The sequence below is a fragment of the Virgibacillus dakarensis genome (genome assembly GCF_900155625.1).
GTDB lineage: Bacteria > Bacillota > Bacilli > Bacillales > Amphibacillaceae > Lentibacillus_C > Lentibacillus_C populi.
On the sequence record NZ_LT732554.1, the window covers coordinates 2,537,501 to 2,595,171 of the forward strand.

Here is a 57,671-nt window from a genome sequence, read left to right on the forward strand (position 1 = left end):
GTGATTCCAGTGCTGGTTTTCAAATGTTAACACATCCGGGAGATTACAAAGACAAAGAATTTTATATTACCAGACATCGAATGCCAACGCCACGGATTTCCTTTGCCAATAGCTTGGAGACACTTTCGCGAGTAGCGCTGAATGATATTAGTGACGGTATTGCAAATGAGGCTGCAGAAATTTCCGAGTCATCCGGAGTTTCTATTGTGCTGGATTTTACTAAATTACCGGTAAGTCGTACATATCACCAATTCTCAAAGGAAAAACAGCGAGCATGGCAGCTGTTTGGTGGAGAAGATTATGAACTGATTGGAACGGTTGCGAACAAAGATTGGCAATTTGTAAAACAAGCTGCCGCAGAAACGCAGACAAGCGTTACAGAAATCGGTTATGTTAGCGAGCAACACAACAGGCTCGTTTATTTACAGGAAGCGAATTGTTGTAAGCCATTGGAAAAACGGGGTTATACACATTTAAAGCAGGTGAACCAGGATGAGTGAGCATAAAGCAGAAACACATTCAGAACAAGAAACAATACGATTGGCTGAGCGGCTTGCATTATTGTTAAAACCAGGTGACGTGATTACACTGGAAGGTGATCTTGGTGCTGGCAAAACGACTTTTACCAAAGGGGTTGCACGTGGGCTTGGGGTAAAGCGTAACGTAAACAGTCCAACGTTTACTATTATAAAAGAATATCAAGGGGAGCTTCCACTTTATCATATGGATGTTTACCGTCTGGAAGATTCAGATGAGGATATCGGTTTTTCGGAATATTTTAATGGGGAAGGGATCTCTATTGTAGAATGGGCTGCGTTTATTAAAGAATACTTGCCAGATAATCGTTTAAATATCAAAATTACGTACTTGGATGAGCACGTACGCCTATTGGAATTTCGCCCTAGGGGAGATCATTTTGCGTCTGTTGTTACGGAGTTAATTGGATAATAATATGTTACGAGGAGTTTCTTGAATGAATTTACTTGCAATCGATACGTCAAATCAAGTATTAGGTGTCGCCCTGCTTAAGGAGGACCTTCTGATTGGCGAAATCGTTACAAACATCAAAAAGAATCATTCTGTACGTCTGATGCCTGCAATTGATCAATTGATGCGGGAAACAAATATGAGACCGGAAATGCTTGACAAAATAGTCGTTGCCAAGGGACCTGGTTCGTTTACAGGGGTTAGAATTGGGCTTGCGACAGCGAAGGCATTTGCATGGGCACTACAGATTCCGATCGTCGGTGTTTCCAGTTTAGAGGTGCTTGCATATCAGGGATGCTTTGTTAGTTCATATATTTGTCCTTTTTTTGATGCTAGACGGGCAAATGTTTATACGGGTTTATACAGATGGCAGGGGGATCAAGTCTCTTTAGTGAAAAAGGAACGGAATGTGGCGATGGCTGATTGGTTACAGCAACTTGCCGCAGAACAACAAGAAGTGCTTTTCCTGAGTCCTGACATTGCCCTTTATAAAGATAGTATTGTAAAAACAATGGGTGACCGTGCTGTTATTCCAAAAGGGCCGTATCACCTTGCTAAACCATCCCATCTGGCTTTGGCAGGACTCGGGAAAAATAATGATAATACGCACACGTTAACCCCGAACTATTTACGTCTGGCAGAGGCTGAGGCAAAATGGCTGGAAACACAAAAGGGAAAACGTGCCAATGGCTGAATTGCTGATTCGTAAAATGGAAGAACACGATGTTGATCAGGTAGCGGAGGTAGAAAAGGCATCGTTTACTGCACCATGGCCAAGAGATATTTTTCAGCAGGAGATAGTGGAAAATCAATTTGCCCATTATTTTGTCCTCCAAGTGGATGAAAAAATTGTTGGTTATGCGGGATTATGGGTCGTAGTAGATGACGCACAAATAACGAATATTGCTATCATGCCTGACTATCGGGGGAATAAACTTGGTGAAAAATTGTTTCATTACGTGATGGTACAAGCTGTCCGTCTAGGTGGCCGCCGTTTATCACTGGAGGTACGTACGTCAAATATCATCGCGCAACATATGTACCGAAAGTTTGGTTTGGTTCCAGGCGGGATTCGGAAAAACTATTATGTCGATAATCAGGAAGATGCGATTGTTATGTGGGTGAACTTATATGAAAAATGATAACTATATTTTAGCAATTGAAACAAGCTGTGATGAGACGGCTGCAGCCATTGTCAAAAATGGCAGCGAAATTATTGCAAATGTTGTAGCTTCACAAATTGACAGCCACAAACGTTTTGGCGGGGTTGTACCGGAAATAGCTTCACGCCATCATGTCGAGCAAATGACGGTTGTATTGGAAGAAGCATTTGCACAAGCAAAAATGACATGGGATGAAATTGATTGCATAGCTGTTACAGAAGGGCCTGGTTTGGTAGGGGCTTTATTGATCGGTGTCAATACTGCGAAGGCATTAGCGTTTGCCAAGCAAAAACCGCTTGTTGGTGTCCATCATATTGCCGGACATATTTATGCAAACCGTTTTGAAAAAGAGTTTACCTTTCCGTTATTAGCTTTAGTTGTCTCAGGAGGGCATACAGAGCTTATTTTAATGAAGGAACATGGAAGTTTTGAGGTAATTGGTGAAACACGTGATGATGCAGCTGGTGAGGCGTATGACAAGGTTGCCCGCATGCTGGATTTACCGTATCCTGGGGGACCGCAAATTGACCGCCTGGCAAGTGTCGGAAAAGAGAGCATCCCATTTCCACGGGCTTGGCTTGAAGAGGATAGCTATGATTTTAGTTTTAGTGGATTAAAATCGTCTGTTATTAACACAATCCACAATGCCAAACAGCGTGACCAAACATTAAAAAAAGAAGATATCGCTGCGAGTTTTCAAGCAAGTGTTGTGGAGGTACTGACGGAAAAAACATACAAAGCAGCAAACCAATTTGCCGTTAAGCAGGTAATTGTCGCTGGCGGGGTGGCTGCAAATAGCGGCCTTCGGGAGGCAATCCAGAGGCGATTCGCTGATACAGGCATACCAGTATCAATTCCCCCATTAAAACTTTGTACTGATAATGCTGCAATGATTGCTGCTGCTGGTACTGTTTTCTATCAACAAGGAAGAAGAGCTGGCTGGGATTTAAATGCGAATCCGTCATTGTTATTAAAATAAGCAGGTTATCCCGACTTTAAATCCTTTGTTCCAATTGCTTTTTTGAGATAGAAGGAATAAAAGATGAGGGAAAGTTCATTCTATTCTAACAAAAAATAAAAGAGGAGAGGGTATCCGGTATCCCCTGATCAAATTTCATTTATCAACAGGTGTGTGGATATCGCTTGTGAAGCATAGCAGCTCAAAAGTAGTTATGTGGACAAAAAATGTGGATAAGTAATTATGATTTTGTGGATATTGTGCATAACGCTATTGAAAAACGGTTAAATCCCTAGTTTAGCTGTGCATAAGTTTGTGGATTACGTGCATAATGGTTGATCAATCGTTTGATTAACGCATAAGGTCGTCCTCCTGCCTTTTGTGTATAACCGCTCTATCCCCTAGGTAACAATGAAAAGAACCGGGTAAACTGTTTCCCGGTTCTGGTTCAATCATCTTCCTGTAATGCTGTCCATTCCTCCATCAGCCGCTCGATTTCCTGTTTCATCTCACCGGTTTGTTTTGCCAGTGCCAGTGTTTTTTCGTGATTCTGGTAAATTTCCGGTTCGGTCATTTTTTGCTCAAGGTTTGCTAGTTCGTTCTCCAGTTGTTCTATTGCTTCCTCCAGTTCCACTATTTTACGTTCTGTTTTTCGCTTTTCACTGCGGAGCTTTTTCTCTTCCTCAAAGCTTAATTTCTTTTCATCTACTTTGTTGATAACCTCTGTTGATCGCCGAAGCCTTTCACGTTCCGCTTGCTCTTGCTTCTTTTCAATATAGTAATCATAATCGCCTAAATAAACAGTTGCACCATCACGCTGCATTTCCACCACCTGATCGGTAATTTTGTTGATAAAATACCTGTCATGAGATACGAAAATAATAGTTCCTGGAAAATCGGTTAACGCAGCTTCCAACACTTCTTTGCTATCTATGTCCAAATGGTTTGTCGGTTCATCCAGTACGAGTAAATTCGCTTGTTGCATCATTAGTTTAGCCAAAGACAGCCGTGCCTTTTCTCCACCACTTAATGTGTGAACCTGTTTCAACACATCGTCACCGGAAAATAAAAAGTTACCTAAAACGGTACGAATATCCTTTTCATTTACTGTCGGATACTCATCCCATAATTCCTGCAAAATTGTTTTCGATGGTGTTAGATTCATTTGTTCCTGATCGTAATAGCCAATCTCGACATTTGTGCCAATTTGGATCGTGCCGCGGGTTGGTTTTAATGTTCCAAGGATCGTTTTTAACAAAGTTGTTTTGCCAACACCATTTGGGCCAACAAGGGCAATACGTTCTCCTATATTTACATGAAGTGTCACATGTGAAAACAAATCCTCGTTACTATCCGCATAATGAAAGGCTAAATCATCAATTTTCAATACATCATTTCCGCTTCGTCGTTTGGTTTTAAACGAAAAGGATGCAGATGATTCCTCGCCAGCCGGTTTATCGAGTTTATCCATTTTTTCTAGCTGTTTTCGTCTTGACTGGGCACGCTTTGTTGTAGATGCGCGAACGATGTTTTTTTGAATAAATTCTTCCATTCGTTTCATCTCTACCTGCTGTTTTTCAAACTCTTTCATTTCCTGTTCAAAATTTAGTGCCTTTTGTTCAAGAAATTTACTGTATGTGCCGTAATACTTTTTCGTTCTGTGATAGGAAATCTCGTACACAATCGTAACGGTTTTGTCCAAAAAATACCGGTCATGGGAAACGATTGTAACGGCACCTGGATAATTTACTAAGTAATTTTCCAACCATGAAAGTGTCTCGATATCCAGGTGGTTCGTCGGTTCGTCCAAGATTAGCAAGTCGGGCTTTTTCAATAATAGTTTTCCCAAGGCCAGGCGAGTTTTCTGACCGCCACTTAGTTCATTAATCGGTGTACCGTAATCATAATCCTGAAAATGGAGTCCTGTCAGGACGCCCTTGATATCAGCTTCATAACGATACCCGCCACCAGCTTCAAATGCTTGCTGTTTCTTATCATAATCGTGCAGGAGCTGTTCATAGTTGGCTTTTGTTAAGGAAGCAGCTTGCTCCATTTCCGTTTCCAACAAACGCAAATCTTTTTCCTGATCAAGCAAGTGCTGAAAGACAGCAAGCATTTCTTCCCAAATGGTTTTATCTGATTTAAGGCCAGTGTGCTGGGACAAATAGCCAATGGAAAGATCCTTTGGTTTATGCATGTCACCTTCATCATAGCTAAGCTCCCCAGCCATTATTTTGAGCAGGGTCGATTTACCAGCACCGTTTCGGCCGACAATAGCAATCCGGTCTTTTTCTTTTATTTCCAGTTTTATATTCGATAGTATTTGTTCCGCACCAAAGGATTTGGAGATCCCGTTTAATTGCATGATAATCATTTCGTTCACCTCATCCACATAAGTGTATCGCATTCTTAATTGGGCTCGCAATATAATTTGTGAATAAAATCACGACTTATTGGATTTTTTCTGATAAACTAAGAGATATACGGAACGTAAAAGTGAAATGGAGATGAGCATATGGCAAATTTCACACACTTTAATGAAGAGGGACGGGCTCGGATGGTTGATATTAGTGAAAAAAAGGAAACAGATCGAACCGCCCTTGCAACATCCAGTATTAAAGTCTCAGAAGAAATTTACCAAAAAATTAGTAGTAATCAAATAAAAAAAGGTGACGTGCTTGCAGTTGCACAGGTTGCCGGGATTATGGCTGCCAAGAAAACTTCTGAATGGATTCCAATGTGCCATCCATTACAATTAAAAGGAATAGATATTTCGTTTGACTGGCAGGTTTCGGCTGATACGTATGTATTACATATAGAGGTATTTGTTAAGACAAAAGGCAGTACAGGTGTTGAAATGGAAGCATTAACGGCAGCTTCAGCGACTGCACTTACAATCTATGACATGTGTAAGGCAATTGATAAAGGAATGGTAATCGGGGAAACCTATCTACTGGAGAAAAAGGGCGGAAAATCAGGTGATTACTATCGGAAAGGGAAGGAGGAGTAATCGTGGATCAGAATAAAATTCCACAAGCTACCGCAAAAAGACTGCCGCTATATTATCGATTTTTAAATAATTTGCATTATCAGGGGAAAAGGCGAGTCTCATCCAAAGAATTGAGTGAGGCTGTTAAGGTGGACTCGGCAACGATAAGGCGCGATTTCAGCTATTTTGGGGCATTGGGGAAAAAGGGCTATGGTTACAACGTCGAATATTTACTTGGTTTTTTCCGGAAAACATTGGATCAGGATGAAGTGACCAAGGTTGCGCTGATCGGTGTTGGAAATCTTGGTACTGCATTTTTACATTATAATTTTATGAAAAACAATAATACAAAAATAGTAATGGCGTTTGATACGAATGCGGATAAGATAGGGACAGAAATTGGCGGTGTTCCAATTTACCATATTGATGAGTTGGAGGAAAAAATAGCTGGCGTTCAAGTTGCGATCTTAACGGTACCGGCAACTGAAGCAGACGGGATCACCGAAAGGCTTGTCGATCAAGGTATTGCAGGTATCCTTAATTTTACGCCGGCACGGATATCCGTTCCAGACAATATTCGCGTTCATCATATTGATTTAGCTGTAGAATTACAGGCGCTGGTTTACTTCTTAAAACATTATCCATTAGATTAGGTTTTAGTTTGGGAAGGATGCAAATATAAGCGTTTAAAGGTTTTCTGTTAAGCAGGAAGCCTTTTTTACGTTTTAAAAAATTATACGGCATAGTTCTCAAATAGAAGTTTTACTATTTCCTCAACAAATTGCTTCCGCTAACATACTGTATAGTGATCGTTATTTATTCGGGAAAAGGATTGAAGTAAATGGCAGTTGTGGAAACGGATAAATGGCTGAAGGATTATATCAAGAAGAAGGGGAAATTACGGGTGGAGCAGCGACGGCAGCAAAAGGAGCAAATATGCGAGAAGTTAATCCCTTATTTTCAGGATGCTTCTTCCGCTGATATCCATCAACATTTGCTTTACCACGGTCTTTTTTTACCGGGCTCACAGGATAAGGAATTAATTGAATCTTTAATCCATAGCAATTGCTGGAATATCATAGAAGAGGGGTTTGCCAAATTAAAAAAGGAATGGGATGGGCCGGATGTTCCCGTTTTTATATTCCCTTCTGATTTGCAAAACAAAAAATTGCAGGCTGACTTTAATGGGTTGTCCGGCTTGTCCTATCAAGACAAGGTTTTCCTGTTTGCTGCCGGGAACAATACGAAAGAAGAACTGCAAAAACTTCTCACCCACGAATATAATCATGTATGCCGACTTCATTATCTTGATAAACGGGAAGACAAGATTGAACTGCTGGATTCCATTGTTCTGGAAGGTTTAGCGGAAATGGCAGTGCAGGAACGCCTAGGTAAGGATCACTTAGCTAAATGGGCATCCATATATGACGCTAATACTGCACAGAAATATTTTAAAAGATGGTTAAAACCAAATTTAACATTGCCGAAAAAAGACCGGCGGCACCATGACCTATTGTATGGAGAAGGTTTTATTCCCAGATGGGCTGGATACAATGTCGGATTTCATATCGTGTCATCGTATATGAAAAATAAACAAAAACGGATAAAAGGAACATTACATGTCCCTGCAGAAACTATTTATGCGGATTCGGATTTTTCAAGCTAAGCAAAAAGCCTGCTTAGGCACAGGCTTTTTGCAATGCTGAAAAGGGTGAAGGGATAATATATACATCTTCCAGCCGCAGCATGTGGTAAGGAATGTTCAGGTTTTACCAAAAGAATAATGGTGATAAGGCTGCAATAGCTGCTAGGGCGATTCCTGCACCAAAACCCCATCCCCATCCCCAGCCGCCATATCCACCGTATCCACCATACCCATAACCGAACCCGCCAAGATTTCGGTTTCCCATTGGACGAAGGTAGACATGTGAATTACTGACGCGTGAAACGACCCCATGATGTACACGGCCATCTCTTGTTCTGATTCTGACAGGACGTCCAACGCATCTTAAACACTGATGATAATAAGGATTCACTGACATCCTACATTTACTCCTTTCCCATTGAATCAAATATAATGGTTTTTTTAAGGGTGATGTTAGTTGACGTAAAAGTAAAAGCGAGCGAGAAATTTTGCTGCTGTAGTAATACCTTATGTCAGTAAACCCCTTCTGATTGGACAAAAAACTCAGTATTTCAATAAAAATAGGTGAACTGGAGGTAATTATTTGGACATGTTTACGTATCACGACGTTTTGGCTCATCTTGGTGTTGGCGGGGCCCATCCAGGTGGGTTAGCCTTGACGAAGGAATTGCTCAAGGATCTGCCTATTAAACAAACGAGTCATATTCTTGACGCAGGGTGCGGTACGGGACAGACAGCTGCTTTTTTAGCCAAAACGTACGGATGTCAGGTGACTGCCCTGGATCAGCATCCGCTAATGGTGGAAAGGGCAAGGGAAAGGTTTGCCAGGGAAAAAGTAACGATTCAATTAGTAGAGGGGGATATGGAGAATAGCACTTTAGCAAAGGAATCTTTTGATTTCATCATTGCTGAATCGGTGACGGTATTTACCAATGTCACAAAGACTGCCAGGGAATATATCCGTTTATTGCGAATAGGAGGTATGCTTCTCGATCTGGAAATGACGGCGGGGGCCGCTTTTTCAGCTGATGAGGTTGGTGATTTTCAAGAACTGTATGGGTTAAGGGAGATCCCTATCGCGGAGGACTGGAGGAGCATATTTCGTAATGCCGGTTTTCATTCAGTTGAGATAGTAAAGGAACATACGGTAGCCCATTTATTGGAAGGGCAATCCTTGCAGAAGGATGCATTTGAACTGCAGGAGTTAAATCCGCTGGAACCACTTGATCCGTCATTATATCAAATCTGGGATAAACATCAACGATTGACCGAACGATTTTCCAATCAATTAAAGTATGTCGTATACAAGGCGGAAAAGTAATGGGAAACAGGGATGGCAAATAGTCGTTTTGACACCACTAGAGAGTGGGACAGAATAATAACTCTCGCCTCCTTCTGAGAGGGAGAAATATCCTCAACGATTATATATAGCAAGGGAACATGTAAGGCGGGCGTTGTACACTAGCCACTGAGCGCCGGAAGTGGAATAGTCTTTCCTGATAATGAATTAATTAGTGAAATTCAGATGCGTTCTTAACTGGGAAAAACAAGAAGGAGCAGCACAGGCACACAGGCTACTCCTTCTTGTTTTTATGCTTTAGCCGGAAGTCAATCAATAGTAAACGGAGGGAGACACCAAAATCTAGCGTTGCAATGACTGCAAGAACGATGGTTGAAAAATTCCAAATAGTATCTGTAACGGTTTGTGTTGCAATATACGTAAATAACAGCCCCATTAAAAAATAAATAACAGCCATTATTTTTGGTGAAGTTCGCATACTTAGCCTCCAATTAAAATCATTTGCATCTGTTCCAAATCCCGCATCATTTTTTCAATTTCCTCCTGCGTTAAGGAAAGCTGGAGAATAACCACAATAGAATTTAAAGACATGTGTACTAAAATAGGCACAATGATTCGTTTTGTTTTGACATAGACAAATGCAAATACAAATCCCATCGAACCGTAAATTAGGATATGCTCCGGTTCACCGTGGATAATGGCGAAAATAAATGCGGAAAGTAATGCTGCGAAAAAGAAGTTCATTCGCTTATATAGTTCGCCAAAGATTATTTTCCGGAAAATAACCTCTTCCAATATCGGTGCAATTAATGCTGGAATAATGATAAATAAAGGGGTTGCCCGACTTATCTCCATAATCATTTGTGTATTTTCCGATCCTGCTGTGATACCAAGCAATTTCGTTTCAATTGTGGTGGCTATTCCTTGGGCAAAATAGGCCATGAACAAACCGCCGATCGCCCATGCTATGTTATATCCCCAATTAACGGTAGTACGCTGATTACTGGTTTTTATTTCAGGCTTCATAATCCATAAAATAACGATAAGCCCAGCGATAAAGCTGATGATTGTCCAATAAATAATAGCGTCAGCTTCGCTTAATGGTGTAAGAAAATATAACAATGGTGCAAAAACAACGCCGGAAAATTGTACTGCAATATAAGTTAGGATGACATACCAGTACCTTTTCGTCAAAATAAAACGACTCCTTTTATGTATAGTAGTATCATAATAGTGTATGCGGTTAACCGGATATCTATTAGCAAATCCATTATTTCATGTACGTAATCAAACTCTACCAAATAGTTTAGCATATTTTTTTGCTTGGTAATAATAGTATGGTTTTAGCGCAAGGATCAAAACTTCGATGTGTTTCTATGACTCATGTATCAAATTGCCTGGAGATCTTCTGCTAAGACCGTCTGCTTCAATCGCCAGCATAGCACGTCCTGTATAGCCCCTCACAATTGTCCTGCCCCCAATTTCAATGGGGCAGGGCTGCTGTGCCGATGTTATAAGGCTAACCCACAAAGGTTCGTTTCATCCTGGACACACTTGCAAGGAAGAATTTTAAAAAAAAGTAATTAGATTGCTTGCATTTTTGGAGTGTTTTATTTATTATATTAAGTGGAATTAGCACTCGACATTCATGAGTGCTAATAAATCAAAAAATACATTAAAGAAACGAATTAAGGAGGTTGTCTACATGATTAAACCACTAGGAGATCGTGTTGTAATCGAGCTTGTTGAACAAGAGGAAAAAACTGCAAGCGGTATTGTACTTCCAGACTCGGCAAAGGAAAAGCCACAAGAAGGTAAAGTCGTTGCTGTCGGTTCTGGTCGCGTTACAGACAATGGGGAAAAAGTTGCCCTTGAAGTTGCTGAGGGAAACCACGTAATTTTCTCTAAATTTGCTGGTACAGAAGTGAAATATGAAGGCACAGAATACTTAATTCTTCGTGAAAATGACATTTTAGCTATTATTGGCTAAAGAAAAATATCATAAGATTCGATTTTAAGGAGGGCATTTTATTATGGCTAAGGAAATTAAATTTAGTGAAGACGCTCGTCGTTCAATGCTTCGCGGTGTAGATACATTAGCAGATGCGGTTAAGGTAACATTAGGGCCAAAAGGTCGTAACGTTGTTTTAGATAAAAAATTCGGATCACCGTTAATTACCAATGATGGTGTAACCATTGCAAAAGAAATTGAACTGGAAGATCATTTCGAAAACATGGGTGCACAGCTTGTTTCTGAAGTAGCATCAAAAACAAATGATGTTGCTGGTGATGGTACAACAACAGCAACCGTATTAGCACAATCCATGATTCGTGAAGGGCTGAAAAACGTTACTTCCGGTGCAAATCCAGTAGGCGTTCGCCGTGGTATCGAAAAAGCAGTTGAAGCAGCTGTAACGGAACTGAAGTCCATTTCGAAACCAATTGAATCAAAGGAATCAATCGCACAAATCGCTTCCGTTTCATCTGGTGATGAAGAGGTAGGCAGCCTAATTTCGGAAGCAATGGAACGTGTTGGCAATGATGGTGTTATCACAATTGAAGAATCCAAAGGCTTCAATACAGAATTGGAAGTCGTAGAAGGTATGCAATTTGATCGTGGCTATGCTTCTCCGTACATGGTTACAGATCAGGATAAAATGGAAGCGGAATTGGACGATCCATACATCCTGATTACAGATAAAAAAATTGGCAATATCCAAGAAATATTGCCAGTGTTAGAGCAGGTTGTTCAACAAGGTAAACCGCTGCTATTGATTGCGGAAGATTTTGAAGGAGAAGCACTTCCAACATTAGTGCTGAACAAGCTTCGTGGAACATTTAATGCAGTTGCGGTTAAAGCCCCTGGTTTTGGCGACCGTCGTAAAGCAATGCTTGAGGATATCGCAGTTTTAACTGGCGCTGAAGTGATTACCGAGGATCTTGGTTTGGAATTAAAAAGCGCAACAATTGAGCAACTAGGTCGTGCTTCGAAAGTTGTTGTCACAAAAGATAATACAACAATTGTCGAAGGTTCAGGAAAACCAGAAGAGATTTCTTCTCGTGTCGCACAAATCCGTGCCCAAGCAGAAGAAACAACTTCTGAATTTGACAAAGAAAAATTACAAGAACGTCTTGCGAAACTTTCTGGTGGGGTAGCAGTTATCAAAGTTGGTGCTGCCACTGAAACAGAATTAAAAGAGCGTAAATTGCGTATTGAAGATGCATTAAACTCAACCCGTGCTGGAGTAGAAGAAGGTATGGTAGCAGGTGGTGGTACTGCATTTGTTAATGTCTTGACAAAAGTAGGCGAACTGTCACTTCAAGGTGATGAAGCAACCGGTGCCAACATTGTTCTTCGTGCTTTGGAAGAGCCAGTACGCCAAATCGCCCACAACGCTGGACTGGAAGGATCCATTGTTGTAGAACGTTTGAAAGGTGAAAAAGTCGGCGTTGGATTTAACGCAGCAACCGGCGAATGGGTAGACATGGTTGAAGCTGGAATCGTTGACCCAGCAAAAGTAACCCGTTTTGCACTGCAAAACGCTGCAAGTGTCGCAGCTATGTTCTTGACAACTGAAGCTGTAGTCGCTGACCAACCAGAAGAAAATGCTGGCGGCGGAGCCCCTGACATGGGCGGCATGGGCGGCGGTATGCCGGGCATGATGTAAGTTTAAATATAAAAACATTGATATGACAGGAATTGTGCGAGCAATTCCTGTCTTTTATTTATATAAGTAACAGAAAAGTAACATTTATTCAAAAAATGGTTTCTTCGAGCAATAGGTCAATACCCATTTTCATCTAAACACATCACCCAAAGTAGGCGAATGAATAGGATAATAAGGAGAATCTTAAGCTGAAAAGGGGAAACGAGAATGTACAATTATAATTGGAACCAACCGAATCCATCGCACCATCCGAATTGGAATCAGCCTAATCCTGATCCATACCGACAGCCAAATTGGAACAATCCAAATCCGGCATACCATCCTAATTGGCAACACCAAGGTTATAATCAAAACGGTTCAAATTGGCATCGCAGAATAACGATGGAAGAGGCGATGAATATCGCAACACAGCAAGTACCAGGTGAAGTGGTCAGAGTAGAGTTGGACACGGAGCATGGAATACCTGTCTATGAGGTAGAAATTGTAACACAACAAGGCGTTGAATATGAAGTGAATGTTGATGTCAATACAGGTGACATTGTTGATATAGAGCTCGACTAGAATATTCATGTAAATCACGTAATCCAAGGGCCAAAAAGATCGGGAAGTCGCTGATAAAGCAGGAAAAGCTGCAGGCTAGCAGGCCACTACTGATAAACGTTAAAAATCATCGATAAATACAAGTTTAATTATAGTTGACCGACCACACAAAAAATCGCTGAATGGCCACCATCCAGCGATTTTTCCTCATCCAGCACTATGCTTCTTGTTCATACAACACCGATGTCCGCTTCCTTTTCCTTGCAGGCAGCATATTGAACATAATATTTAGTGCAATTGCTGTTATACTGCCGGCAACAATTCCATTACTCGTCAAGATTTGTATACTTGATGGAAGGTTTACGAATAAATCCGGAGCCACGGTCACGCCAAGTCCCATTCCAACTGAACAGGCAATAATCATGGAGTTTTCCTGTGAATCGGCAATAATGCCGCTAAGCATTTTAATTCCTTGTGAGACAACCATACCGAACATGGCAATCATCGCTCCACCTAAAACGGAAGCAGGGATAATTGTTGCCAGAGCGGCTATTTTCGGTAAGAATCCAAGAGCTACAAGCATCAGACCGGTAAGCAAAATGACTTTACGGGAGCGAATACCGGACATCTGCAACAAGCCGACATTTTGCGAAAATGTTGTATATGGAAATGCATTGAAAATTCCACCGATTATGGCGGCGAGGCCTTCTGCACGATAGCCTTTTGTCAGATCCTGTTCCTGCAAATCCTTTTCACAAATATCGCCAAGGGCAAAATAAACACCAGTTGATTCGACTAGTGAAACCATTGCGACTAGTGTCATCGTTAGGATAGCGGGCCATTCGAAAGTTGGAAAACCGAAATGGAAAGGCTCTACCACATGGAAAAAGGATGCTTCGGTTACTGGTGTAAAGTCCACTTTTCCCATCACCACAGCAACAACTGTACCTGCAACCAGTCCAAGCAGGATCGAGATTGAACGAATAAATCCAGAAGAGAAACGATAAATAAGTATAATCAACAATAATGTCCCAAACCCTAGTAAAATATTCGACAGGGATCCAAAATCACTTGCTCCGTCACCACCACCCAAATTATTTACCGCAACGGGAATAAGCGTAATCCCGATAACGGTGACAACAGAGCCTGTCACAACAGGTGGAAAAAATTTTACCAGCTTGCCAAAAAAACTACTGACGAGAACAACAATTATTCCAGATGCAATGACAGATCCGTAAACGGCAGATACACCAAATTGGCCACCAATTGCAATAATTGGACCAACCGCGGTAAACGTACAGCCAAGCACAACTGGAAGGCCGATCCCAATAAAACGGCTGCTGGTAATTTGTAAAATAGTTGCAATCCCGCACATCAAAATATCAATGGAAACAAGGTAGGTCAGTTCATTTGCATTAAAACCCAACGCTCCACCAATAATCAAGGGAACGATAACCGCTCCTGCATACATGGCCAAAAGGTGCTGAATTCCTAAGGTAGTATGTTTCAAGGTATTTTTCATTTCGCATGAACCTCCTCAAAAAATTCCACTATGCCGTTTTGTAATGAGCGGATAGTTGTCAAAGATTCTACACGAATCCCGCGATCACGGATGAGTTTGCCGCCGGGCTGAAACCCTTTTTCAATAACGATGCCGATCCCGGCAAGCGAAGCACCAGTCTGTTCTACAATTTTCATTAATCCAAATGCGGCTTGTCCATTTGCCAAGAAGTCATCGATAATCAGTACCGTGTCATCATCGTGAATAAAATCCTTGGATATGGAGATATCATTTGATTCTTTTTTGGTGTAGGAATAAACACTTGCGGTATATAGATCATCGGATAAGGTTAACGATTTACGCTTGCGGGCAAAAATCACCGGTACACCTAACGCAAGACCAGTCATTGTTGCTGGCGCAATCCCGGAAGACTCAATGGAAAGGATTTTCGTGATAGTGGAATTTCGAAAACGTTCAGCGAATTCCTCCCCGATTTCTTTCATTAGTGTTGGGTCAATTTGATGATTTAAAAATGAGTCCACCTTTAATACGTTGTCCGATAGTACTTTCCCTTCTTGCCTAATTTTATCTTTTAGTATTTGCATACTTGCCTCTCCTCTCTTGTTTTGTCGATCCATGGAAAAGTAAAAAAGCCCGAGGACCGTGCATCCATTCATTATATGAGTGGAGCAAGGTCCTTCGAGCTATATAGTCGAAAGGAAGAGAAAAGAAGCCATGCCAAATTGCATGTTCTTTTCTTTTCATTGCTGCTCATAGTCAGTCTGTTTACGGCAAACCGGTAGATACTTGCAGGCCATATTCCCGCGATTATATGAGTGAATGCTGTATAGAATGTTCCTATTATATCATGCGAAAAACAAATTTCAACATGATTTGTTGTTGCCAGGGAATTTTCCAAAAAACAAAAATTTCGCCAAAATACTTGACAAGTTGTCGTAACATAGTAAAATAACAAGTGTTTGTGACTAATATAGTAGAGAAGGATGGGTATTTTGAACGATGCATAACTTGAGTAATGAGCAACTTGTTGAAGCCTATACGAAGGCGAAGGAATTAAACCTTGACACGGAATTTGTGAGGAATCTTGATAAGGAATTAAGAAACAGACTGATATTTATGATAAAAAAATAGATTGTATTACGGTAATCGCTGCAAGGAATTTTGATTTAGGTGCAGCGAATTTTTATTGTCTATAAATGGTAGAAATTGTATATGGAAGATGACAGAACAATTAAAACAGCAACATAGGGCTTAAGGGCTCAGTGCTAAAGTGCTTCCAATAATTCATTCAAATTACTTCTCCGTCCTTTCTTTTATTCACCTGAATTTATATTGATCACCATTATTGCTGCATTTCTCTATGTATAAAATATGATTAAAGGAGGGCTGCTTCCTTCATTCAACCCGCCCTCCAGTTTCATCCGACTTAACCTTTAGCATAATAAATTGAATAATGAATCCGACCACGATGCCAATCGGTAAAAACAATATTGGCAGCCACATTGGTCCAATCAAGACACCAAATAAGGTAAGTTTGGGAGAAAAAATTAACCCAAGTGTTACAAAATAGGCGGAGAAAACAAAAGGCATAAAGGAATATGGCTTTGTTCCACCACCTACTCCCCTATAGGCATCCCAAATCGCAAAAAAATACAGACATGGATAAAACATGAGCCACTGATAGTTTGTTTGCTCAATAGCTTCTTGAATTTTACCATGATAACTTAACACAATGATGGTGTTGAAATTTCCTTGTACATTAACGATAAATTCTAAAGCAATTAATGAAAGACCCTTAATATAGTGTGCATTCAATAACTGGCCAAACCCTGGAAAGGCAATACTCCATAGCAGCATTTCTGATCGTTTACTTCGGGACTCTCTGTTATTTTGCATCGTTGTAACCTACTTCGCTAAATCTTTTCGATCTGCTGCTATTGGTGGTTGCTCCATCCATCCGTTGTCGATCAAAATAGTAGCCCCTTTATTGGAATACTTGGCTATTTCTGCTATTAGTCGAGTATAGTGGACACCTAAATCGTGTCGTGGACTGATTGACATCGATGTACCGTATTGTCCCATGCCAGACGCGATTAGGGTCGTAACCAGCGTCATCATCAGCTTGTCCGAGAAAGGGGAAACGGTTGAATTGGTTACTTCTGATGTTAGGATACGGGCTCCATCATCTATATAATCGTCCTTTATAATCGAGGAGAATATTTCCAATTGTTTTCCTGCAATGTCACGCCCTTTTTCAAAGTATTTTCTAACCTCTTTTGAGTTGGCAACTTGGGCAAACCCTGCAACAAGTGCCTGACCGAGAGCGTTGCGCCTTGTGTTTAATACAAGTGCAGTAATTTCTACACCAAGTAACGGTCTGCGCTCCCCAAACCAGCCTGTTAAAAAGCTATCATTGGTCACAAATTCAGTTTGCTTCGCCTTCGGTATTTGCGGATAACGAATGTAAAGCCCTTTCTCTTTCGCGTTAGCTTTGGTCAATTTATTCAATTTCTGTGTTTCATCCAGGGCAGTTGAATAAAAGCTAATAATGTCATCCCGTTCAACTTGGGATAAGGCCAATCCGTAAATGGCTAAATTGAAATTGGCAACGTTCAGCATTAATTCAAGGTAAATCCGATCGGAAAAAAGTCTTGGTGCATCCAAGTGGACATCATTTTCGGTAAATCCAATTGGAACAGGGTAACCTTCAGCAGTAAAAATTTCCGTTAATGTTATTTGATGCTCCTCTGATATAGCTAATAGTTTTTCCAAAATGATCCGGATTTGTGGGTCATCGACGTTTTGCAGAAAATGACGCAATCCGCAAATCATCATCGTATCATTTTGATAGGAAGTCCAAAGCGCAGAAATTTCTGCGACTGTTAATTCTTCTGAATAATTGTCGTTAGCTGCCATCATTTTCATCCCTTTACTTTTTGGAATTTACTAAATCGTCCCGAGCAACCATTCGTGGTGGCTCCTCCAACCATCCATTGTCGATCATGATGTTGGTACCATCCTCCGAATATAAGGCGATTTCCCCGCTGAGACGGGTATAATGTGTAATTAAATCCCGTCTGATGTTTGTCGAGATGCTCATCCCGTAAAATGAAATTCCAAGACCGATCATTGCGGTAACATGCATCATCATCAGTTTATCGGAAAATGGGGAAGTTTCGTTGGCATCGGTTACCATGGCATCCGATCCTGATGGTACAGGAACATCCCCTTCGCGCAATACAGAACTGAATACTTCGGCGTGTTTCTTGGCAATATGAATTCCCCGTTTAATATACTCTGTGACCTCTTTGGATTTTGCTACTTGGCTGAACCCTGTCAATGTTGCAACACCTAAATTGTTGCGTGCAATATTGGTGTACAGATTGGCAATTTCCAAAGCGGTCAAAGGTCTGCGTTCCCCAAACCAGCCAGTAAGGAAACTTTGCTTTTTTACGAAATCGACCTCTTTCGGCACGGGAATAATCGGCGGTTTGTTCATAAGCCCTTTTGTTAACGCAATGAGTGAAGCCTTTTGATGCAGTTCATTATATTGACGAAAACCTTCTGAAAAAAACAAATAAATATCTTCTCTGGTAGATGCGCTTATCGCCTGAGTAAATGATCCCATTCCAAGTGAGCCCATTTGTACAACATATTGTAAAAAGAAGTTATCCGTATATAGTCTCGGTGCCTCGACATTGACATCCTGATCGGTGAAAGCAATCGGTATAGGGAAATTTTCTTTCTTAAATATTCGCGTAAGCTTATCCAATTGGGTTTGCTCAAGTGTTAGAGCATCTTGGATAACCGGTTTTATTTCTTCGTCCTCAACCTTGCTAGTAAAATATTTTAGCACGGCAGATGTGATACTGGCATTTTGATATGCCCGCCATATATTTGCAATTTCAGCAGATGTTAAGTTTTGTTTCAGTTCCATCGAATGTATCCTCCTTTAACTGTCCATTCTGTGGTTTTCTTAGTTTGTCAATTATCTATTGTTATATACAGTTTCTCCTGATTTCGTATAAAAGCAGGAGAAGATGGGAAACAAAAGGGAAAGGCATATCGTTTACGAGGAGGGGAATTTTAAATGGGTTCATTTTTTAAACGAAAAAAGCAAGACAAAAAGAAAAAACAGCAAACAAAAGATGAGGACTTTTCCATTCAGATCGGCAAAAATTTAGATAAAAATATGGAAAACATCAAGAAAATGCTGGAGCAGCCAAATGATCTGATTATCCGGAAGTTTTCCATACGAAATACAAACCATAAGGGTGCGATCGTCTGTATTGATGGGTTAATTGATACGGCAGAAGTAGATAATGATATCCTCCTGCGTATTCAAGGGGTAACCGAAAGAAAAGAATTGCCTCACAATACAAAACAAATGTTTGAAGTGATTTACCAGGAAATGATTTCGGTCAGCGACATTCAAAAGGGGAAGACACTGGATGATGTCACCAATGCCATTTTGTATGGAAGCGCGGTGTTCTATTTAGATGGTATTGATGAAGTACTCATTATGGATACAAAAGGATGGGAAAGCCGTTCGATCGAGGAACCGATAACCGAGCCGGTCATTCGTGGTCCGAGAGAAGGGTTTGTTGAAAACGTCCGCACGAATATGGTGCTGATCAGACGCTACATAAGGGATCCAAATTTGCGCTTTAAAACACGAAAAATTGGCCGCCGTTCAAAGAAAGTTCTTGTTGTTAGCTATGTGGAAGGAATTACCCATCCGGATTTGTTAAAGGAGATTAATCGCAGACTTGACACAATTGATATGGATGATGCCCCGGAATCCGGATTTATTGAACAATGGATTGAGGATAGTTTTTTATCCCCTTTCCCGCAAATTATGAACACGGAAAGACCAGATAAAGTGGCGCTGGGACTGTTGGAAGGGAAAGTAGCAATTATATTGGATGGCACACCAATGGTTCTGATCTTGCCGTTTAATATTGGGGATGCTCTGCAAACACCAGAGGATTATTATGAGCGTTGGGCTGTTGGCACGCTGCTTAGGGCCTTACGTTATCTGGCGGCATTTATTGCCATGTTTGTACCTGCCTTATACGTTGCACTTGTTTCCTTTCATCAAGGAATGATCCCCTCGGATCTCGCTTTCTCGATCGCAGCTACAAGAGAGGGGGTTCCCTTTCCGGCATTTGTAGAGGCAATGTTAATGGCCGTAACGATGGAATTATTACGGGAAGCAGGAGCAAGATTGCCACGAACAATCGGACAAACAATTGGCATTGTCGGTGGACTGGTAATTGGCGATGCTGCTGTACAGGCAGGAATCGTTAGTCCGGTTATGGTAATTGTTGTTGCACTGACAGCAATTGCCTCTTTTTCCCTGCCGGCATACAGTGTTGCTATATCATTCCGGATGATTCGTTTTGGCTTTATGATTGCCGCAGCATTTTTTGGCCTTTACGGGATCATCCTTGCGTACATTATGGTGAACATTCATATTGTAAATTTAAAAAGTATCGGTGTACCTTATTCTGCTCCATTCGCGCCAAGCTTTTTCTCTGATTGGAAGGATCTCATTTTTCGTGCGCCTATTCAAGTATTAACAAGACGTCCGCAATACCTGAAGCCCACTGACCAGAAATCCGGAAATAAAGGAGAAAATGGATCATGAAATGGTTTGAATATGGGAACGAAAAGATTAGTCATCGGGAAATTCTGGTTGCGATACCTTCGATGGTAATCGCTGTTGGCATTCTGTCACAGCCAAGGGATTTGGCAGCAGCGACAGTTGGTTCCGATGGTTGGATACTGCTAGTGGTCAGCGGGGGGATTATTGTTTTTATTACTTGGCTGATGGCGAGGCTTGCATCGAAATTTCCAAGACAATCCTTTCTTACCTATTCATCTAAAATTGTGACAAAACCGGTAGCGGTTGTAATGACATTTATTTTTATTGCTATTGCGATTGCCCTGGCCGCCCTGGAGGTGCGGGCAATATCAGATATTGCAAAGCAATATTTATTTGATCGAACCCCGGTTGAAATAATATCACTATCCTTCTTGCTCGTCGTTGTTTATGCCGTTTCAGGTTCAAGGGCGGGTATTTTCAGATTGAATCTGATGTTCCTGCCAATCATTCTCTTTATTGCCATCGCCGTGTTTGTATTTAATATTGGCTGGTTTTCATTGGATAATTTACTACCCGTATTTGAAACAAGCTTTACCGGGCTTGGAAAGGGGCTTCCGACTGGACTGCTGTCCTTTATGGGATTTGGGATTATTCTGTTTTATACTTCTCTGGTAGAAAACCCTGCTAAAGTACCGAGGTCAGCCGTGATCGGGATGTGTATCCCTGTTTTGCTGTATATATTGATCTTTATTACCAGTATTGGCGTATTCGGAAATGCTGTTACATCCGATTTGATTTTTCCGACGATTGAATTGGCAAAAGAAGTAGATATACCGGGTGGCTTCTTTGAACGATTTGAATCTATATTCTTTGTTATTTGGATCATGGCCATTTTTAATACAACCGTAATGGCCATTGATGTTGCTTTACTGGCACTCAGTTCGATTTTTAAAAACAAGTCAAAAATGAAGCACGTTTGTATTTTATCTCCACTTGTCTATGTGATCGCGATGTATCCGGAAGATTTACTCGATGTTTCAGCATTGGGGGGATATTTAAGTTACTTTGCAATATCCTACACATCCATCGTGACCATTTTACTGAGTGTAATTGCCAAGGTAAGGAAGGTGAAATAAGTTGATGAGACGCAGGCTGTTGTTACTTGTTTCCAGCTCGTTTGTTTTGCTGTTAACCGGATGCTGGGATCAGGTAGATATCGAAGAGCGTGGATTCATTATCGGATCGGGGATTGATATGGCGGATGAGCAGAAGAAACAGGGGCGTGTTCTAACGTTGACCCATCAATTTGTTGTACCAGCAGGGCTTGGGGCACCAATGCAGGGCGGAGGTGATCAGAAAGCCTTCGATAATTTATCCGCATCGGGAGAAAGCATGTTTGAAATTTCCCGGAAAATGACAGAGCAATCAAGCAAGCTTCCCTTTTACAGACACGAAAAGATTATAGTGATTTCCAACGAGGTTGCCAAGCTTCCGTATTTATTTGGTGAAATGATGGATATTTTCTTGCGTAATCCGGAAATGCGCCGCAGTATTAAGGTTGCCGTTGCGGACGGCAAGGCTGAGGATGTACTGAATACGAAACCGGAAAGTGAAAAAATACCTGCTATTTATCTTGATTCGGTAATGGAAAACAGTTTTGAGAATGCCTCGGGAATGGAGCCAGTCAAGATTGGTGAAGTCCATGAGTTTCTAATGGGAAAAATGAGCTATGTTTTACCGCGGATAATTGCCAGGGAAAAAAGTGTTGAATCAGAAGGATCTGCAGTTTTTCAGGGGTACAATAACCAAATGATCGGTACCCTTAACGATGCTGAAACAAAAGCCTTGAATTTAATCATAGGAAAAGCAAAGCAAGGGATCATCAATATTTCTCTTAATCAAAAGAATATAACGTATGAAATGGAGGAAGCCAAAAGCAAAATCAAACTTGATACAAACGACATAAGGCACCTCGATGTTTACGTTGACATTAACGTATCAGGGGTTATTTCGGAGACATTCGGAACGGAAAACCTTTTTCAGCGAAGCACATTTAAAGAGATCGAAAAGCACGTGTCCAGAGAAATTGAAACGAAAGCGGAACAAACGATTAAAAAAGCCCAGCAAGAATTGAAGACGGATATCTTTGGCATTGGCAATATGTTAAAGGAACGCCATTACGATCAATGGCAGCAGATACATGACAATTGGGATCGTGGTGCAAATTACTTTTCCCAAAGTACATTCCATGTAAATGCAACCACCAGAATCAGAACAACCGGTAACATTAATAAATCAAAGCATGAATAAGATGGGTGTGAACGTGATGTGGAAGCACTTTTTAGGGCTTTTGCCTGAACCAATTGTGATTCTTTATACCATATTAGCATTTCTGGTGCCATTAATTGTTTATAAGCTTAATCGGAAGTTGCACCGTTTTGGTGATCCACCGTGGAAGAAGGAAGAGAAGGGGGTGGATGAAGATCCGCATGCGTAGCGGCTAAAACCCGGCATTCCAACTATTTTGCCAATCCGGTAAATATGGGATGCCGGTTTTCGTGTGTTAAACAGTATGAATTTGCGACAAGCGAGTGGAATTCCTTTTCCAAACACGTTTAAAATCTTTTAGAACAGCTAATACTGGAATTAAAATAATTGAAATAATCAAAAACTGCCTATAATTGTGGTATGTGTAAAATTATACTCGGTAGTAATTGCGGTACTTTTTGATAGCCAAAAAAGAGAAGGCGCTCTATCATTAAAATGTATGCTTTGCACGGCATAATACATTTTAGAAAGAGGCCTTCTCATGGATCATATTATATCAAAGCTGTATGAATTAATAAAGAATACAACGAATCTGGTGGAGTTTGAAGAAAGAGCTCAAATTTTAATGTATAACTTCTTTTCCTCTTTGATGGGGCGCATGTTCAGTGAATTAAATCAAGTCATTGTAGCACAAAGACGTGCAGATGACTGGAAAGTGGAAACCACAGATTCAAGAAGTGTACAATTTATGTTTGGGACGGTTACCTTTGATCATACGTTGATGAGGGATAAAAAAGGAAAGGCAGTCTATCCATTGGATGAGTGGATTGGTCTGCGGGATAGGCAACGATACAGTCCATTGGTGGAACTGAAAGTAGCCGAAATGGCGAGTGAAAGTACTTACCGGCAAGTGGCCCGTACTCTCAAGGAATGGACACCTGTAAGCTTAAGTCACCAAACGGTAGGAAATATGGTAAAGACTGTGGGTAAAGCCCAGGCAGAGATGGATCAAGAGATGGTGAAAGAGTTGGATGAAGCAGCGTCCCTGCCAGAAGGAAAAAAGGTTGATTTCTTTTATGCGGAGGCAGATGGTGTTTTTGTCCGCGGACTCCAAAAAAAACAGAGTATGGAAGTGCACCATGCGATCATGTATGAAGGATGGGAGAAAAACGGGAAACGTGTATCCCTTAAGGAACCGACAGTAATTATGACAACGCAATCTACAGATGCATTTTGGGATGAAACGCAGGCGATGGCATCCAGCCGATATACACTGGAAGACGCACAGGTTGTTACTAACAGTGACGGTGGCCCGGGTTATACAGTTGAAAGGTTTCAAGCTGCTTTTTCCCAATCGAATAAACCGATTTTAAACCAACTGGATGACTATCATATCTCACAAGGATTTAACCGTGCATTTGGCAGTGCAGGAAATGCCTATAAAGATGCAGGGAGAAAGGCACTGAAGGAACATGATTTAGAAGGATTCAAGCTTCAATTAGATACATACGAAAGCACATTGGAAGACGATAAGCAGATGGAGAAAATCAACGTCTTTCGCAGTTACATTCTCAACAATTGGGAACGCATTTACGACTGGCGGGATATTGTAACAGACAGCCCTAGAGATGCCAGGAAACTCGGTGCTATGGAATCCAACCAGCGGCATGTGTCTTTTCGTATGAAAAAGCGTGGAATGCATTGGAGTAATGATGGTGCGGAGGCAATGGTGAAAATCAAACAAGGCATGTTGAATAATACATTGCGTAACGCTTATCTGAAATGCAATGAACGGAGTACCAGGAAACAACGGGATGTAAAAAAAGCTGTCAGAGTGGCCCAATTATTACGTCAGCCAACACAACCATCTATTGGTGTAAAACAAGGTTCTGTCGCTTTATATGCGGCTCATTCAACAGCCATAGGTAACTTATTTAAAATATTACAATAAACCTCGTTTTTGATGGAACGGTCTTTGGTTTTTAAGACCGTTCTGTCAAAAATGAGGCCAGCAAGCGACAGCGCGGTAGCCGAACAAGGTGTACAAAATGGGAGCGCCTGAAATATTGGTATGAAAGCAACGTCGAGAAAAACTTGACACATACATAATTGTGCTTTTACTTCAAGATGTATTTTTAGTATGATTAAGGTAAGGAAAACGCTGGTGTCAGGGAGGAGCAACCACATGCAAGAAACCATTTTATATAATGAAAAGATAGAAAAGGTATTATCCAATATTAATAGAGTCATGATCGGGAAGGAGAGGGAGGCGACATTAAGCCTGGTCGCGTTACTTGCAGGCGGCCACGTGTTGCTTGAAGATGTTCCCGGTGTCGGCAAAACGATGCTTGTTCGAACACTTGCCAAATCACTTGATTGCGATTTTAGAAGAATTCAATTTACCCCGGATCTGTTGCCATCAGATGTGACAGGGGTATCGATCTATAATCCAAAAGAGATGGAATTCGAGTTTCGTCCTGGACCAATACTCGGAAATATTGTCCTAGCTGATGAAATTAACCGGACTTCGCCAAAAACACAGTCTGCTCTTTTGGAAGGGATGGAGGAAAAAAGCGTTACCGTTGATGGGAATACAATCCCGCTAAATGCTCCTTTCTTTGTGATGGCTACACAAAATCCAATCGAATATGAAGGGACATACCCACTGCCGGAAGCACAACTTGACCGCTTTTTATTGAAATTGAAAATGGGTTATCCTGCCCCGGATGAAGAAGTGGAAATGTTGGAACGTACTTCAACACATCACCCGATCGAAAATATAACCGCTGTTATGACAAAGGAGCAGCTAATCGGGGTGCAGGAAGAAGTAACTAATGTTTACATGGATCATCATGTCAAGCGGTATATTGTCAATCTGGCTGCTGCAACCAGAACCCATCCGGCAATTTACCTTGGAAGCAGTCCGAGGGCATCCATTGCCCTGATGAAGGCAGCAAAAGCCTATGCATATATTTATTCGCGTGACTATGTGGTTCCTGATGATGTAAAGTATTTAGCCCCGTTTGTTCTATCCCATCGGGTTATCTTAACATCTGAGGCAAAATATGATGGACTGACGAGTGAGCAGGTCATCCAGACAATCGTAAGTAATGCGCATGTGCCGATTCGAAAGGAATTTCGGTAATGAACCGGCCGATACGCTTGATCGGTAAACTCTTCTTTATTATTGCGGTTTTCCTTTCGCTGTTTTCATTTGCTATGTTTCAAGGTGGGTTTGTCAGCTGGTTCTTATTTTTCGGTTATCTGCCCATTTTCCTGTTATCTGTCGGACTGCTTTTATACCCGATAAATAAATGGCAGGTAACCAGAACACTTTCAAGGTACATTGCCCACTCTGGCGATACCATAACAGTAAGGATACGGATTAAACGCTCTATCCCATACCCGCTTTATTATTGTGTCTTTGAAGAAATTCTGCCGGAGTCGTTGAACAAGCTGGACAATCGTACGGAAAAATATCATTATTTAGATCACCCGGAAAAGTTAAAAGCTAACCGTACCATGAAGCAGGTTGTATTTCCAGGGTTTAAGCGAACGCTGGAGTTAGCCTATCAAATAGAACGGGTACCCAGGGGGGAGCACCATTTTCAAGCAATCCGGATTAAAACAGGTGACATAGTTGGCTTTGTGAAAAAGGAGCATATTTTTCAAGTTGCAGATCAGCTTGTTGCTTATCCGAATCAGCGTTTAATCAAGATGACAGAACGAATCAGCAGCTTTGAACAGGGCTCAGTGTCGTCGAATAGATTAAATTTAAAAAATACCAACGTTGCAACGGGCATTCGTGAGTATCTCCCCGGTGATAAATTTTCCTGGATCGACTGGAAGCAAACAGCAAAAAAGAATACCATGATGACGAAAGAATTTGAACAGGAAAAAAGCACGGATACTGTAGTCGTATTGGATAGCTGCTATTACAAAGGAATAAATTTATTAGCATATGAAGCAGCAGTTGAAATCAGTCTGTCGATGATGGAAGAACTAAAAAAGCAACAATCAAAAACGGGTTTTATCTCCATTGGCAAGAGAACTGCCTACTTTTCAATGCAACGTGACCAAGGAGAAAAGGACCTGCTGATGCAACATCTAACAAAGGTTCAGCCTGATGGATTTGCATCCTTTGGAGTTAAATTAAAGGAAGCATCCTTGGGAATGGCAAGTGGCAGCATTGTCATGATTGTAACGACCCATTTGGATGATATGCTGGAGAGTACGATTAAACAAATAAGTCAACGGTCAAAACGGGTAGTTGTTCATTTTGTCCAGGCAGCCCAGTCGATTACCGAACATGAACATCATATCGTTAAGCAGCTCCGGCTTAGTGGAGCCGTGGTGAACGTACTATCGGAACAGCAATTAATACAGCATACGATCGAGGTGAGTATAGTATGAGTGCTTCCGCAACAAATAAAATACCATTTCTCTATACCTCGGTTCTGTATTTTTTAGGTTTTTTCCTATTTTTGGAATGGATATATCCTGTCCAGCAAATTACCGATACGAGTAATTTGGCTATTTTTATTGTCTATGCGGCGTTTTGCTTTATTATTTCCATGTTTCAAATGAAATGGTGGCTATCATTCCTGTTAAAAGGACTGACGATGCTATTCATTATTCATACACTTTTTCTGCCTTACACGTTCTTAAGTAAACTATGGCTGCAAAGCTTTTATATGGAATTTGCTTTTAATATACAAGCGCTGGTGCAGCAAAATTGGTATGACATGACAGCCCTATTTCGCAGCTTTTTATTTCTTTTGCTGATTTGGCTTATGAGCTATCTGATGTATTATTGGTTTGTCGTGATGAAGCGGATTTTTCTGTTCGTGCTATTAACGGTTATTTACGTAACGATATTGGATACGTTTACGGTCTATGAAGCAGATGGATCGATTGTTCGAACCTTCATTATCTCCTTTATTGCTTTTGGGCTTGCTAATTTTTTTAAGGTAATTGACCATGAATCCATTCGTTTTGCATGGCTTAAAAAGACATCGGTGTGGTTAGTACCGCTAATTGCAGTTGTGCTATTTTCGACGTTAGTCGGCTATGCAGCACCAAAGTTTGCTCCGAAATGGCCGGATCCAGTTCCATTTTTAAAAAGTGCCGCAGAAGGAGCGGGTCATTCCGGTGCAGAGTCGGGTATTCATAAGGTTGGTTACGGGGAGGATGATTCCCGGCTTGGTGGCTCATTTGTTCAGGATTATACACCAGTTTTCCAGGCAGCAGCGAAAGAAGAGCATTATTGGCGGATTGAAACAAAGGATGTTTATACTGGAAAAGGATGGGAGCAATCGAAAGACCCAAGCTATCAGGAGCAGCAGGATGGCCGGATTGCGCTGGAAACATTCGATCCTGGTGTTGAAACAGAACGTCATGAAACCATTGTCGAGTTTCAGGGAAATACGAACATCGAAAAATTGCTTTATCCGTATGGTATTCGTCAGGTAGAAGCAGAATCAGATACAGAATTTTTACTTGATGAAAATACAGGTGAAATACGAACACAGGCAAACGGGAAGGATGTCAGTCTGGCAACCTACACGATTACGTATGATTACCCGTCATTTGCGATTGACCAATTACGTGAGACAACTGCAGAAGATCCAAGTGATATAAAAGAGAAATATACGCAATTACCAGCATCATTGCCGGCAAGAGTTGGTGAGTTGGCAAAAGAAATTACGGCTGCGGCGGACAATCGCTACGATAAAGCCCGTGCGGTGGAAAGCTATTTTGGACGGAATGGCTTTACGTACCAGACAAATGACATCCCGGTTCCAAAAAGGGGTCAGGATTATGTTGATCAATTTTTGTTTGATTCTCAAAAGGGGTATTGCGATAACTATTCGTCGTCAATGGTCGTGATGCTTAGAACACTCGGTATCCCGGCGAGATGGGCGAAGGGGTTCACAAGTGGCGAAAAAATTGCCGACAATATCGGTGATACTGATAATACGTATGATGTGTACGAGGTAACAAGTGCAAATGCCCATTCATGGGTGGAGGTCTATTTTCCGGGATCTGGCTGGGTGCCGTTTGAGCCAACGCAAGGTTTTTCCAATTTAACCGATTTTCATGTCGATGTAGAAAATCTGGATGAAAACGCACAAGACGAAGCAGTCGAAGCCCCGTCTGAACAGGATAAAGAAAAGCCGGAGCAGGAAATGCAGCAGGAAAAAGAAGCGGAAAATGAGACAGCAACAACAAGTGCCACCGCCGATAATTCCGGCTTCCGGGTAAGTTGGGGCTATGTTGGAATAGGTGGCGTTCTATTGTTACTGCTGGCTATTGCAGGTTACCGATTACGGTTTCGTTTTAAAACCATTATACTGTCGATAAAATTTAACCGTAAAACTGGTGCCAAGACATTTCAGGAAGCATATCACCATTTATTAAAACTGTTAAAACACAACGGGCTGGCAATGGAGCCCGGGCAAACCCTCCGGGAATACGCGAAGCGGATCGATAACCGTTATGGAACACATGAAATGGGGATGCTTACTGATCATTATGAACGGATGCTGTATAATAATAGGATGGAGCAAAGTCAAACCGAAACGAAGAAGCTAAACGAATTATGGAAAAATTTAATTAAACGAATCAGTGCTTGACCATGATTGTTTATGTTAGTAGAATATATAACAGCGAATGCACCTTGTTTACGGAAACGATGCAGTCTACCAGGCAGGATTCGCTTACTAACCAGAAAACTTTCTTGAATAAAGAATAAAATGAATATAACGCGTTCGTATATCCTCGAAAATATGGTTCGAAAGTTTCTACCAGGGCACCATAAATGCCTTGACTATGAAGGCGGAATATCTATGGTTATATCGAGCCTGGATTTCTGCCTTTTTGTAGCTATGTTGCTGCATAAAGGGTGGGAATTCGGTTCTTTGCTTTTAAGTGAGTTTATGATTGGATTTTGGAAGCCCTATTAGTTGAGTAGGGCGTGATATTGATTGGGCAGGATGCTTTTAGGTAAATAGATCGAGTTGCACGGATTTCGATAGAGTAGGAAGGAAAAACGATCGAGCAGCTCATAATTTCGATCGATAGGCAGTGGAATCAATCACGGCGTCGGAATTTCGATCGAACCAGGCGCATTTTTAATCGGCACCTGTTTTGTTACTAATTTTTGGGACGATTAAGTTTGCCTCGCAAAAAAATGACTGCTTAACGGGAGAACCACATAAGACGGGAAATCACCGCAACTCGGGAGGCAGCACCCCAAACATAAAACAGTAGGAGTGGTAGCATGGATAAAGAAACAATTTTAGTATTAGATTTTGGCAGCCAGTACAACCAGCTAATCACCAGACGTATTCGAGAATTTGGTGTTTATAGTGAGCTTCATTCCCATAAGCTATCAGCAGACGAAATTAAACAGATGAATCCTTCAGGTATCATTTTATCTGGAGGCCCTCATAGTGTATACGATGAAAATAGCTTTCGCTGTGACGAGAAAATTTTTGACTTGGATATCCCCATTTTGGGTATTTGCTATGGAATGCAACTAATGACACTACATTTTGGTGGAAAGGTTGAAAAGGCAAAAAACCGTGAGTATGGCAAGGCACTTATTGAACTAAGTCATGATCCCCTTCTATTTCAGGAAACTCCAAATCAGCAAACCGTGTGGATGAGTCATGGTGATAAAGTGATCGATGCCCCAGCTACATTCCAAATTGACGCCACAAGTTATTCTACGCCAATTGCTGCGATGAGCGATCCAAAGCGAAGATTGTACGGCGTTCAGTTCCATCCGGAGGTTCGCCATTCGGAATATGGGAATCATCTATTGAAGCAATTCGTCTTTGCCGTATGCCAATGTACTGGTGACTGGACAATTGAAAACTTTATTGACATGGAAGTGGCAAAGATCCAAGAAAAGGTTGGAAATCGTAAAGTGTTATGCGCTCTAAGCGGTGGTGTTGACTCATCAGTCGTTGCTGCCCTTATACACAAAGCAATTGGTGATCAGCTGACATGTATTTTTGTTGATCATGGATTACTACGGAAAAATGAAGCAACCGATGTAATGAAAACATTTGCCGATGGCTTTCATATGAATATTATCAAAATCGATGCTCAAGACCGCTTTTTATCCAAGCTTGCCGGTGTAAGCGACCCGGAACAAAAACGGAAAATTATCGGCAACGAATTTATTTACGTGTTTGATGATGAAGCCGCAAAATTAAAAGACATTGATTTTCTTGCGCAGGGAACATTGTATACGGATGTAATTGAAAGCGGAACAGAGACGGCGCAAACAATCAAATCGCATCACAATGTCGGCGGTCTTCCGGAAAACATGCAATTTGAATTAATTGAGCCGTTGAACACGTTGTTTAAAGATGAAGTTCGGGAGCTGGGTATCCAACTCGGTGTTCCAGAACATATCGTATGGCGTCAGCCTTTTCCTGGACCAGGCTTAGCCATCCGTGTTTTAGGTGCAGTGGACGAAGAAAAGCTTGCCATTGTTCGGGAATCGGATGCTATATTACGGGAGGAAATTGCGAACGCTGGTTTAGAACGCGATATCTGGCAATACTTTACCGTGCTTCCCGATATCCGCAGTGTCGGGGTTATGGGAGACGCACGGACATACGACTACACAATTGGGATCCGTGCCGTGACATCAATTGATGGAATGACATCGGATTGGGCACGTATTCCTTGGGATGTTCTGGAAAAAATTTCTACACGGATTGTTAACGAGGTAGAGCATATTAATCGGGTTGTGTATGATGTGACGAGTAAGCCGCCGGCGACGATTGAGTGGGAATAGTTGGTAGAGAGCTGAAACCCCTTTATTTACAAGGGTTTCGGCTCTTTACTCTATTTTCATTGCATTGTTATTGCATTATTTGTTTTTAAACCTTTACGTAGGTAACGAGCAGTGAATTGATTTTTAGGTGAAGTATCTTCATTTTCTGTTGCTGTTTGGTAAGACATAATACCTTCTAATTTATGGGCTACTTCAAAGTTGCTGTTAGGATATAAATGTCCGTAGGTGCCGAGTGTCGTTTCAATATCTTCATGTCCTAAGCGGTCTTTAATGATTAATGGGTTTTCGCCCATACTAATAAGCAAAGAAGCGTGAGAGTGTCTTAAAGCATGTAATCTAATTCGATGAACCCCAGCTTTTTTTGAAAAACGTGTAATGGCATTCGCTAACGTATGCTTTTGTGTGGGGATACCATTATAGCTCATTACAAAATTGGTTTGAACGACAGATTGCTGCACGTCCTTCCATTCGCTGAGTAACGTTAGTGTATCTCCATCTAATGCAATATGACGAACACTAGCCTTTGTTTTTGGTTCTACAAAAGAATAGTTATCCAAATTCTTATAGTAAAGTGTTTTATCGATAGATAACAGACCTTTGTCAAAGTCAATATCTTCCCATTGAATCGCAGTGGCTTCTCCAATTCGCATGCCTGTCATAAATAAAAACCACAATGAAATAAATAAAAAATGTTGATAATAATCTTCTTTATAGAAAAGAGAGATGACCTTTTCAAATTCTTCTTTTGTCCAAAAGTCTATTTTGGTCTTTGTTTTCTTCACATTACCTACAATTTTCGATGGATTATTTTCAGCTAGTCCTAAAACAACAGCTCGATCCATTGCCATAGAAAACAACCCTTGAACATTTCTAATATAAGAAGAACGATACTTCTTTTTAGATAATGCTAATTGCCATTTTTGAACATGGATCGGGGTAATTTCCGTTGTGATTAAGTTATTAAAAAAAGTGAAATGTTTTCTTACAGTCGGTAATCGATTATCGTACGTTCTTCTTTTTACTTGTGTTTTATACCAAGGTAAGAAAATATCTTCAATAAAATGTTGGAATAAAACGTCATCTTGCTTTTCTTCTAGTGCATCTGGTTTTGTAAGTAGTAACCTTGAATATTCTTCCCTTGCTTCTTTTTTAGTTTTAAAACCACTGCGGTACTTCTGAATTTGCTTGCCAGTGATGGGGTGATATCCTAAATTTGCCCTAAAATAATAAGTTCCGTTCTTTGCTTTTTTGACGATATCTTTAGTCATGATTTCACTCCTTACGCAATTAGTGCAAGAAGTACAAATCACACATCTAAAGTTATCCCTAATACTTCCTCTACAGCTTCTTTAGGAACACGATCTAACTTTTTAGATTGATAATACGTGTGCCCTTTTGATATCATTAATTTTTTACACTCTCTAATAATATCAGCTGAAAAAGAGGGACCATAACCTAGCGCTATCAAGTCTTTTTTAGTGACGGTAACCATATGAACTCCTTTCCATAGACTAGGATATGCTATTTGATATCTGTCTATTATTATATCGCGTCTATAAAACTAATTCTAATACGTTGCGTGAATTTGACCCTTGCACTAAAATAAAAAGGTTCTATTGTCATAACTTGATGGTTACTGTAATTTGTCTTGCTAAATTGAAAGTCAAAAATCAGACGGCTGTTGGTACAGCTCCACGGGAATTGCACCCCTGCAAGTATTTCTTCCAGCCCTACTCATAGCTTGCGACGCTTTGAACGCTCGAACCATGACGGTAGGGGAGTATCATTATCCTAACTAATGAGTTATCGCCAGCAATCCACCACGATTGCATTAGATTCATAGATTATCGCTCGTTTCTAACGAAAGTCGTGGCGTATGAATCAAGTGGCTCATCATCAGTAGAACGTATCTGATTTTTTGTATTATACTGCACGGCGTTATCTTCCGTGCTTTCTTTGTCAAAGAACAAACTTATGATTATTGAAAGGGAAAACCTAACCGTTACTTTGTCACATCTTGAAACCTGGATTCCCGCGTACTCATAACGAGGTAGGCGGGGTAACATCTAGACTCCTATAAATGTCCTTTTGTTTGCTGAGAAGTTCACCAACACGCAGTTTTTTGCCGGAGGTTTCAAAGCATTCAATAACATCCAGTTGATCCAAGGCGCCCTGTAACGTATATTTTTTGAATAAATCCGTGTCCTGCATTTGCTTTTTGATATAAGAAAGATAGATAAGTGCGACAAACTCCACAAAAAGCTTCCCGTCGAGACTTTTTTCTGCTGACACCAGTGTGCGGCGCATGTTCAATCGCTCCTTCAGATTCCCAAACGCTTTTTCGACGACATCCTTATTGCGGTAAATCTCCAGCGCAGTGGTGGCGTCCATGGTTTCATTAGTCATTAGCGCAAAGAATCCAAAATAGCGTTTGGCCTTGTTGACAGCCTCGGTGTTGATAGTAACTTTTGTCCCTCGTTTCGGTGTAGTTTTTGTCTCAAAGTACTTTTGATACAGCTTTTCATGTTCCTGTTGCCTTTTCCCTGATTCCAATTCCTGACGCAGAGCGATTAGCTTGCGGTCGAACGCTTTTTCGTCCTCTGCAGCTCTGTCAATATTGTAATAAAAGTGAATGTACATACGCTTGGACTGTGTCAGGGTGTCCCCCTTATACGGACGGTGTTGCGTATAATCCCACGTTGTCCGAACCGTGCGGCCATACAACTCGTATTTCTCACTGTAGTGATCAAAAGATCGAAAATCGTCATAGATGTTATCCAATTCTTTCCGGATAAAAACAAGCGACACTTTAACGGCGACCAGGAACTTCACGTGGTTTTTCAGTAATGCGTTAATATTTTCTTTACTATAGAAGCCCCTATCCATGACCATCTTCACTTTGGAGAAACCAAGAACATCCAAATCGGCAAGCAGGTTCCCGACGGTTTTGGAATCTGGGATATTACCAGCCAGTTTGCGGTAATAAAATGGCAGGTTGGACGTTTCGCCGAAGACCAGCGCCAGATTTAGCTGAGGCAGTGGATCATTTTCTTTATTCCAGCCGTATTGTACCTGTCTCAGGAGTTCAGACTGGCTGGATATGGTGGTGGTATCATAGGCCCAAAACTCCTTTTCCGTCCGCCGTTTTCCCTGGAGTCGAAAGAACTTATTTTTTGCATCTTCGGTGATGGATGCGAACAGATCGCTACTTCGCTGGGACGTGATGTTTTCACCGTAAGGATGTTTATGTATGAGGCTCCATTTTTCAAAACGATAAAGAGGAGTGCTGTCCTCTAAGATCAGATAGTATGCAATAGAAAGAATCTGGCGATACGTATCGGGAAAACACGCTTTCAGGTCTTCCGTAATGCCGGTACTCGCACCGATCTCATCCAGGAGATACGTGGCACCGTAAAAATAACGTGCGGTTTGCACAGAGGGAACAGGATCTCCCTTTGTCACGGCAAACCCCTCTTTCTTTTTGCGCCCCCTGCCGTCTGTCGGAACAATTTCTCCAGTTTTACTGTCTACCCGTCCGATTAAGGTCCTTTTAGACCGGGATTGTTGCTTGTCCTTGTCCCAGTAAGAAATGGATTCATACGCATAAGTGATCCCTGAACGCTTATCCTTTTGAAAGACGATAGCAGCCATTTTTGCCACCTCCTCGTTATGTATATTGTAACACATAACGAGTATAGAAACAATAAAAAAGGGGCATAAAGCCCGGTATTTTCATGTTTTTAGACGATTCATCGTTATGTAATGGCGGGAATCCAGGTTGAAAGCCAGAATAGATTGCATCGGCTTCGAACGTAAGCGATTACGTGTACCTTCATCGAAAAGTGTCACGGGGCTTACGCATGGATAAGGTTGTCATATACTTCGATAATGAAGAATAAATGGTCTCTTTGCTTCTCGTTCATCCTTTCATCTCCATTCGCAATTGCAAAGGTGGGTAAAGATTTCCCCTTTCATAACCTTCAACAAACTTTTTTATGAAATGCCAAATATTAAAATATTTTTTTAGAAAAAGAATAAAAGAAGCTGTCTGAAAATGATTATCCCAAAAAATCCAAGGTTCAAGAATGCTTATATACTTAAGTTTTAATACAAGGATAAGGACGTCTGAAACGGAAATGCGACTTACCAAACAGCCCAACTTAATTTAGTATTCTATTAGAACATAACAAAGGTATAAAGTATCGGTATTAGAATACTTTTTGTAGTTATTTTGAGTTATGGTCAACAAATAGCTTCATACTTTTAATAAGGAACAAATGTGTTATTATTAAAGTGTATATGATTAGTTTGGTTGACAATAAAGGAGAATTACAATGAAAATCGCAGACCTTGTAAGTAAATATGAAGAAAACTTCTGGGATTTTAGTGGTGTGAAAAAAGAAGGAATACATAAAATTGGTAAGTATCCTGCTACAATGGTTGCACCAATGCAATATGAGCTTTTATCTATATTAGTTTCAAATAATAAAAGTTTCAGGACTCTACTTGATCCTTTCATGGGATCTGGAACAAGTTTGATTGAAGGACATAATTTGGACTTAAATGTCTTTGGAATAGATATAAATCCTTACGCAGTACTACTAGGAGAGGTGAAAACTCATAGGTACAATGAAGATACTTTATATGAAATGAATGAAAGAATTACAAAAAAATTATACTCTTCGAACTATGTATATGAAATACACGATTTTCCTAATATTCACAAGTGGTTTCGAGAAGACATAATAAAGTCACTGAGTAAAATTAGGGCAATAATTCTTGAAGAAGAAAATAGATGGATTAGAAAATTTCTTTGGGTGTGTCTTTCTGAAGTAATTTATAGTCATAGTAATGATAGGACAAGTACATTTAAATTACATATAAAGCCTGAAAAAGAAATAGCAGCTATAAGGAATAACTGTTTAGAAGTTTTTGAGAAAACAATAAAAAACAATCAAGAGTTTTTGATAAAGGATACAAATCCTATTGCTACAATTTACTCGGGCGACTCATCTAAGGTATTAAAAAAATTCGCTGATGAATCAATAGATATTATATGTACATCACCTCCATATGGAGATAATGCAACAACAGTTACTTATGGACAAGCATCTATATTATTTTTAAAATGGATAAATTTCAAAGATTTACTTGGAGATCAAAATTTGATATCGAATTATTCAAAGATTGATTCGGTAAGCTTAGGTGGTAATTCTAGTAAAAATGATCTACCAAATATTAAAATTGCACAAAAGTATATCAGTCGTTTAAGTGAAAGCAAAAGGTCCAAAGTTATTAAATTTATTTCTGACTATTACGACGTTACAGCCCAATTAGCAAGAATTTTATCAGTTGGCGGTTACTTACTCTTTACGGTTGGCAACAGAAGAGTAGATGGTATTGTACAGCCTTTAGATAAGATTACAAAGGAGATTTTTTTAGAAATGGGGTTAAAAGAAGAAAAAATATTCACAAGAAATATATTGTCAAAAAAAATGCCTTCAAAAATTTCAAATGTTAAAAATAAAGGTGCAGTAAATTCTATGAATAAAGAAACAATACTCATTTTTAAAAAGGAGAAATAGTGTATGGCAAAATTGTCAGTATCAGGGAAAATAATTCAAGAAGTTTCTCATAGCGTTCCTGGAACTAAATATGCAATTATTGAATTAATTAAGAATGCTTATGAAGCCAAAGCTAATAGGGTTACGGTTGATATATCGAATGAAGAAATCATAATTAATGATGATGGCAATGGTATGAATAGTGAGGAAATTGGTACGTTACTTACGGTAAGTGATAGCAATAAAGTTTTTGGACAAGAAATAAATGGTCGTCTAATTTCTGGAGAAAAAGGGTTAGGATTCTTTTCTGCATTTAAATTTGGAAATAAAATAAATGTTTCTACCTATAAGGATGGTATTCATTCCAGCTTTGAGTTAGATATGAAAGAAATATCTAAACAAAAAAACTTGTATCATTTTGATATCCCTATAAAAGAAAGTGATTACGATGATCCGAACTTAAAAGGAACAAAAATATCTATTACAGAATTGTATAGTGAAAATTTCACATTATTTAAAGAAAAAATTGATGATGAAGCAGAATATTTAAGATTATGTAATGTAATAGATGATCCAGACTTCCAGATTGAAATAAAAAAATCTTGGGGAAGTAATTTTAATGAAAGCTTATCCGAATTAAAACTGGAAGAAGCAAAGCAAGTTAATGCTTACTTTGACTCTATGAAAAGTCTTAATTTAGATGGAGAGTCAAAGAAATATTTCATAAAATTAACTAGAAATAGTAACGAATATCAAGTTCCTATAGAAGCTAAATATGAAAAATTATTTGATATTAAGGGTTTTTCTATGAGAATCAATATCGATATTTACTCTCTAAAAGGTTTGAGTAGAAAAGATGTACCTAAATTATATCATGACACGCCTCGAAATAGGATAATTCCGATTATTTACATAAATAATTGCTTATTTGATAATTATGCGATGTATAATCCTGAAATCAATGCATCAGAAAATAATAAATTTGTTTTTAGACAGCAAACAGGTAAAATTGATCTTTACTTGAGATCTCCAAGGATAATATCATTTAACGCTGATAGAACACAAATGACTGAATCATCTAATAGTAAGTTATTTCAGGAATTTTTAAATTTCTTTTCTTCTACTATACAAAAAGAACTCAGAAAGATACTAGATGAAGAAGAAGAAAACAAACCGAAAGTATTAAATCGGAGAAGTTTTATAAATTCCAAACCTAGTATAGATAATGGTAATCATGAAATAGTAACAATTAAGCAAAACGGAGTTGAGAAATCCAAAGTTCTTACTGATAAAGAAGGGATTTGGGAAGTTACTTACTCTAACGGAGATAAAATAATACTAACAATTGAAAAAAGACCTGATCCGGTTATTAAACAAGTAAATCAATCTTTTATCGTTGGCAGAGAATATTCATTTGAGGAACTTTTTACTTTTAGAGATTGCGAAAATGGAACAAAAATAAAACCATTAGAATTTATTGTTACACCTGAAGAATGTAGAAGTATAAATTATTCAACTAGAAAAATTACGTTTAATAAACCTAGCGAAGTTCATTTCGAAATTAAGATTATGGATAAAATAAGTGAGATAAAACTCATTGCAGAATATGTAGGAAAAAGTGTTTTTCCGAAATCTAATGCATTAAGTGGTACATATGGACCATCAACGGTAATACATCCGTTAATGGAAATTGATCAGAATGTTAAACCTGATATTATTGAATTTAAAAACCAACTCAATAATTTATATAGGTCAGGAAAGTATGAAGTTGTTTTTATTTCCTCGTTAAGAACCTTCGTTGAATTAGTAGTAAATGATATTATTGAAAAACTTGGGAAAACTCAAGATGAAAAATTACATGTAAACTATAATCTAATAAATAAAGATGAAAATATAAAGGATAGATTTATAAACTTAATACCAAGTACTAGAGAAAAAGCGGGAATAAAAGCAATCTATGAGCAAGCAATACATGAGGGAAGATACCGTAGTACAGTAAAATATCTAAATCTTTCAACACATGCAGCACAGCGAATTATATCTATGAAACAAATAGAAAGTGACTTTCCAGTAATAAATCTAATCTACACATATCTTTGTTTCTTAAGCAAATGATTTTTGATACAAATATGAAATTATTATTTTGTTAATTTTGGTTTGTAGTTTCGGAAAGAGGAATTTAAATAATTCTTATCATAGATAATTATCCAGTCGTCTTTAACTGAAAATTAGTATATCAAAAAGTCCCTACTAAATTTTTTGTAGGGACTTTGCCATGGAACCATATCACTTTTTTACAAGATTGATTATTGGTATTTAACATTAAATGTTTCAACATTGTTAAAATCAGACGGCTGCTGGTACAGCTCCACGGGAATTTCACCCCTGCAAGTATTCCTTCCAGCCCTACTCATAGCTTGCGACGCTTCGAACGCTCGAACCATGACGGTAGAGGAGTATCATTATCCATACTGATGGGTTATCGCCAGCAATCCACCACGATTGCATTAGACTCATAGATAATCGCTCGTTTCTATCGAAAGTCATGGCGTATGAATCAAGTGGCTCATCATCAGTAGAACGTATCTGATTTTTGGTCTATACTGCACGGGGTTATCTTCCGTGCTTTCTTTGTAAAAGAACAATATATGTGAAAGGGAAAACTTAACCATGTAATCAAATCTTGAAAGCTAAAATGCCCTGCATAAGCTTCGAACGTAAACGATCATGTGTGTCTACATCAATGCCCCAATACGTATTACCACGCTCATCATAAAGTTGTAAGCGTAAAATAATCCCCACCTATTTTCAGATGGGGATTTCATGTATGCTTTATTTAGATTTATTTGGGACACGACATTCTTCTGGGAGTGTCTGGGACCAAGGTAGAAGTTGATCTAATTTATTTGCATCTGTTGTATCCATATTGGGAAGCTCCTCAAATAGGTAGCTAAGATAGTTAAATGGGTTCAATCCATTTTCTTTGGCTGTTTCCACGATACTATAAATGATCGCACTGGATTCTGCTCCCTTTGCAGTGTTACTAAACAACCAGGCCTTTCTACCAATAACGAAAGGCTTGATGGAGCGTTCAGCTCGGTTATTATCTATCTCCAAACGGCCATCCCGTAAGAATCCACTCAATCGTTCCCATTGGTTACGACAATATTTAATTGCTTCTCCAAGCGCACTTTTGGGCAGCACACGTGGTGTTTGTTCACGAAGCCATGCCGAAAAAGCCTCCATTACTGGTTGGCTGCGTTCCAAACGTATATTATAGCGTTCTTCAGGGCTAGCGTCTTTAAGTTCGTGTTCAATGGTATAAAGTTGGTTACAAAATGCCAGGCCTTCTTTTGCTTTAACGCTAAAGAGTTCTGCGGAATCCGGAAGTGCTTTTAATGCTTCCGTAAATTTGCGGCGGGCATGGGCCCAGCACCCAACTAATGTTACACCGGAAATCTTGTTATAACCAGCGTACCCATCGACATGCAAGTACCCATTGAAATTTGCTAAAAAACGCGATGGATGTTTACCTGCACGGGTTTGTTTATAATCGTACAGAACAATTGGTGTATCATCTTTTCCTGTACGATAAAGCCACATATAGGATTTTGATGTGGCAGGTCGATCCGGTTCAGAGAGAACTTGCAGAGTTGTCTCATCTGAATGCAAGATATCCCGTTCCAGGAGATGCTTATGCATCTGATCATATACCAGACGAAGCCAAGTCTTCGCGCCGTACAAAGTCCAATTGGCCAGCGTTTGACGTGGTATGGATATACCGAAACGCTCCAGATGCTTCTCCTGACGATACAAAGGCATACCTTCTACATATTTTTGTGTCATCGTATAAGCCATTGCGGATGGAGAAGCCAGGCTTCCCGGAATAACGGGGGCGGGCATTGTTGCTGTTACGATAGGTGTTTCTATTTCATGACGTTCACAATGACGGCAACTGTACACGTAGCGAACATGCTCCTTCACTTTGACTTGCGCTGGTATAACTTCTATTTCTTTACGCACTTCTGTACTCATTTCGTGAAGGTCGCCACCGCAGCACGAACAAACCTGTTCCTCTTCGGATAAACGATATTCGATCGTCTCCGTAGGCAGGTTTTCAAGCATCAGTTTACGCTGACCACGTTGTTTTTTACGTTTATATGTAATCGTATCAACAGTTGGTTCTTCGATTGTTGAGTCAGCTGTGTCCTCAGCTTCATTAAAAAGGGAAAGTTGGTCTGGATTGGTTTTCTCGCTGGAAGAACCGAATCGTTGTCGCTGGCTTAGGCGAAATTGCTCCTCATACCATTTTAATTTTGCCTCTAAAGCTTCCTTTTCCAATTGTAGCTTTTCAGCACGTTCTTTATAGTATTCCATTGCCTTTGGTGATTGCGCCGTATTTTCCATACCTTAAGTATAAGGGAAGGAACCCGGCTTGCCTAGTCGAATTCCCATTTTCCCATATTTCACTTTATTTATAGGATGGTACGCGCTTTTACTTCATGATGTGCCTGCTTTTGTTCGAGTGGTAACCCGTCCAACAACCAGCGTAACTGCCGTGGGTTAATACGCACGGCGCCGGAATCCTTTTCAGATGGCCACCGGAATGTTCCGCGTTCCAACCGACGGTAATGCAACCAAAACCCGTTATGTTCCCATTGAAGAATTTTGAGCTTATCGCGTTTTCGATTACAGAATACGAAGACGCTGGGAGAAAAAGGGTCGAGATCAAAGCATTCCTTTACGATAACGGCCAAACCATCTATAGACTTTCGGAGATCCGTACTTCCGCGAGCTAAGTAGACCCGTTCAATTGGTGCATTCGTTAACATTGATTTTGTAGCACATGGACAACATCGGATAATACGGCCATATTAGCTCCTGGACGTACCTCAACGGAAATAGCCCCGAAATGAATGAATACAGGCTCCTGTCCAGTAGTGACATTGATCGGTTCATCAACTTTGACCGTCAGCCATTGCGTTTCCGATGTTTCCTTTTTTGGAGTATCGTACTCAAATTTCTGTATCCAATAATACATTTGATGATCTTTTACACCTTGTTTACGACACCACTCGGCCACACTTAACCCACTTGCTTTCCAGGCATCAAACCGCGCTTTCCATTCTATTCTTTTGTCTGCTTGGGTCATTGCAAAACCTCCCGAATTAATTTCTAAGGAGATTATCGCATGATAAGCTCATGAATCATAGGTGGGTAGTACTTGACGCTTACATAAAGTTTACGCATAGACAAACTTGCCATATAGCTTCCGTAATGCAAAATAACGTAATTCATCGCTTCTGGATCACCCTTATTTGCAGCTAAAATAATTGGATACGGTAATAAGCCACATTCGTTGTCTTTTGTGTTAGCATCAATCATCCCAGTCATCTGCATGTTCCTCCAAAAATCGCTTTAATCTTTTAAAAGAGCTTGTCCGTCTATACTGAACCGTACTACGAGGAATCTCTAGTAGTTCGGCTATTTCTACATCTGATTTATCAAAAAAATAGTATAGTAGGACTGTCTTACGCTTTTCTATTGGCAAAGTACGCAACGCTTCAGCGAGTAATTTCGGAGTGATTTTCTTTCCAGCCACTTGAAAACTTTGTCCTTCTTCTCCTTCATATTGCTGATCTAAGGTATAGAGTTGATTTTCTACTTGTGGTGTGAGATCAGAAAATGTCATCTCCTTTGCTTGTCGTTGTTGTCTTTCGTTGAAAATATTGATTGCTTCATTCTTCAATACACGTTTACAAAAAGCATTAAATGCACAGCGAACTTGCCACTCGGTACGATCTGGTTCTATCATGCATTTCCTCTCCCTTCGCAACTGCAAAGGTGGGTGATGATTTCCCCTTTCATAACCTTCAACAAGATTTTTTATGAAATGCCAAAAATAAGAGCAATATTTTAAAAAATATTCATTAAATACAAAAAAGCCCAACTGAACATAAGCCAGGTGGGAGTAAAAATTTATACATATTATTAAATGGAAAATTCTATTTCAAAAAGTTGAAAGCCTTAGTTCAAGAAGAAAACAAATTACGACAAAACAAAAAAGTAAAAGTAGTATAAGAGCAAAAGCGCGATTATCCTGTGAAGACATTACTCAAAATTTCCGGTATTCCACGTAACACTTATTATTATAAAATTAATACTTTTGAGCACTCAGATAAAAATTCAAAGTGAAAAAGGCTCATTAGTTCTATTTTTGAGAAGCATAAGGGCAGATATGGTTATCGTCGTATCCTCTTTTCTTCTTTAATATTCACCATCCTAAAGAATCTTTGACGCAAAGGGAATCTGCTTAATTATATAACTTAACAAGAAGCAAAGTGGTATCGTGATCAGAATCATAGCTAGAAACATGAAGGATGGTGGAAAGTGGATGACCTTCAATCCAGCAATAACAATAGCGATAATCGGTATATGAATGATGTAAATCACGAAAGAATGGGCTGACAAGAAGCTCCAACCTTTTCCTTGATGAAAAACTCTTTTCCGAAAGAATATGATTAATCCGAGAATGACGCCAACAGAAAATAGAGCTTCCCACAGAGAATAAACCAAAGATGTCCAGTTCCAGCCACCAGAAAACTGTAATCCGTCTACCCCAAATAACAAGACTAAGGGAAGAAGAAGAATCGATGCTCCAATTGCAATTCCAAAACCCGCCCTCCCCATAGAATCAGGAGTATTTCGAAACCAATTACGTTGGTAAGCGATGATACCCAAAATGAATAGCCCGACATATTGCGGGAGATCATAGCCACTTGCTGTAAAAAGTCCAACAAATGATTGAACCTTGGGAGATCCACCGGGTAAATCAAGAGCAGGAACCCACAGTCTTATGGTGAAGTATCCTGCTGCTAATATCATTACAAAGACTGTAAACATCCTGTAGGTGGGTGGTGTACTCTGCCGAACTACTGATAGCTTATTTTTACTCATAAACTTCGCCCAGACTGCGTATAAACAAACGAATACGAAAAGTAGTTCGACATACCACATCGGCCCGTAAGTTAAATGTGAAAAATAGGTTTGCCATGTAAATGGCTCTTCGTTAAGTATATAGGCTTCAATTGCTTGAACTTGGCTAAGAATGAAAATATAGAAGATAAATGGGATTAGGAATCGGATAGATCTATCTTTGATAAACCGAGTTGTCCCATTTCGTTCAATAGATAAAGGGACAAAGTAACCAGAAATAAGAAAAAATGTCCCCATAAAGAAAGTCTGGTTAAAAGCAAGGAATAGAAGACCCATTACAACCCCAATAGAACCTTGTGTTAATACCTCGTTATAAATGGAAAAATACACCAAATGATGAAGCACAACCAACACTGTAAGAGCTCCTCTTAGGTTATCAATAAAATATAATCGTTCTTCCTTTTGGGGAGACAAGCTCCCTATATGTCTTAAATTCATAATAATTCTTACGTTCCTCTCTATAAACATTTAAAAATTTATTTCAACGGAGCATCCGCCAAACTGGACGGCTATGTATAAACCGTCCTATTTACTCTATATTTTAATTTTCTCCTTTAGTTGTTCCGCCTATTTTCCAAGAGGCTAAACTTATGACCCCACCAACTACAATAAAAATAATGTCCATAACAATTTCAAATCCCTGAAACGCATTAATATAATTTACCAAAAACCAACTTTTTCCACCATTAGTCAAATGATTGATTAATCCGCCTACTCCCTGTATAACGAAAAGTAGACCAAGTCCACTGATAATTTCTTTCATGATGAACACCTCATTAATAATTTTTTAATTTAATATGCCTCTAAGACCGATGTTGAAAAAAACCGCACCTACGACTCCTATCGCTACCAAGAGTGAGGAAATCGGAGCTTCATTTAATTTTGATCTAATTTTATTTAAAAATTGTTGCAGTCTCTCTTTAAACATAATATTAACCCCTAACAAAAGAAGAGAAGGAAGCACCATTACAAGATTGTAGCCAATTATAATAAAGATAGAAGAGGAAGGCTCAATTGTTAGGTGATTCATTAACAAAATTGAATAAAAGTAAGGCAAAGCAGTTACAAATTCAATTAGAAAAACAATGATACCTAACATGATCATCCCTTTCATCGTTGTTTTTTGGGGTATAAATGAAATTAAACGTTTTTTTGTATTATCATTTGGTTTACAGAAGCTAATTAGAGCCATAACTGCTCCAAAAAGGAGATAAAACCAATTGATAAAGTCAAATTCAGATAATTCTCCGATTCCTTTCAATAGTGAATCTCCACCAAAGTATAGGAATAAGCCCACTACGAAGTAGCCAAACTGCGTAATAAACAAAAAAACAAGCAAGCGAGAAGATAATTGATTAGGCTGTGTCAATAATAAATAAGCTGTTACAGCAAGTACACCAGGACTTAATATATCAATTAATGCGCAAATAGAAATAATTAGCAAAGCTATCGATGTGTCTATTGATGAAGAAGGCATCAATGCTTCAATACTTTCAATCAAATATAGAGTCCCTCCTTTTTATATGTTATAATTTAAATAACACAGTGTGTTAAAGTTATAATAACACACTGTGTTAAGAAAAGGAAGTGATTTTTTATGCCAAGGATTGTTAATCATGAAAAAAAGAGGAAGTCAATTGCTGAGGCCGCTTGGAGTATTATTAAGAAAGAGGGAATCGAAAAAGCATCTATAAGAAGAGTTGCTATTGAAGCAGGCATGTCTGCTGGAGCGTTAAGACATTATTTTTCAACTAAGGATGAAATGTTATTATTTATCATGGATTATTATCTGGAAGAAGGGAAAAAACGTTCTCAAAGTAAAAGTTGGTCAGACAATCCATTGCAGGCGGTTGCGGAAGTTTTATTAGAGCTTATACCAATTGATGAAGAAAAGAAAATCGAAACGAGTGTTTGGTGGATCCTTGCACTTCAGTCACTTACAAGTGATACTTTAAAAGAAAAAAAAGATGAGATGACTAACGGTATGTATGAATTAGCAAGTTCAATGATCGAGATATTAGTTCTACAAGGGATTTTATCTGATTCAACTAATGTAAAATTAGAAAAGAGTAGGCTAGCGGCATTAATTGATGGATTGTCCATTCATGCTCTGTTAAGACCTGATGTCTACTCTCCAGAAAAGGTGAAGGAAGTAATCCGTTATCATTTAGAAACACTCTGCGATGAAAGTAAATTGAGTTAATTGATCATGTATCTGAAGTTATAGTCCATTTGTGTTATAACGAGATGCACTTTAAAGGGGCATTTTGTTGAACAGTTGCATGAAGTAGGCTTTAGTATATTACAGCTTTTCCTTCCATTACAGGCATAGCCGTCATATTTTTAGTGAAAATACAGTTCACGGATAAGCTTGTAACTAAGTTAAAAATAAATTATTTTAGAATGGCAGTAAATTAGATGAAAAATTCACATTTTTAATCATAGGTTTAAAAAATAGTTACTTTTCAATAAAAATCTGATAGGAAGTGTGAAAATATGTTGGATACTATATGTTTTTTCTGCAAAAATAAATTTACGATTAATCATTCTGATTCACAATATTATAAAATCAAAAAAGGAGAAAATAAATATTATATATGTAAAAGTTGCAATAATTCATTTCAACAAGAAGCGATTAATAAAACTGGAATAAGTCCGGATCAAATTGATGATTATGATAAGTTTTTCCGGTATAAATAAAACTCTCTTTAATATCGCGTAAATGTCAATTTTCTCATCATTCTTACAAAACTTCCTGTAGAATATTCTCAATGAGGGGATCGGAACGAAAGCGATTAATCGTGCGATAGCTTAGTTCGTAACCCTGCACTAGCCACATCATGCGAACACTGTGGAGCAAGTGTTGGTGTTATGGGAGCAGTTGCGGATGCTGTCTTAGATGAAGATAGACAAGTTATTGGAATTATGCCTAGTTTTTTAGAGCAGAGAGAAATATCGCATAAAAGATTATCCAAGCTGATAGTTGTCGAATCTATGCATGAGAGAAAGGCTAAAATGGAAGAGCTTGTAGATGGCTTTGTCGCTTTGCCAGGTGGACCAGGAACATTAGAATGTCACTTTAGGAGATATATTGCACACCATTTAAACGCTATTTTGCATTAAGTAAATATAAAAGCCTAATTTCTCAACTTTAAAATTGAGAAATTAGGCTCATAGAAGGACATTAAACCCTTTCGATCATGATGCATAATGTCCCAGGTTTTTCTAAACTTCATATTCCTCTTTGCTCTGGTTAAATAAACAAATAATAATTTACTCTAGAAGTTTTAGGTGACTGATTATTCACAAAGTAGCCTGTTTTTTGAACTAAGATCAATAATTAGGACTGTGAGTTTGTGATACCATCCAAACACAGAAATGTTGAATGGTTGTTTTAAGATTCCCTTTTTTTCGTGGACATTACCGTTTTTCTCATCTAAGTCGATAAGATGAGACTTGGTCGTTCCAAGAAGTAGTACCAGACATTCCCCAAGAAGTTAAATTGGTGGTAAAGTATTTGTTTGGATAACTTACAAGAGTTAAATAATGACCACCATAATAACGATTTTGATAGAGCCTAATCCAAGAACCAGGAGCTACAGATACAGCAGATATTCTGTTATCCCATGCAGTACTCAGAGAAGTGACCTGAGTTCCAGGATACGCAATTAATGATCTTCCATATCCATGACCCGAAGTATGTTCATATAAATAAGTTGGTCTTGCCATTATACCTATTGACTGACTAGATAATCCCTCTGTAACTTTTTGATGATATGCTTCATATTTTTCTGGAGTAGAGAAGCCATGTACCTTTTCTCCTTGATCAGTTGCTTCAACTACCATTCCAACAATTTTTTTATGTTTATCTGGTGTATATTTTATTCCATCTACTGTGTCAACTTTTAGATCCTGATCTGGATTCGATGTTAAACTAGCTGCATTTGTTCTACCTTCAAAACTAAAAACTAAAGAGAAAAATCCTACTAGGGCTATTAAAGCTAAAGACAGATTACGAATCATTTTTCTTTTCATCAAAGTTCCTCCTCTTAAATTAAAAGTCAATCTATTGTAGTGCAACTTTTTTCAAAACGGTTAAACTTTATTTTAAATCCACAACACGATATTCTTTAACTTTTTCCGCTTGAACCTCACCTTCCTTTTTGTAATAATATGACTTAATTTTCACCTCCCTAATAATTGACTGGCTTTTCTGGTAATATATGATATTTACATAGACCTGCAGCTACTTGTCCCATGTTTTTAAAAGTGATTTCAACATATGAATGGCATGTTTCTGCTTTTTAGGATCCAACGGTTTCTGCCATCGAAGTTGCCCTTCTAATAAAAGCATCATTTTCGATTAGTTGTTCCTTCGATGTAAAGTGGTTTTGTATAACGTCATAGTAGCTACATTTGCTTCCTCAATAATTTTCTTTATTCCAACAGCATGAAAACCGTGATAGTTTCGAGCATTCATAAACACTCCTTATTAATAGGAAATCCTTTAATCTCTTTTAATGTATAAAAAAGAAACAGTGGTACCACTGGCTCTAGTCATGCTGTTTGAGAATAGCCATTACTTTTGTCATTTAATTTCTCACCAACTGATATAAAGACGTGAAGGTGTCATAAGTTATCAATATTCTTTAGGTGGAGACAGCCCCATGGATTCATTGACTGGAACAGGGGTAACATGGCACTCTATTTTATTGAGTATGATAAAAATTTTAAAAACTTCAATGAAGAAAATATAAAAATCATAGATATACTTAATGAAAATACAGAACCAGGTGAATGGAAAACCTTAGATTTTGCTAGTTTTGGCGCAAGTGGTTTAGAATTATTTGTCTATGGTGATAAGATGTCATTTCTGATTACCATTCTGGTAAGCTCAAAAAAAGACTGATATGGTCGGAAACTTCCTCAGGGTGGGTCAAAGTTATGATGTGATTAGCACCAGGTATACGCACAAAGTTAATATTGGGAACTTCCTTATATAATTGTGCGATTTTAAAGAGATCTCCTGAGTCCTTCTCGCCTATGATAAAAAGTGTCTTCGTTTTAATTTCTCCCAATCTTTCCATCGCTGAATTGGAGGAAACAGTTTCGAATGTTTTCCAATCAAAAGTCTTTTGAATATTGTGTATCATCATTTCGCGCAATAAATCGTATGCTTTTCCAAAAGAAACGCTCCAGGAAGGCTCGCTTAATATTATATTAGTCATTTTCTCGACATCTGGTGCAACTTTAGAAACTCGGCTCTCTAATTCCGCATGTTCGGAAGAAAATTTAAACCCCGACAGGCCTGGAGCGACCAATACCAGTTGAGACACCCTTTTTGGATAGGTCAGAGTAAAATCAGTTGCAATTTGTCCACCTAGGGAATGTCCAACGAGGGCACCTTTCTTAATTTTAAGATGGTCCAAAAGTTTTCTAAGATCCTCAACATAATCAATGGGTTCATTCGGAATGGGTGACCTTCCTGCACCCCGGACATCAAGAGTGATTACTTTGAACGACTTTGAAAGATGTGGTGTGATGAATTCCCAGTCACGTGAATCCATAGCTCCACTATGAAGTAGTATAACTGGCTTTCCTCTTCCTTTAATTTCGTAATGAAGATCCATCTATTTCAATCTCCTTTCCCTGAAAAAAGTAGGCATTGCCCATGACTATCTTCGTTTCATTTCTAAGATTCCTTTTCTTATTATCTCCTAAACTGTTCACAAAACCATTTAATAAACTTGTTCGGTTAAAAAGGAAGTTTAATGTACCATTACAAATGATTTAATTGCTCAAGAAGGTCCTATTTCACCACTTTTATAATGCCCATCCTCTTTAATGTTCCAATAAGTGATTTCAATAATTTAAACATCCCCCCTTATTTATTCCACACACTGTGATGAAATGATAATAACACAGTGTGCGAAATAAAAGCAAGAGGTGATTTGAGTGCCGAAAATAGTTGATCATGATCACAAAAGAAAAATGATCGCTGAAACAGCTTGGAAAATTATTGAAACGGAAGGCATTGAAAAAGCATCTATCCGAAGAATTGCATCTGAAGCTGGAATGCCTACCGGAGCAATTGATCAAACCTTTATTCTAAAGCTACAGTAAATAAACTAAATCATTTTTACTCGACAATCATCCAATTTGTATCTTTTTCTAACGTGAGTATATATTGCGAATACTGTGTGGCTTTTGTTGCTTCGTCAATATATTTAACAGTAACCCATACTTTTATTTGGTTCTCTATTGTCTGAAATACTGGCTTGACTAGCCCTGAAAATAGATAATCCTTACCAATCGGTGGTAAAGCATTATTTTTCACATAATAATCAAGTTCCTGTTCTGTTGCAGTCGGATAAAATGTAAAGAATGTCTCCAAAAACTCTGTCACTTCTTGCACCGTATCAGAGTCAACTGTTCCATTACTTTCAGGTTGTTGTGGCTCATAATCTGATTTATTCGGTAAGCTCCACAAGGTAGGGCTTTGTATAATTACTAAGTTTCCTACATTATCTTGATGTAATAAGATTCGATAGGTGGATCGGACCATTTCGCTATTTTTATCTTCCATAATTTTTTGATCTACCGAATAAACAACCGCATAGGTATTATCATTTTCTGGTGACACTGACCAGATATCAATATTACCTACGTTGGAACTAGTAGGAATATCATCTCTTACGGTATCGGTATTTAATGCTTGTAATTCCTCTGTCAAATAGTGACTGATCTTTTCCACCCGTTGTTCAATGGAATCTTTTTCATTTTGCCATGTGTAGTAATCTTTCACAAAGTTTTTCGTAAAGCTTTCAATCGCATTCATATCCATGATCTTGGTTTCAATGATTTCTCTTTCATGAACGGTATGTTGATCAATTGCTGTAAAGTTTTTATAGATTCCAAAGGCTAGGCTACCAATAAGTAATATCCATAAAAGAGTTACTGTTTTTTTACGTGTACCGACAGTCCGTACTTTCATTTTTCTGGATTTTGTTTCGGTCGTTTGTTTTTCTTTTCTTTTAAAAAATCTTCTCATTTGATTCAAACCTTTCTATTGTTTAATACGTCCAGCTCCAATTAAGTGTTTTTGCCAGTAGGCAGTAGTTAAATCTGCATAACCGATTGGATCTCCGGCATTATACATTTGGTTGTTCCCAACATAGATCCCAACGTGAGTGACATAGGTTCCTGCATTATATGTGGAATGAAAGAATACTAAATCCCCAGGTTTTGCTTCTGAAAGAGGAATATGCTCGGTCACGTCATATTGCTGCTGTGCTGTTCGGGGCAAATTAATCCCAGCTTTCCGATAACTCCACTGCGTCAGTCCACTACAATCAAAAGAAGTGTTCGGATTGTCTCCCCCAAATCGATAAGGATAACCTTCATACTTTAAGGCTTCATTCATGACAATCTGAACCATTTCATCATCAAATTGAGGTGAAATGAAATATTGACTTACTAAATCGACATAAAACATGTTTCCATAACGGTAACGCCAACCACCATTTTTCTTTACGGCTATTGGATTGGAGTAAGTGACTTTACTGCCCCCTGACCGTTCCTTCGCAAAGCTTTCAGCGAGTTCAAAAGAGTAAGAGCTTCCTCGTTTTGCGACATAATCAATAAAAGCACCGCCATAATTGTAAGCCTGAATGACTGTATTCTCATTGACACCGCTTGCTTTTGCGGAACGTAATAAATCCGCAAAGTATTTTGTTCCTTGTTGAACGGAAGCTTCGGTATCCAATGTGTTAGGTGGAAGTCCCAAAGATTCACTACTCTGCATCACATCTGGAAGTTTTCCACCACTCTCTACTTGAATAATGGCAAGTAGGGTAGAGACATATTCACTAATTCCGTATTCTTGTGCATATTTTTCTACCATTGGCTGATGTTTTAACACATCGGCGGTTACCGATATGCTGTCTATATCATGAATGAAATCACCACGATTTGATGAATGTTCTTCATTCGATATAAAAATAGCTACAAATGCTAACAATCCTAAAAAGGCCAGAAAGCCTAATCCCCCAGCAATTAACATGACCTTTAATCTCATGGCTTTCATCAGCGTTTCCTCCTAGTTGCATGGATTGGACGCTTACTGATTTGTTTCTGATTTGTACGTTTCAACGGTTTAGAAGGACGCTTGATAATTGTCCGACTATTTTTTGGTCGAGAACGTTCTTCATGGAGAGATCGGTTTCCTTTTTTAATAGTTTTTTTAGGACTAGCTGTATCAATCAGATGTTCTTTTTTGTTTGGACTGGATAACTGTCGTTGTAATTTGAATTGCTTCATATACTCGCTTTTTGTAACAGGTCTTGTCTTTTCTTTTTGTTGGACAGTTGGGTTCTTTAATCTATCTTGATGTGCAGATTCACTGACATCATGCGTGACTGGTCGTTCATAACTAGCAGTTTTTTGAGAAGGGGTACGTTTTTTATCCAATGCTTGCCGCCTATCTGCAATCGTTTGACGATGTTTTGCTTGACGGTCTGCATGTGTTTTTTGTCTCTTTTCCTTTGCTTGCCGCATGCCTTCTTTAAAATCACGGGCAGGTTTTGTAAGCTGTTCTTTTCCTTGCATCACCGCATATTGAGCAGTAGTAGGTAAATCATGCAATTGCTCCTTACGATGATTTATATTCGCACGGAATTGATTTTTCGCACCAAGCACTTTTCCTGTGACTTGACCTACTTTCTGGCTCAAAGTTGTTGGTTTCGTACTGTCATTTTGGCGTTCTTTATTGGTCTTTGCGGTTGATGTTAGCCGCTGTAACGGTCGAATAGGGGAGAAGGAACCTTTTGTTTGCTTTGATTTTCCAACCATTGCCCCGACTGTTGCTCCAGCTGTCGCCCCTGCAAGGGTGCGTCCGATTGTTCTCTGTAATCGCCGACTACCCCGATTGAACATTCGGTAAGGACGACGCATGACTTTACGTCCGACCTGTTGGGAATCATTACTTTGCAGGTTAAACATGCTCATAATGTCACCAAGTTTCATGTAAATGCCCGCAAACGTCACAATCTGTAAAAAGGCAATCAAGAAAAACGGATAACTTGTTGTTAAACTGTAAAGCATGGATGAGATACTAAAGGCAACTGTAATAATCAAGGTAATGCCAGCTCGTAACATAATCACATTAAACAATTTCATAATCGCTTGTTTCCCCACGTTTTCAAAGGTGGGTATCATTGACAGTAAAAAACTGATGGGTAAAAACATGGCATAGATGATAAATAGAATTTGTGAGAAAATCATAATTCCCGATAGTAGAAACACGAAAATGGAGATACCGATATTAAACAGAAATAAAAAGAAGACCATTCCTAAGCGAGTGGTCGTTTTCGTAATCGTTAAATTTTTATTGTTATGATCTTCAATTTCTGCTTTAACAGCATCTTCACGATCTTTTCCGTTATTCGTATCAGGATTGATAGAAACTAAGCTCTCAACACGTTCTTCGCCAATCGTTTCTTTATCCGAATCATCAAATTGTAATAGCATCCACGGCTGTTCCACTTGAATAGAAAAGAGGTTATTCCGTATCATATCAACGCTGTCTTTTCCCTGACTAGTAGAGCTAGGCATCAAGATTTTAGTACCTAAATCTAAACTTGCCTGACTAATATCTGCCGAAAAGTCATTAATTTTAGCAATATACGTTGGGGCATAGGCAATAAAGGAGGCCGACAAAATAAAAACGACTAAAAAGTTTAGGATCGCCCGAATGGCTTTCGTCGTTTCCCGTTTCATTAATCCTGTATATGCCACGTAAATCCCAATCACTAAAATGAAAAGAAGCAAAAAACCTACATAAAATCCAGAACTACTGAACCCACTTGCTGTAATTCCAGCTAATGTTTGCATGTTTTTCCCGATAGCGTCTGCTGTTTGGGAAATGAAGTCGAGAGAATAAGCTTGTTGGATTAAGTAGCCTGTCGCATTTGATAAATACAGGCTAATAATCCAAATGAAATTCGTGATTGTGTATAGCCCATACATCACTTGTTTTCCAATGCCATCATTCCAATTCCATGGCAGCCAATCCCAACCTGTGTCTACGTAAAAATCGAGTTGGTAATGATCAAGCGGATATTTAGAATACAGATTGTCTTCCGATATCGTATCATCAACCAACCCAGCAGCTTGGGCAAATGTTCCAAGTAAAAGAAGGCATAGAAAAACGGTAGTACCAATAAGTACCACCGTTAAGACAATCTTTTTCCATTTTTGTTTGTTCAAATTAATCGCCACCTTTCTTCTCCTGTGAAGGTGGACGCGTGTCAAAAGCATAAAATAAATCTTCAAAGACAGGGTGGACTTGAATAATCCCCACACGTCCATACAAATCTTGAATTAAACATTGACCGTTCTCCAGTTCCCGAAGTTTCCTTTGATTCCCTTCATCTTCTTTATCTACTCCAAAAAATTCAAGTGTCTTTTTTATTTCATTTATATCCCTAGAGCGAAAAGCAAACTTCACACCAATGTTATTTTTTAGTTTTTCATCGGTTAGATCAGCCGCATTTTGCGTGACGAAGTACACACCCGCATTCATCGCACGCCCCGCTCGCACTAGTTTGTTAGATAATGTCTTTCCTTGTGCTACTTGCAAGAATGACCAAGCTTCGTCTAAATCTACAATTTTGAATACACTGCGATCCGAATGGATAAAATCTAATGCAAATGTAGAAATGACAATGAGCATAGCGACACTAAGTAACTCCATCGTCGTATACTCTTCAAAATTTGTTTCTGCATCTGGTAATACTAAGTCTGCCACTTGGATGATATTTAATTGTTTTTCTAAGCTAATCGAGTTTTTCACTGTTCCATCTGAAAACAGAAGGTGGGCGAAGTCATAATCCGTAAAACTTTCGATATGGTCAGCAATAGGGCCTGCTAAAGGATTGGGATCACTTCTTAGTTCATGGATCACAAGAAGTAAACCACGTTCTTCCTGTTGGCCGACGGCTCGAATCGCTCGTCGTAATACCGGGAATTTATCTCCATCTCGACTCGATATACCCGTGAGAAAGGTAAGAATATCAATCGCAAGACTTTCCGAATCCTTTTTCTTTTTCATAATGACAAAAGGATCAAGTAGTCCTTTATTGCTTTCCTCACTCGTTAAATTGACAATATTTATTTCATGAGCAATTTCGGGCAATGTTTCTTTCCATTTTCCTCGTTCCGCTTTTGGGTCAACAATGAGAGCTTGACCACCAAAAAGAACCGCATAATAGACAAGCAGGTTATTACTAAAGGATTTCCCACCACCGAGTGAACCTAAGAATGCAGATGCTAACGCATTGGTGACAGAACCTTTTACGCCTTGACTGGCTAGGCTTGGATTGAGATAGACATTTCTTCCCGTATCTAAGTTGTAACCAAAATAAATCCCTTCCGTTTCTCCCAACATTTGTGTTGCCCCAAATCCAAGTCCTGCAAGAAAATCAGACGTAACATATTGAATGTAATCATTCATATAACGCTTACTAGCTGGGATAAATTCACTGTGTAAGCCCAACATATCCCCAAATGGACGAACGAGTTTCACGTTTAAATCGTCATAAAAATCTTTCACCTCATTACAACGCTGTTTAAGTTCGTCTAAATTAGGGGCAGAAACTCGGATCACATAACTTAACTTATACATCGATTCCTTCGTTTGGTCGAGAACGTCTTCTAATTCGTTCACCTGTTCCAATGCGTCGATAACATTACTGCCTGTTTCGTTATCGGATTCCCAGGCATGATTATCCAAGTCTTTGAGTTCTTTTTTCTTATTTCGTACGGTAGACAAGGCTTTTTTGTTGGTGACTATTTCTACATTCATGGACGTATCGATTGGGAAATCGAATTGTTGTTGTTGATAATAAAAGATTTCATCGGATGGAAATTCAAGATCACCGACAATCGAGTTGATGGTAAAATAAGAAACATAAGTCGTCTGTTCTTCCTGTTCGATTTTTAAATAACGTTGGTTTTCCTTGATCAAACAACGAGTCGGTTTAATCAGATCATAACGCTTCACTAAAGTTTCCTTTTTTAATTTCTTTAGAGGGAGGGCATAGTCATATTCGTCATAAGCAATTCCTGTTTGTTCATGAAGATGTTCAATCAGATAGCCAAAGTCATTTTTATCTAGAGGGCGTACTTTAAAACGCCTAGATATTTTGTTTTGTAATAAAGATTCCATTTTAGAGAAACGTCTGATTTCTTCATGAGGCATGGAAACAAAATCTCCCATCAGGTGATGGTTTACATCACGGACAAATGAAGAAAGTGAATTTTTGATGTTTTTCCCCATTGCTTTCATACTGACTTCTTCTTCATTCAGCAATAGTTTAAACCCGATAAAAAAACGATAGTCTACTTGATGTTCACCAATCATGGAAACAAGGGCTTCCGTTTGGTCATCAATACGCTCATAAGCAACTTCTTTTAATCGTCCTGTCACTAACTCTTTACTTCGTTCCTGCACCGAACGAATACTGCTTGCGGTACTGATCTGTAAGGCATGAATTTTGCCGTCTTGATTCTGGGCAATTAATTGACGGAAGTGGTCATGTACTTGTATTTTCTCATCCTCCGATAAAAAGGAATAATTATATGGCAACAACTCATAATAGGCAAAACATTCGCCGTCATGATTGAAAACAAGATTATTTTCAAGGTATTTAATCGGATAACGCATGGACTTCACTCCTCACAGCAGTGATGGATTCATTTACCTTCACACGTTGAAGTTTGACGGGTTTTCCTGCATAAGTCACTTTAGGCCGGAACCAAGATGTCAATACGGACTTGAGAAAGCTATACGGTTTCTTGCCATCAAATGTTTTCTGACTCATAAACCATGTCAAACCAACTGGAATCCCGATATATTTTAATAACGCTCCATCAATAAAAGAGAGTGGGGGAAGATTCCCAAGTAACATCACCACTAGAAGTGAAAGGACAAACCATGACATTTGATTGAATGTTACGGGAAAGGGTAAGCGAAAATCATTAATTGCATAGATGACTTTTTCTACCGACCAAATACGTGTGTAGCTCTTTAATTTTTTCAAATAGAATCAACCTTTCACACATAGAAAAAACAACCTGTCCAATAACAAGTTGCTTCTCCATCTATTGAACATATTCAAATACACCATGTGACGTCACAAGAAAGCTGCCTTCAATTTCAAGATCACGTCCAAAAGCTCTATAATCAATATAATTCTGTAAATTAGCAGGGACTTCCCCAAGTACGCCTGTTTCTTCTATCAAATATCTCGCAACATCTTCCATATTTTCACAATCAGAATAACAAATGATGTCATCCTGATGTTCCAGTAATTCTTCCAAACTATCAAACCAATAGCCTTGCACTTCTGATAGTGCATCATATAAAGGAGAGCCTTCGATTTCTTGAACCATTGCACATAACCGATTGATTTCAGAAATCGGCGTATATTCATCCACCTCAAAGGGCAACTCGAAATCATGAATTGCATATTCTTCATATTCGTCCTTTAAACCAATACGTTCTTTCACATCTTCCATATCAATGGGTGGGGTAAACCAAGCACCAACCAATTCACCCTCATTATATTTTCCGAGGTTAGCTATATAG

General features: G+C 39.1%; 55 protein-coding genes, 3 pseudogenes and 2 riboswitches (2 of these 60 running past the window's edge). Of the genes and pseudogenes, 28 read left to right on the forward strand and 30 right to left on the reverse strand.

Going from position 1 to position 57,671, the window contains the following annotated elements; translation table 11 throughout:
• The 5 genes in view from thiL to tsaD are tightly spaced (at most 25 nt apart) and all read left to right on the forward strand, a layout consistent with a single transcriptional unit that may run on beyond the window.
• Positions 1-500, forward strand: the 3' portion of a protein-coding gene (gene thiL / locus CZ382_RS21665) for a thiamine-phosphate kinase (protein WP_088053161.1). The gene continues 481 nt to the left of window position 1, outside the view; 500 of the gene's 981 nt are visible here — the last part of the coding sequence; its start codon lies beyond the left edge, outside the window; it ends in the stop codon at positions 498-500.
• A complete protein-coding gene (gene tsaE, locus CZ382_RS21670; RefSeq protein WP_088053162.1) occupies positions 493-948 on the forward strand; it encodes a tRNA (adenosine(37)-N6)-threonylcarbamoyltransferase complex ATPase subunit type 1 TsaE in 456 nt (151 codons plus the stop codon). Before thiL ends, tsaE begins: the two co-directional genes overlap by 8 nt.
• A 25-nt stretch (positions 949-973) precedes the next feature.
• Positions 974-1,681, forward strand: coding sequence for a tRNA (adenosine(37)-N6)-threonylcarbamoyltransferase complex dimerization subunit type 1 TsaB (gene tsaB, locus CZ382_RS21675; RefSeq protein ID WP_088053163.1), 708 nt, complete (start codon positions 974-976; stop codon positions 1,679-1,681).
• Positions 1,674-2,129 (forward strand): ribosomal protein S18-alanine N-acetyltransferase, encoded by a 456-nt coding sequence (gene rimI / locus CZ382_RS21680; RefSeq protein WP_088053164.1) that lies wholly within the window; start codon positions 1,674-1,676, stop codon positions 2,127-2,129. The genes tsaB and rimI overlap by 8 nt, the downstream gene beginning before the upstream one ends.
• Positions 2,119-3,129 carry a tRNA (adenosine(37)-N6)-threonylcarbamoyltransferase complex transferase subunit TsaD gene (gene tsaD, locus CZ382_RS21685; protein ID WP_088053165.1) on the forward strand — a complete coding sequence of 337 codons (1,011 nt, stop codon included), beginning with the start codon at positions 2,119-2,121 and terminating at the stop codon, positions 3,127-3,129. Before rimI ends, tsaD begins: the two co-directional genes overlap by 11 nt.
• 427 nt (positions 3,130-3,556) lie before the next feature.
• Here tsaD and CZ382_RS21690 read toward each other — a convergent pair whose 3' ends face one another.
• Entirely contained in the window at positions 3,557-5,482 is a 1,926-nt protein-coding gene (locus CZ382_RS21690; RefSeq protein ID WP_088053166.1) for an ABC-F family ATP-binding cassette domain-containing protein, read from the reverse strand.
• A 141-nt stretch (positions 5,483-5,623) separates the two neighbouring features.
• Between CZ382_RS21690 and moaC the strand changes: the two genes are divergently transcribed.
• The 3 genes from moaC to CZ382_RS21705 all read left to right on the forward strand — a co-directional run bounded on the left by moaC (position 5,624) and on the right by CZ382_RS21705 (position 7,763).
• On the forward strand, positions 5,624-6,118 hold the full coding sequence (moaC, locus tag CZ382_RS21695) for a cyclic pyranopterin monophosphate synthase MoaC (RefSeq protein ID WP_088053167.1): 495 nt from the start codon (positions 5,624-5,626) through the stop codon (positions 6,116-6,118).
• Positions 6,119-6,120: 2 nt separating this feature from the next.
• Complete coding sequence (locus CZ382_RS21700) at positions 6,121-6,750, forward strand: redox-sensing transcriptional repressor Rex (RefSeq protein ID WP_088053168.1); 630 nt, start codon at positions 6,121-6,123, stop codon at positions 6,748-6,750.
• 188 nt (positions 6,751-6,938) lie between these two features.
• A complete protein-coding gene (locus CZ382_RS21705) occupies positions 6,939-7,763 on the forward strand; it encodes a DUF2268 domain-containing protein (protein WP_088053169.1) in 825 nt (274 codons plus the stop codon).
• Positions 7,764-7,866: 103 nt separating this feature from the next.
• On the opposite strand, the gene CZ382_RS21710 is transcribed toward CZ382_RS21705, so the two are convergent.
• Positions 7,867-8,139: a hypothetical protein gene (locus tag CZ382_RS21710; protein ID WP_088053170.1), complete on the reverse strand. Its 273-nt coding sequence runs from the start codon at positions 8,137-8,139 to the stop codon at positions 7,867-7,869.
• Positions 8,140-8,331: 192 nt separating this feature from the next.
• On the opposite strand from CZ382_RS21710, the gene CZ382_RS21715 reads away from it, so the two are divergent.
• Complete coding sequence (locus tag CZ382_RS21715) at positions 8,332-9,063, forward strand: class I SAM-dependent methyltransferase (protein WP_230856158.1); 732 nt, start codon at positions 8,332-8,334, stop codon at positions 9,061-9,063.
• Positions 9,064-9,316: 253 nt separating this feature from the next.
• Here the strand turns inward: CZ382_RS21715 and CZ382_RS21720 are convergent, their stop codons facing one another.
• Complete coding sequence (locus CZ382_RS21720; protein ID WP_088053172.1) at positions 9,317-9,520, reverse strand: YdiK family protein; 204 nt, start codon at positions 9,518-9,520, stop codon at positions 9,317-9,319.
• 2 nt (positions 9,521-9,522) lie between these two features.
• Positions 9,523-10,236: a CPBP family intramembrane glutamic endopeptidase gene (locus tag CZ382_RS21725; protein ID WP_088053173.1), complete on the reverse strand. Its 714-nt coding sequence runs from the start codon at positions 10,234-10,236 to the stop codon at positions 9,523-9,525.
• 454 nt (positions 10,237-10,690) lie between these two features.
• On the opposite strand from CZ382_RS21725, the gene groES reads away from it, so the two are divergent.
• The 3 genes from groES (at position 10,691) to CZ382_RS24440 (ending at position 13,271) form a co-directional block, all read left to right on the forward strand.
• A complete protein-coding gene (groES, locus tag CZ382_RS21730; RefSeq protein WP_268811336.1) occupies positions 10,691-11,032 on the forward strand; it encodes a co-chaperone GroES in 342 nt (113 codons plus the stop codon).
• A gap of 43 nt (positions 11,033-11,075) precedes the next feature.
• Positions 11,076-12,710, forward strand: coding sequence for a chaperonin GroEL (gene groL, locus CZ382_RS21735; protein WP_088053175.1), 1,635 nt, complete (start codon positions 11,076-11,078; stop codon positions 12,708-12,710).
• 207 nt (positions 12,711-12,917) lie between these two features.
• The gene (locus CZ382_RS24440) at positions 12,918-13,271 is read left to right on the forward strand and encodes a PepSY domain-containing protein (RefSeq protein WP_230856156.1); all 354 of its coding nucleotides are present in this window, start codon (positions 12,918-12,920) and stop codon (positions 13,269-13,271) included.
• 196 nt (positions 13,272-13,467) lie between these two features.
• Here CZ382_RS24440 and CZ382_RS21745 read toward each other — a convergent pair whose 3' ends face one another.
• Entirely contained in the window at positions 13,468-14,772 is a 1,305-nt protein-coding gene (locus CZ382_RS21745) for a nucleobase:cation symporter-2 family protein (RefSeq protein WP_155555152.1), read from the reverse strand.
• Complete coding sequence (locus CZ382_RS21750) at positions 14,769-15,356, reverse strand: xanthine phosphoribosyltransferase (RefSeq protein WP_088053176.1); 588 nt, start codon at positions 15,354-15,356, stop codon at positions 14,769-14,771. The genes CZ382_RS21745 and CZ382_RS21750 overlap by 4 nt, the downstream gene beginning before the upstream one ends.
• A gap of 149 nt (positions 15,357-15,505) precedes the next feature.
• Positions 15,506-15,607, reverse strand: a riboswitch (purine riboswitch).
• Between the two features lie 164 nt (positions 15,608-15,771).
• On the opposite strand from CZ382_RS21750, the gene sda reads away from it, so the two are divergent.
• Entirely contained in the window at positions 15,772-15,903 is a 132-nt protein-coding gene (gene sda / locus CZ382_RS21760) for a sporulation histidine kinase inhibitor Sda (RefSeq protein WP_088053178.1), read from the forward strand.
• Between the two features lie 264 nt (positions 15,904-16,167).
• Here the strand turns inward: sda and CZ382_RS21765 are convergent, their stop codons facing one another.
• Genes CZ382_RS21765 through CZ382_RS21775 form a run of 3 tightly spaced genes read right to left on the reverse strand, consistent with a single transcriptional unit; the run spans position 16,168 to position 18,709 of the window.
• Complete coding sequence (locus CZ382_RS21765; protein ID WP_088053179.1) at positions 16,168-16,668, reverse strand: hypothetical protein; 501 nt, start codon at positions 16,666-16,668, stop codon at positions 16,168-16,170.
• Positions 16,669-16,677: 9 nt separating this feature from the next.
• A complete protein-coding gene (locus CZ382_RS21770; protein ID WP_159457856.1) occupies positions 16,678-17,688 on the reverse strand; it encodes a DUF3231 family protein in 1,011 nt (336 codons plus the stop codon).
• A gap of 13 nt (positions 17,689-17,701) precedes the next feature.
• Positions 17,702-18,709: a DUF3231 family protein gene (locus CZ382_RS21775; RefSeq protein ID WP_088053181.1), complete on the reverse strand. Its 1,008-nt coding sequence runs from the start codon at positions 18,707-18,709 to the stop codon at positions 17,702-17,704.
• Between the two features lie 153 nt (positions 18,710-18,862).
• On the opposite strand from CZ382_RS21775, the gene CZ382_RS21780 reads away from it, so the two are divergent.
• The 9 genes from CZ382_RS21780 to guaA all read left to right on the forward strand — a co-directional run bounded on the left by CZ382_RS21780 (position 18,863) and on the right by guaA (position 31,463).
• A complete protein-coding gene (locus CZ382_RS21780) occupies positions 18,863-20,422 on the forward strand; it encodes a spore germination protein (protein ID WP_088053182.1) in 1,560 nt (519 codons plus the stop codon).
• Positions 20,419-21,516, forward strand: a complete 1,098-nt coding sequence (locus CZ382_RS21785) for a GerAB/ArcD/ProY family transporter (RefSeq protein ID WP_088053183.1) — start codon at positions 20,419-20,421, stop codon at positions 21,514-21,516. Before CZ382_RS21780 ends, CZ382_RS21785 begins: the two co-directional genes overlap by 4 nt.
• A gap of 4 nt (positions 21,517-21,520) precedes the next feature.
• Positions 21,521-22,690 carry a Ger(x)C family spore germination protein gene (locus CZ382_RS21790; protein ID WP_088053184.1) on the forward strand — a complete coding sequence of 390 codons (1,170 nt, stop codon included), beginning with the start codon at positions 21,521-21,523 and terminating at the stop codon, positions 22,688-22,690.
• 13 nt (positions 22,691-22,703) lie between these two features.
• Complete coding sequence (locus CZ382_RS23855) at positions 22,704-22,877, forward strand: hypothetical protein (RefSeq protein WP_159457857.1); 174 nt, start codon at positions 22,704-22,706, stop codon at positions 22,875-22,877.
• A gap of 312 nt (positions 22,878-23,189) precedes the next feature.
• Positions 23,190-24,599, forward strand: a complete 1,410-nt coding sequence (locus CZ382_RS21795; protein WP_088049371.1) for an ISLre2 family transposase — start codon at positions 23,190-23,192, stop codon at positions 24,597-24,599.
• Between the two features lie 234 nt (positions 24,600-24,833).
• Positions 24,834-25,793 (forward strand): AAA family ATPase, encoded by a 960-nt coding sequence (locus CZ382_RS21800; RefSeq protein ID WP_088053185.1) that lies wholly within the window; start codon positions 24,834-24,836, stop codon positions 25,791-25,793.
• Complete coding sequence (locus CZ382_RS21805) at positions 25,793-27,061, forward strand: DUF58 domain-containing protein (RefSeq protein WP_088053186.1); 1,269 nt, start codon at positions 25,793-25,795, stop codon at positions 27,059-27,061. The genes CZ382_RS21800 and CZ382_RS21805 overlap by 1 nt, the downstream gene beginning before the upstream one ends.
• A complete protein-coding gene (locus CZ382_RS21810) occupies positions 27,058-29,283 on the forward strand; it encodes a transglutaminase TgpA family protein (RefSeq protein ID WP_088053187.1) in 2,226 nt (741 codons plus the stop codon). The genes CZ382_RS21805 and CZ382_RS21810 overlap by 4 nt, the downstream gene beginning before the upstream one ends.
• 115 nt (positions 29,284-29,398) lie before the next feature.
• A riboswitch (purine riboswitch) is annotated at positions 29,399-29,500 on the forward strand.
• Between the two features lie 430 nt (positions 29,501-29,930).
• A complete protein-coding gene (gene guaA / locus CZ382_RS21815) occupies positions 29,931-31,463 on the forward strand; it encodes a glutamine-hydrolyzing GMP synthase (RefSeq protein ID WP_088053188.1) in 1,533 nt (510 codons plus the stop codon).
• 56 nt (positions 31,464-31,519) lie between these two features.
• Here the strand turns inward: guaA and CZ382_RS21820 are convergent, their stop codons facing one another.
• From CZ382_RS21820 to CZ382_RS21830, 3 genes are all read right to left on the reverse strand, one after another.
• The gene (locus tag CZ382_RS21820) at positions 31,520-32,731 is read right to left on the reverse strand and encodes a tyrosine-type recombinase/integrase (protein ID WP_088053189.1); all 1,212 of its coding nucleotides are present in this window, start codon (positions 32,729-32,731) and stop codon (positions 31,520-31,522) included.
• A gap of 38 nt (positions 32,732-32,769) precedes the next feature.
• On the reverse strand, positions 32,770-32,955 hold the full coding sequence (locus CZ382_RS21825) for a DUF3173 domain-containing protein (RefSeq protein ID WP_018709270.1): 186 nt from the start codon (positions 32,953-32,955) through the stop codon (positions 32,770-32,772).
• Positions 32,956-33,503: 548 nt separating this feature from the next.
• Positions 33,504-35,114, reverse strand: a complete 1,611-nt coding sequence (locus CZ382_RS21830) for an IS1634 family transposase (RefSeq protein ID WP_088049795.1) — start codon at positions 35,112-35,114, stop codon at positions 33,504-33,506.
• Between the two features lie 683 nt (positions 35,115-35,797).
• Here CZ382_RS21830 and CZ382_RS21840 point away from each other — a divergent pair.
• Positions 35,798-37,048: a DNA methyltransferase gene (locus CZ382_RS21840; protein WP_088053191.1), complete on the forward strand. Its 1,251-nt coding sequence runs from the start codon at positions 35,798-35,800 to the stop codon at positions 37,046-37,048.
• A gap of 3 nt (positions 37,049-37,051) precedes the next feature.
• Positions 37,052-39,142 (forward strand): ATP-binding protein, encoded by a 2,091-nt coding sequence (locus CZ382_RS21845; protein WP_088053192.1) that lies wholly within the window; start codon positions 37,052-37,054, stop codon positions 39,140-39,142.
• Between the two features lie 561 nt (positions 39,143-39,703).
• Here the strand turns inward: CZ382_RS21845 and CZ382_RS21850 are convergent.
• The 9 genes from CZ382_RS21850 to CZ382_RS21890 form a co-directional block, all read right to left on the reverse strand.
• Positions 39,704-39,829 carry a helix-turn-helix domain-containing protein gene (locus CZ382_RS21850; RefSeq protein WP_407701314.1) on the reverse strand — a complete coding sequence of 42 codons (126 nt, stop codon included), beginning with the start codon at positions 39,827-39,829 and terminating at the stop codon, positions 39,704-39,706.
• A gap of 30 nt (positions 39,830-39,859) precedes the next feature.
• The gene (gene tnpC / locus CZ382_RS21855) at positions 39,860-41,434 is read right to left on the reverse strand and encodes an IS66 family transposase (protein ID WP_088053193.1); all 1,575 of its coding nucleotides are present in this window, start codon (positions 41,432-41,434) and stop codon (positions 39,860-39,862) included.
• Between the two features lie 68 nt (positions 41,435-41,502).
• The gene (gene tnpB / locus CZ382_RS24935) at positions 41,503-41,859 is read right to left on the reverse strand and encodes an IS66 family insertion sequence element accessory protein TnpB (protein ID WP_088049270.1); all 357 of its coding nucleotides are present in this window, start codon (positions 41,857-41,859) and stop codon (positions 41,503-41,505) included.
• Complete coding sequence (gene tnpA / locus CZ382_RS21865) at positions 41,853-42,179, reverse strand: IS66 family insertion sequence element accessory protein TnpA (RefSeq protein ID WP_088049269.1); 327 nt, start codon at positions 42,177-42,179, stop codon at positions 41,853-41,855. Before tnpA ends, tnpB begins: the two co-directional genes overlap by 7 nt.
• A 32-nt stretch (positions 42,180-42,211) precedes the next feature.
• Positions 42,212-42,421 (reverse strand): helix-turn-helix domain-containing protein, encoded by a 210-nt coding sequence (locus tag CZ382_RS21870; RefSeq protein WP_088053194.1) that lies wholly within the window; start codon positions 42,419-42,421, stop codon positions 42,212-42,214.
• Positions 42,405-42,842, reverse strand: coding sequence for an RNA polymerase sigma factor (locus CZ382_RS21875; protein ID WP_088053195.1), 438 nt, complete (start codon positions 42,840-42,842; stop codon positions 42,405-42,407). Before CZ382_RS21875 ends, CZ382_RS21870 begins: the two co-directional genes overlap by 17 nt.
• 467 nt (positions 42,843-43,309) lie before the next feature.
• The gene (locus CZ382_RS21880) at positions 43,310-44,491 is read right to left on the reverse strand and encodes an acyltransferase family protein (protein WP_327366038.1); all 1,182 of its coding nucleotides are present in this window, start codon (positions 44,489-44,491) and stop codon (positions 43,310-43,312) included.
• 73 nt (positions 44,492-44,564) lie between these two features.
• Positions 44,565-44,786, reverse strand: a complete 222-nt coding sequence (locus tag CZ382_RS21885; RefSeq protein WP_057983495.1) for a hypothetical protein — start codon at positions 44,784-44,786, stop codon at positions 44,565-44,567.
• 24 nt (positions 44,787-44,810) lie between these two features.
• Complete coding sequence (locus tag CZ382_RS21890) at positions 44,811-45,524, reverse strand: GAP family protein (RefSeq protein ID WP_088053197.1); 714 nt, start codon at positions 45,522-45,524, stop codon at positions 44,811-44,813.
• Between the two features lie 96 nt (positions 45,525-45,620).
• Between CZ382_RS21890 and CZ382_RS21895 the strand changes: the two genes are divergently transcribed.
• Both CZ382_RS21895 and CZ382_RS21905 read left to right on the forward strand, forming a co-directional pair.
• The gene (locus CZ382_RS21895; protein WP_088053198.1) at positions 45,621-46,226 is read left to right on the forward strand and encodes a TetR/AcrR family transcriptional regulator; all 606 of its coding nucleotides are present in this window, start codon (positions 45,621-45,623) and stop codon (positions 46,224-46,226) included.
• Between the two features lie 650 nt (positions 46,227-46,876).
• Positions 46,877-47,104: pseudogene (locus tag CZ382_RS21905) on the forward strand (LOG family protein); the annotation flags it as partial.
• A gap of 351 nt (positions 47,105-47,455) precedes the next feature.
• On the opposite strand, the gene CZ382_RS21910 reads toward CZ382_RS21905, so the two are convergent.
• Both CZ382_RS21910 and CZ382_RS23565 read right to left on the reverse strand, forming a co-directional pair.
• Entirely contained in the window at positions 47,456-48,058 is a 603-nt protein-coding gene (locus tag CZ382_RS21910) for a hypothetical protein (protein ID WP_088053200.1), read from the reverse strand.
• A gap of 323 nt (positions 48,059-48,381) precedes the next feature.
• Positions 48,382-48,503 (reverse strand): annotated as a pseudogene (locus CZ382_RS23565) (TetR/AcrR family transcriptional regulator); the annotation flags it as partial.
• 216 nt (positions 48,504-48,719) lie between these two features.
• On the opposite strand from CZ382_RS23565, the gene CZ382_RS21915 reads away from it, so the two are divergent.
• A complete protein-coding gene (locus CZ382_RS21915; protein ID WP_088053201.1) occupies positions 48,720-48,932 on the forward strand; it encodes a hypothetical protein in 213 nt (70 codons plus the stop codon).
• Here the strand turns inward: CZ382_RS21915 and CZ382_RS21920 are convergent.
• Complete coding sequence (locus tag CZ382_RS21920) at positions 48,901-49,653, reverse strand: alpha/beta fold hydrolase (protein WP_088053202.1); 753 nt, start codon at positions 49,651-49,653, stop codon at positions 48,901-48,903. The two genes, CZ382_RS21915 and CZ382_RS21920, sit on opposite strands and share 32 nt — an antisense overlap.
• A 325-nt stretch (positions 49,654-49,978) precedes the next feature.
• Between CZ382_RS21920 and CZ382_RS21925 the strand changes: the two are divergent.
• A pseudogene (locus CZ382_RS21925) lies at positions 49,979-50,128 on the forward strand (TetR family transcriptional regulator); the annotation flags it as partial.
• Between the two features lie 34 nt (positions 50,129-50,162).
• Here CZ382_RS21925 and CZ382_RS21930 read toward each other — a convergent pair.
• From CZ382_RS21930 to CZ382_RS21955, 6 genes are all read right to left on the reverse strand, one after another.
• Entirely contained in the window at positions 50,163-51,074 is a 912-nt protein-coding gene (locus CZ382_RS21930; RefSeq protein WP_088053204.1) for a conjugal transfer protein, read from the reverse strand.
• Positions 51,075-51,089: 15 nt separating this feature from the next.
• Positions 51,090-52,100 (reverse strand): bifunctional lytic transglycosylase/C40 family peptidase, encoded by a 1,011-nt coding sequence (locus CZ382_RS21935; RefSeq protein ID WP_200809569.1) that lies wholly within the window; start codon positions 52,098-52,100, stop codon positions 51,090-51,092.
• Positions 52,101-52,108: 8 nt separating this feature from the next.
• Entirely contained in the window at positions 52,109-54,340 is a 2,232-nt protein-coding gene (locus CZ382_RS21940; RefSeq protein ID WP_407701315.1) for a CD3337/EF1877 family mobilome membrane protein, read from the reverse strand.
• Positions 54,291-56,747: a conjugal transfer ATPase TcpF gene (gene tcpF, locus CZ382_RS21945; RefSeq protein WP_088053206.1), complete on the reverse strand. Its 2,457-nt coding sequence runs from the start codon at positions 56,745-56,747 to the stop codon at positions 54,291-54,293. The genes CZ382_RS21940 and tcpF overlap by 50 nt, the downstream gene beginning before the upstream one ends.
• Positions 56,731-57,123, reverse strand: a complete 393-nt coding sequence (locus tag CZ382_RS21950; RefSeq protein WP_088053207.1) for a conjugal transfer protein — start codon at positions 57,121-57,123, stop codon at positions 56,731-56,733. Before CZ382_RS21950 ends, tcpF begins: the two co-directional genes overlap by 17 nt.
• 61 nt (positions 57,124-57,184) lie before the next feature.
• A protein-coding gene (locus tag CZ382_RS21955; RefSeq protein ID WP_088053208.1) for an antirestriction protein ArdA crosses the window boundary here: on the reverse strand, positions 57,185-57,671 show its 3' portion. 14 nt of this gene lie beyond the right edge of the window; only the last 487 of its 501 coding nucleotides appear in the window; its start codon lies beyond the right edge, outside the window; the stop codon is at positions 57,185-57,187.

Excerpts from the sequence above, each read along its gene's own strand:
- tsaE (WP_088053162.1), top strand. The coding sequence starts at position 493 with ATGAGTGAGCATAAAGCAGAAACACATTCAGAACAAGAAACAATACGA.
- tsaB (WP_088053163.1), top strand. The coding sequence starts at position 974 with ATGAATTTACTTGCAATCGATACGTCAAATCAAGTATTAGGTGTCGCC.
- rimI (WP_088053164.1), top strand. The coding sequence starts at position 1,674 with ATGGCTGAATTGCTGATTCGTAAAATGGAAGAACACGATGTTGATCAG.
- tsaD (WP_088053165.1), top strand. The coding sequence starts at position 2,119 with ATGAAAAATGATAACTATATTTTAGCAATTGAAACAAGCTGTGATGAG.
- CZ382_RS21690 (WP_088053166.1), bottom strand. The coding sequence starts at position 5,482 with ATGATTATCATGCAATTAAACGGGATCTCCAAATCCTTTGGTGCGGAA.
- moaC (WP_088053167.1), top strand. The coding sequence starts at position 5,624 with ATGGCAAATTTCACACACTTTAATGAAGAGGGACGGGCTCGGATGGTT.
- CZ382_RS21705 (WP_088053169.1), top strand. The coding sequence starts at position 6,939 with ATGGCAGTTGTGGAAACGGATAAATGGCTGAAGGATTATATCAAGAAG.
- CZ382_RS21710 (WP_088053170.1), bottom strand. The coding sequence starts at position 8,139 with ATGTCAGTGAATCCTTATTATCATCAGTGTTTAAGATGCGTTGGACGT.
- CZ382_RS21715 (WP_230856158.1), top strand. The coding sequence starts at position 8,332 with ATGTTTACGTATCACGACGTTTTGGCTCATCTTGGTGTTGGCGGGGCC.
- CZ382_RS21720 (WP_088053172.1), bottom strand. The coding sequence starts at position 9,520 with ATGCGAACTTCACCAAAAATAATGGCTGTTATTTATTTTTTAATGGGG.
- groES (WP_268811336.1), top strand. The coding sequence starts at position 10,691 with ATGAGTGCTAATAAATCAAAAAATACATTAAAGAAACGAATTAAGGAG.
- groL (WP_088053175.1), top strand. The coding sequence starts at position 11,076 with ATGGCTAAGGAAATTAAATTTAGTGAAGACGCTCGTCGTTCAATGCTT.
- CZ382_RS24440 (WP_230856156.1), top strand. The coding sequence starts at position 12,918 with ATGTACAATTATAATTGGAACCAACCGAATCCATCGCACCATCCGAAT.
- CZ382_RS21745 (WP_155555152.1), bottom strand. The coding sequence starts at position 14,772 with ATGAAAAATACCTTGAAACATACTACCTTAGGAATTCAGCACCTTTTG.
- CZ382_RS21750 (WP_088053176.1), bottom strand. The coding sequence starts at position 15,356 with ATGCAAATACTAAAAGATAAAATTAGGCAAGAAGGGAAAGTACTATCG.
- sda (WP_088053178.1), top strand. The coding sequence starts at position 15,772 with ATGCATAACTTGAGTAATGAGCAACTTGTTGAAGCCTATACGAAGGCG.
- CZ382_RS21765 (WP_088053179.1), bottom strand. The coding sequence starts at position 16,668 with ATGCAAAATAACAGAGAGTCCCGAAGTAAACGATCAGAAATGCTGCTA.
- CZ382_RS21770 (WP_159457856.1), bottom strand. The coding sequence starts at position 17,688 with ATGGCAGCTAACGACAATTATTCAGAAGAATTAACAGTCGCAGAAATT.
- CZ382_RS21775 (WP_088053181.1), bottom strand. The coding sequence starts at position 18,709 with ATGGAACTGAAACAAAACTTAACATCTGCTGAAATTGCAAATATATGG.
- CZ382_RS21780 (WP_088053182.1), top strand. The coding sequence starts at position 18,863 with ATGGGTTCATTTTTTAAACGAAAAAAGCAAGACAAAAAGAAAAAACAG.
- CZ382_RS21785 (WP_088053183.1), top strand. The coding sequence starts at position 20,419 with ATGAAATGGTTTGAATATGGGAACGAAAAGATTAGTCATCGGGAAATT.
- CZ382_RS21790 (WP_088053184.1), top strand. The coding sequence starts at position 21,521 with ATGAGACGCAGGCTGTTGTTACTTGTTTCCAGCTCGTTTGTTTTGCTG.
- CZ382_RS21795 (WP_088049371.1), top strand. The coding sequence starts at position 23,190 with ATGGATCATATTATATCAAAGCTGTATGAATTAATAAAGAATACAACG.
- CZ382_RS21800 (WP_088053185.1), top strand. The coding sequence starts at position 24,834 with ATGCAAGAAACCATTTTATATAATGAAAAGATAGAAAAGGTATTATCC.
- CZ382_RS21805 (WP_088053186.1), top strand. The coding sequence starts at position 25,793 with ATGAACCGGCCGATACGCTTGATCGGTAAACTCTTCTTTATTATTGCG.
- CZ382_RS21810 (WP_088053187.1), top strand. The coding sequence starts at position 27,058 with ATGAGTGCTTCCGCAACAAATAAAATACCATTTCTCTATACCTCGGTT.
- guaA (WP_088053188.1), top strand. The coding sequence starts at position 29,931 with ATGGATAAAGAAACAATTTTAGTATTAGATTTTGGCAGCCAGTACAAC.
- CZ382_RS21820 (WP_088053189.1), bottom strand. The coding sequence starts at position 32,731 with ATGACTAAAGATATCGTCAAAAAAGCAAAGAACGGAACTTATTATTTT.
- CZ382_RS21825 (WP_018709270.1), bottom strand. The coding sequence starts at position 32,955 with ATGGTTACCGTCACTAAAAAAGACTTGATAGCGCTAGGTTATGGTCCC.
- CZ382_RS21830 (WP_088049795.1), bottom strand. The coding sequence starts at position 35,114 with ATGGCTGCTATCGTCTTTCAAAAGGATAAGCGTTCAGGGATCACTTAT.
- CZ382_RS21840 (WP_088053191.1), top strand. The coding sequence starts at position 35,798 with ATGAAAATCGCAGACCTTGTAAGTAAATATGAAGAAAACTTCTGGGAT.
- CZ382_RS21845 (WP_088053192.1), top strand. The coding sequence starts at position 37,052 with ATGGCAAAATTGTCAGTATCAGGGAAAATAATTCAAGAAGTTTCTCAT.
- tnpC (WP_088053193.1), bottom strand. The coding sequence starts at position 41,434 with ATGGAAAATACGGCGCAATCACCAAAGGCAATGGAATACTATAAAGAA.
- tnpB (WP_088049270.1), bottom strand. The coding sequence starts at position 41,859 with ATGTTAACGAATGCACCAATTGAACGGGTCTACTTAGCTCGCGGAAGT.
- tnpA (WP_088049269.1), bottom strand. The coding sequence starts at position 42,179 with ATGACCCAAGCAGACAAAAGAATAGAATGGAAAGCGCGGTTTGATGCC.
- CZ382_RS21870 (WP_088053194.1), bottom strand. The coding sequence starts at position 42,421 with ATGACTGGGATGATTGATGCTAACACAAAAGACAACGAATGTGGCTTA.
- CZ382_RS21875 (WP_088053195.1), bottom strand. The coding sequence starts at position 42,842 with ATGATAGAACCAGATCGTACCGAGTGGCAAGTTCGCTGTGCATTTAAT.
- CZ382_RS21880 (WP_327366038.1), bottom strand. The coding sequence starts at position 44,491 with ATGTTTATAGAGAGGAACGTAAGAATTATTATGAATTTAAGACATATA.
- CZ382_RS21885 (WP_057983495.1), bottom strand. The coding sequence starts at position 44,786 with ATGAAAGAAATTATCAGTGGACTTGGTCTACTTTTCGTTATACAGGGA.
- CZ382_RS21895 (WP_088053198.1), top strand. The coding sequence starts at position 45,621 with ATGCCAAGGATTGTTAATCATGAAAAAAAGAGGAAGTCAATTGCTGAG.
- CZ382_RS21910 (WP_088053200.1), bottom strand. The coding sequence starts at position 48,058 with ATGAAAAGAAAAATGATTCGTAATCTGTCTTTAGCTTTAATAGCCCTA.
- CZ382_RS21915 (WP_088053201.1), top strand. The coding sequence starts at position 48,720 with ATGGCACTCTATTTTATTGAGTATGATAAAAATTTTAAAAACTTCAAT.
- CZ382_RS21920 (WP_088053202.1), bottom strand. The coding sequence starts at position 49,653 with ATGGATCTTCATTACGAAATTAAAGGAAGAGGAAAGCCAGTTATACTA.
- CZ382_RS21930 (WP_088053204.1), bottom strand. The coding sequence starts at position 51,074 with ATGAGAAGATTTTTTAAAAGAAAAGAAAAACAAACGACCGAAACAAAA.
- CZ382_RS21935 (WP_200809569.1), bottom strand. The coding sequence starts at position 52,100 with ATGAGATTAAAGGTCATGTTAATTGCTGGGGGATTAGGCTTTCTGGCC.
- CZ382_RS21940 (WP_407701315.1), bottom strand. The coding sequence starts at position 54,340 with ATGCTTTTGACACGCGTCCACCTTCACAGGAGAAGAAAGGTGGCGATT.
- tcpF (WP_088053206.1), bottom strand. The coding sequence starts at position 56,747 with ATGCGTTATCCGATTAAATACCTTGAAAATAATCTTGTTTTCAATCAT.